This window comes from Spirosoma pulveris (assembly GCF_054781875.1).
Window position 1 is genome coordinate 1 of record NZ_BAAGTO010000019.1, and the last position, 57,671, is coordinate 57,671.

Genomic DNA, 57,671 nt, shown 5'->3' on the forward strand with positions numbered 1-57,671 from the left:
TTCGACCATGGCCAGGTTCTGGTAGAGGCCTTGCCACACATGCCCCACAAGCCGAATCTGATCCTCCTCGATCAGCACATGCCGGTTCTGGACGGTTACCAAACCTTACTGGCCCTCAAAGGGCACCCGACGTTTAGCACTATCCCCGTTGTGCTGATGAGTGCGGATGCTTCCCAATTGGAAAAGGGACGGGCTTACCAAGCCGGCGCGCAGGCGTTTATCCAAAAGCCAACCGATTTCTGGCGGCTCAAAGACGAGTTGATCAGGGCCTGTGGGTATGCCCGTGAATTGGCGGAATAGGGTTAAAGCTGGATAAGGGTCGTTCTTGATTAATGACCCTGTTGCATAAATTCTCGAATAAGGCTCCAACCTGAGACGATGGAGTATTATGATATTTTAAGTTTATCCGTCGCTCACGGGGACTTAACAATCTGACAGCTTGGAGTAGAAAGGTAATTGAACGGCCCTGAACCAGTAGTTACACAGATCTTGGATCACGCCTTCCAAAGCCGACTGAGTATCCGACTTAATTAACACTGAACTGGCTCCGGCTTGGTAACATCGGTTTATCTGTTGATCACTCATCGAGGCCGACCAGACAACCACCGGTATATGGCCTTCTTCTTCCAACGGGGCAGATTTACACGGTTACGAACTAATGTCTTAGTTATAGTCTGTTTTTCAAGGTGTTATGATTTGCTCTATCAACAAGGAAATCCTTTTTGATAGTATAAACACCCCCCTCTGATTAAATAGATTGGCCGTTTTTGTGGCTGCTTTTCAGATACCCTTTTTGATAACAGACTGATTTTCAATATCAGATCAATCGTCAACTATAAAACCCGTTGCTTAGCGTGTAAATCTGCCCCGTTGCAACAAGAACCCCTATATCCTGTAGGTAAGCATCCTCTTTCAGCTCAGCCAAGATCTCGAACCCGTCTTTAGCCCGCATATGCATGTCTAAGAGAATCAAACTGGGTAAGGTCTGGGCGCTCTGCAGGGAAGCGATCAGCGTTGTCGCATCGGTCAGGTGATGAAGCGTTATCTGGTTGGAGTGCGCTTGAAAAGCTTGCTTGAGAAAGAGGTAATCGTCCTCATCATCATCGAGCAAAATAACTTCACAGGTTTGGTTGGGCTTCAAGGGCATAAGTGAGCAGGTCGTTAGTGGCTGCAAGTATATTGACGAATCAGTAAATAGGCAAAACTTGTAAGGGTGAAGTAATGCGCTATATAGGTTTCTCAACACGAGCCCAAGCCAAGTCGTGGCCCGGGATTGGGGCAATACTGACAAAGGCATTGATAGCAAAAATGCCTACTTTTGGTATCCTACTCTCCCCCGCTTAGTATGTCCAAACAAGGCCCTATTCTCTTAATCGAGGATGACGAAGACGACCAGTTACTGATAAGCCAGGCTATTCAACGTGTAGACATTGTCAATCCGATCCAGGTCTTTCACAATGGTCAAGACGCCTTAGCGTACCTGGAAGTGACTCGCCAACAACCGTTTCTGATTCTCTGCGACATCAACATGCCCCGGCTGAATGGCTTAGAGTTAAGGGCTAAGATTAATCAGAGTGCGTATTTACGCGAGAAATCTATTCCCTTCGTGTTTTTGACGACCACCGCTAGTAAAGAAGCTATTCGGCAAGCTTACGATGAATCGGTGCAGGGCTTCTATCAAAAGGCAACGAGCCTGGCCGAACTCGACAAACAAATTCGGCTCATTGTGGAGTACTGGCAGAGTTGTTTACATCCCAATAGTCATCTATAGTAACTAGTTCACATAAAATGGGGCGGGGAGTGACCTAAAGTGTCATTCCCCGCCCCATTTTTGTTTGCTTTTCTTTACCTCTTTGCCCCGTCTGTCACTGATTTATTGGGAAAGTTATTGAACAGTTAATGTCTTTCGAAAACGCTCCCAACTGAGACTAGGGAGTGTATATAATTCGGGCATTTAATTGGACGGCTTGTCTTAATACCTGTCAAGTACTATCCGTCGCATACGCCTTGACGGTGAGAAATAAGTTGATCTAAATTTGCGCAAGGCGCTTTACTAGGTAGCCGCGATGTTGGAGTAAGGACAGTGCTGAACTTCTTTTGGAAAGAAAAAAACACGGGTCCAGCTAGAACGGATGATCCGGTTGGTGGATTACCCGATACTAGCTTACCCATTTATACCGGCCCTTAAGCCGGCAAATATACTCGAAAGGTAGACCCCTGACCGGGTTGACTCGTTGCCGTAATCGCCCCCCCATGATTGGCCACGACCTTCTCGCAGATGGCCAACCCAATACCCGTTCCCTCAAACTGGCCTTTGCCGTGTAAACGCTGAAAGACCTCAAAGATGCGGTAAAGGTACTTCTCATCGAAGCCAACCCCGTTGTCAATGATCTCAATCTGATGATAATCCATCACGGCCCTGGCTGGCTTGACCGATAAGGGCAGGTCTTTGTTGAGCACCTGGCTGACTCGTACCTGGATCAAGGGAGGAATCCCGGAACGACGAAACTTGAGGGCGTTGCCAATCAGATTCTGGAAGAGTTGCTCGAGCTGCGCGGGATCGCCCATTACTGTTGGTAAGGCGTCAACACGCACAACGGCGCCCGTCTCCTGAATGCGTAACTCCAGACTTGACAGGACTCGATCGACCACGTCCGGCAGCGAAACCGGTTTGCTTCGGTCCCGCTGGGTGGAGATGCGCGAATAGGTCAGCAGATCCCGAATCAGCGTCGACATTCGACTGGCGGCTGACTGCATCCGATCCAGATACACGACCCCCTCCCCGAGTTGATCCCCGTACCGCTCTTTGAGCAGATCCCCAAAGGATTGCACCTTGCGCAGGGGCTCCTGCAAATCATGGGAAGCTACGTAGGCGAACTTTTCCAGGTTGTCGTTGGAACGAGATAGGTAGTAGTTGGACTCGGTCAGTTCCTCGTTGGTCGCTTCGGACTGCTCATTACTGGCCGTTAACTCTTCGTTGATAGCCGCCAGTTCTTCATTAGCGGCCGCCAGTGCCTGTGTTTGCTGATTAACCAACTCTTCAATTTTCCGTCGTTCCGTTACCTGCTGGGTGTTTTCCAATACCCAGACGGCCACCTTCTGAACATTGCCCACAATGTCGTTGATGGGCATATAGACAAAGGTGACGTAGACAGTCTCTTCTTTACCGTGCCGGATCAGCGGCAGTTCCACCTCATTAATCGAAAACGGTTCGCCTTCCTCGAGCACGCGAGTTAACGCTTCGCTGTAGTAAGGGGCTGCTTCGGCGAACGGTATCCAGTAATGATGCCCCACCAGTTGATCGTACGGTTTACCGGCTATTTCCACGAACGTATCGTTAACCAGTTCGATAACCAAGTCCGCCCCGTTCAGAATACTGATACCAATTGGTGCCCTCAATACCAAGTTCCGCAGGAGCTGCTCACTGGCTTCTATCTGTTGGCGAGCTACGACTTGCTGAGTCACTTCACTAGCGACGCACATGACGCCATAAATGGCCCCCGAAGCCGAACGAAGTGCCTCATACCTGTATTCGTAATAGCCTGTATACGGTAAACCGTAGCGGAACAGCTCAAATTTCTCTTCCGCCTGATAAAAGGTTTCCCCCGTGGCGAGTACCTGTCGAAGTCGCTCCAACTGGAGCGTTGACAACAACTCGGGTACTGCTACCATAAAAGGCTGGCCAATGACCGTGGCTTCCTTGCCCCACATCATGAGCATGTTCTGGTTCGCGGTGCGGATCACCATCTCCTGTCCCACAAAAACCGCCTTAGCAATCGGCGAACGCTCAAAGAGGGTACGGGCAAACAGCTCACTTTCCTCCAACTGCTGACGGGCTACCACCTGAGGCGTAACATCGACGGCCATATTCATGATACCATACACCTCTCCGACTGCGTCACGCAAGGGTTTATAGGTAAAATCAAAATAGTACGTCCCTAATACGCCATCTATTTCCAGGTCGGCCCGCATGTTACGAGCCTCATACATCCTGCCACTGGTGAAGACCTCATCCAAAATAGCCAGAAAGGGCTGATCCCTAATTTCGGGTATTGCCTGAGCCAATGGTTGGCCAATTACCGCAGCGTCTTTCCCCCAAAAGTTAAGCATCAACTCATTGGCGACATCAATGCGCAACTCACGGCCCACAAATAAGCCAGTGGCTACGGGAGCCTCCTCAATTAATGAGCGGAAGCGAGCTTCACTTTCGGTGCGCTGCTGCTGGCTTTTTTGAGCAATTATCTGGTCACTCACATCCTGGGCGATGCCCCCAAAGCGGGTAAGCTCTCCAGCCTGGTTAACATAACGCTGCCCGGTGAAGCGCACCCAGCGCAGCAAGCCGTCATCGGCTCCCAGTGTTCGGTAGGTCTCGTCATAGAGACCGCTGGACTGCGGACTCATCGCTCGCTGCACCGCCTGATTGACCCGCTCCACATCCTCGGGATGAATATACTGAACGGCTTGCTCGTAGGGCAGCTGGTTATCCTTCGCTAAACCGAATAGAGCCCGGCATCGGTCATCCCAGTTGACTATTCGAGTGACGGGGTTTAGTTCCCAGACGCCCAGGCGAGCGGCTTGCAGCGCGAAGTTCACATCAAGATGCTCGTTAAGCAGATTCCTGTTTAACGGGGTAGAATCACCAATCATGAAAAAATAGATGCAGGACCAAAAGACAAATTAACAAGATTATATAGGTTGCGGTTTTATAGATACCGAAATTTGGCAAGTTGAGGATAATAACTACCTGTAAAAGAAGGCATTGGATCAATAGCCTTTCGTTTCAATAGCCCCATCACCTGCGTAGCCTGGAACTGACACCCCGTCGACGTTCCGCTATCCGTCTCGGTTAAGTAGGCGGGATATAGACTGCATACAGGCGGTGAAAAGCCATATTGACCAGTCCTATGATCAACCGGGTACACTGGTAGGGCTGGCCAAACAAGTGGGCATCAATCAACAGAAATTGAAGGTTTCAACGCGTTATTTAACACGACCGTTTTTTGGCTATGTGAATGCAGTACGCACGCACACGGTCTATCAACTGTTATTAGATAAGAAATTGACGGTAAACAAAGTCGCCGAACGAGTGAGTTATAAAAATGTGCATCAATTCACAGCCGCTTTAAAGCGAAGCCACAGTTATCTTCCTGAAGCGTTGAAAGGATAAGTCAGTGTGTGGATTTGTCCAAATCTAATCCCGAACAAGCAAGCTCCGTGATCTCACTAATTGCTCCTCCTTGAGACAAGTAATCGTTCTTGAATAAGCATCCTACAGAGACGACGAGGTATTATGATCTGCGTCTAAAATGGGGCGTTTAATTGGACGCCATACTTTAATATAGTTCCAATATAATCCGTACCATACGAAGCCGTCAATACTGGGCGAGTACTGGCGGCTTGCTGATATTAAATCACCAACTATGGTCCTCAAATTTAGTAGCTATTTCAATTCAGCTTGATGCTCCCATTAGTTCTCATCCTCACCATTCGCTGATTTTCCTTTCTTCACCTTAGCCCCATTCAAATTGCCAATTTTATAGCTGAATGTCAGGCGGATACTGGAGTTGTAGATATACTGGCGAAAATCCTGATTAAACTGCGCAGAGTTAAGCACCGACGTGAAGCGCATACCGTTCGTTAGAAAATTCTCGGCAGTCAGTCCTAAGCTACCCCGTTTATTGGTAAACGATTTACGAGCGCCCAATGAATATTGGGCAAACCCAATCCGGTACCCCTGTGAAGCAATATCCTTACCCCGATAGCCGAGGTTAGCCTGAATTGCCCAGCCCTTATCGAATTGAATCTGGGTATCGAACCGGCCACCCCAGCGAATACCCGTATTACTGAGCGGGATCGATAGCCCCGATACATCCAGCGCCAGCCCGCTGATGTATCGGTACATAACATCCAGGTTCGCATTGACGCTCCAGCGAGGGGTAATATTTACCGTAGCGAACAGATTGGTACCGTAGTTGTATTCCTTGCCAATATTTGACCGACGGCTCACAACCGCACCAATTAGGGTGTCAGATCGCTGGCTGATTGACTGAATATCATCCCGATTGAGCCGGGTATACAGCGTCAGGTTCAGGTAGGTTTTTTTGACGTAAGTACTATAGCCAAATTCAATTCGATCGGTTATTTCTGGCTTTAAATACGGGTTGCCAATGGAAATATTGTAGGGATTGGCGGCATTGAAATTAGGGTTCAAATCTTGAACATTTGGACGCTGAATCCGGCGGTTGTAGGCCAATTTAATCGTGGTTGTCTCGGTAAGCTTTTTCGAGAGATTAATGCTGGGCACCAGTTTACCGTAGTTCGGAATCGAGATAGGCCCCCGGTTTCCCGCCGAAGCTTGTATACTCGTATACTCATAACGAGTCCCCGCCTTAATCGTGATCTTATTATGGGTTGTCAGTGTATACGATAAATATGCAGCCCCGATATTCTGATCATACAGTAAGGAGCCATCTGGACGCTGGCTGTCATTCACAAAATCGGAGATTGGTCCCGCCAGTAAGTACTGATACTGGCTGTTCACTCGCCGATAAGTTTCTTTGGCGCCAAATTCCAGTTGCTGGGTTTGACTGATCGGCGTCTGATAATCCACTTGCAGAGTAAACTCCTGACTGGTATTGAAATTCAGGTTCCGCTGCCGAGTGCTCAGCCTACCGAGTGTATCCAGATTGTTGGCGTCAAAATTATTAGTCAGGTGATTTTGGCTATACTGGGACGAAATGCTTAATTCCCGCTGTGGCCCGTCGCCAGTTCCGGGATAGGTATGCAGGTAATCGAGGTTCATGTCGACCGAATTGGACAAATCCTGACTATTCACATCTCGTCTCGATGGTGCTTTCACGATATTACCATTCAGAAAACTGGTGGCCAGATGCTGGTCCCGACTTAAGTTACGTACGCCAAATCGAACCCCGCCGGTTAGCGATTGATTTTTCGCGATATCGTAATCCAGACCCAGTGCATATTGCCCAAATAATCCCTTATCGAAACCGTCCGAATGCTGACTAGTCCGAACAGAGGCAATGGATTCACCCAGAAATGTCGTCTGATTTAAATCTGAACCCGATTTATTGTATACGCCCCGGCCATTGCCGTTCAGACTAACACCCAGTTTACCCTTTCGGAAACTACCATTTACCCCCAGGGTTGAGGCCCGATTTCCAACACCCCCATCCACATCCAGGTGCAGGCCCTGCAAAGTGTTTTTCTTGGTGATGATATTGATAATTCCTCCACTTCCTTCGGCATCATATTTAGCCGACGGGCTCGTAATAACCTCTACCGTTTTAATCAGATCGGCTGGAATCTGCCGTAGGGCATCGGCCAGATTACCGGCCAGAATAGACGAGGGCTTATTGTTGATTAACACGCGCACATTTGAGCTTCCCTGTAAGGAAACATTGCCCGCCAAATCCACTGACAGCATGGGTACCTTCTTGAGAATATCCGTCGCGTCCCCGCCTTTTGCCGCCAGATCGACATCAGCGTTATACACCAGCCGGTCAACTTTATCTTCCACCAGGGCTTTCGTCCCGGCTACGGTCACTTCATTCAGTGTGCGGGTGCTAGCAGTGAGCCGAATAACGCCCATGTCTTTGGTTTGGCCTTTGGCTAGCACGACATTGTCAATCGGTTTGGCATTATAGCCCAGAAAAGAGACCAGGATTTTGTAGGTTCCCGGCGCTAATTTGGTGAGCGTGAATTTACCTTTATCGTCGGCTATGGTGCCATCAACGAGTTTGGTGGTAAGGGTGTTATAGACGGCGATGTTGGCATACTCAACGGCCTTAGTCAACGTGGAGTCGACTACGTAGCCAGAAATTTTTGCGTTGCCTTTCGAAGCCATTTCCCCCAGGCCTAGGGTAGTGGATAGCGGCTGACTGGATTGAGTAGGGGCCGGTTGCGTGGGAGATCCGACCGGTGTTTGTGCCAGGGCGATACCCGTAGCCAGTAAAAAGAGAAAGCCCGTAGTTGTAAGCGACATAACGTGTAAAATTGAAAGTTACCAGATCGCACAAACTTGCCACTGGCCCCTAATAAATAGAAAACAAACGTGCCTGATGCCTTTTATACGTTGGTGAATGGCTAAAATGGCTCGTTGAATACAAAGCCGTGGCCTGCTTATTTTGCGTTGATAAGCAGGCCACGACGCTGATCAATAACTTGGTTTATTTAATAAACTGACCGTTGGCATCGAACATCAGGTCTTTGCCGCCTACCTCTGCTTCGTAGGTTTTCTTGCCGTTGGCATCGACGATTTCGGCCGCTTCCTTAATTTTCTTACCGGCGTGGTGTTTGGCCACATAATCCCGAACAGATGCGGGTAATGCCGATAAAGCAATGGTGGTTTCTGTTTCGAGAATGTTGCCGTTGGCATCGATCACCAGCGACAATTCCTTCCCATTATGAGTCAGCTCGGCTTCATAATTTCCATCTTCTTTCTCCCATTTCACGGCCTTCACACCCGGATACAGTCGGGCTACTCTAGCTTTAGTAGCTGCCGGCACATCAATACCGGCTCGTATGACAGTTGCATAAGTATTGGCTTCCTTACCAGCAAACGCAACAAGCGCATAGTTGGCAAAAACCAACCCTGTCAGGGCACTCACGATTAAGTTCTTGTTCATTGTCATATGTTGGTTTAGTTTGTGCATCAAACCTACTGCCGGATTCTAAAGGAAGGTTGAAGTTGGTGCACCGATTATTATCCGTTAGAAATCAACCTGAAATATATGCCGACGCATCGATGACGCATAGATGTAGGTTACACTCATGCCATACTGCCCGGCAATTTCCTTCACTAAAGCCAACCCCAGGCCGGTTGACTGGGGCAGCGACTGGTTGCGGACAAATCGTCGAAACAGTTGATCCTGGGGAAAAGGCAATGGGTCGCCTGCATTGGTGATAATAAAACTGTTTGCGCCAACCTGGACCAAAATAGAGCTGCCCGCATCGCCGTGGCGAACAGCGTTTTTGATCAGATTCGAAAAAAGAACGTCAGCTAATTGCCGGTTCAGATTTCGAGCTGGGCCTTCTTGAATTATCCGGTTAACCGTTATGTCTCTATGCACCGCATAGTCCGAATAGTTATCCAGTAGTTGATTGGCCAGTTCACCAATATTCACCGGCTCATTGTGGGCAAACTGGTGGTTATCAATCTTAGCGAGTAAGAGTAGGGATTGATTCATCGCCGAGAGTCGCTTAATTTCCTGCTGTGACCGTTGAATCCGATCCAGATCGGCCTCGTCTAATCCTGCCGACTGTTGCAGTAAATCTAATTCGACCGATAGCACACTTAAGGGCGTCTGCAGCTCATGCGAGGCATTATCGGTAAACTGTTTTTGCTGGGCGTATTGGTAACGGGTTCGGCGGCTCATTTCATCGAGCGAATCCGTCAGGAGCTTAAATTCTGCCACATCACTTGCTGGAAAAGCTGCCTCATCCAAACTATCGACGCGAAACTGCTGCAATTGACGAATGATCCCATAAAAGGGTTGCCAGATCCGCCGGGTAACCAGCACGTCGGCCAATACCAACAGAACAACAACGATCAGAAAACACACAATGACGCCGACCGATACCGCGCTGGCGATTTCGTCAAACTCCAGATACGATTGCTGAAGGCTTATGGTGTAATTCTGACCACCAACCGAATACGGAGCGCGTAGCATACGAATCGGAACCCGTTCTTTTTCGACCGGGTCAAAGGCTATTGTGTCCATATAAATTGGGGCTACTAAGCGTTCTGAGGTAGTCCTGGCAATCCGAACGTTGGGGTCCCAGCCCGGCAGGTCGGTGGCAACGGGTGGGTGCCTTTGGAGCTGGGCCTTCACCTGGACAAGCTCACTGGCCAGCAACTCATCGATTTCATGCAGCATATCCCGGTGTATATACATATTCAGCAGAAAAACGCCACCGAGCGCGATGGGGAAGGATGCCAGTAGCAGATAGAGTGTTGTTTTATGGAGTAATTTCATTCCCCGGCTGTGAAAATATACCCAGCCCCGTATCGCGTGGTGATGTAGTCCGGGCTACCGGCATCCAGCAGTTTCTTTCGCAGGTTTCGAACATGGGTGTATAAAAAGTCATGCGAGTCGATTCCATCCATATAATCACCCCACACATGTTCAACAATGACGGCTTTGGATAAGAGTCGATTTTTGTTGGTGACCAGAAACAGGAGCAATTCGTATTCTTTGCCTGTTAATTCCACCGGCTGATTGGCCACAAGAACCTGTTTGCGGTTAGGCGCTAGAGTAATGGCTCCGATTGTGAGTTGCGTCTCACCCTCATGCTGACGCCGTCGCATTAACGACCGGATACGGGCGTTTAGCTCGGGCAGATGGAAGGGTTTTGTCAGGTAATCATCCGCGCCTAAATCCAATCCGGAGAGCTTATCATCCAGCGAGTTCTTCGCTGACACGATGATAATACCCACCTGGGAATGAGCATCCTTCAGTTCTTTTATAATCGCCAGCCCATTGCCATCGGGCAGGGTAATATCCACCACGACACAGTCGTACTCATAGTCATGCGCCTTCACGGAAGCAGTACGGAAATTATTCGCCGTCGTTACAGCATAGTGTTCACCCTCTAAATAGTGCCGCATGGCTACCAGTAGCGACGGCTCGTCTTCAATCAGCAGAATTTTCATGATCCCGGTTTGGGGTTATTTCCCCAAAGGACAATCCCAAAACTGAATACATTTTGAAGTTGGTTACTGCACCTCCGATTGCAGAACCATCGCTAACCAACTTCAGATTCTCTTTAGGTTTTCCCCCTTCCTTTACGCTACTCTCTCTTCCCATACCCCTATAAATTGCCCCAGCCACCCCACCCATGCTGTTCGCAGTGGGCAGTGGCTAATGAACAGACCAAAACGAATGACCAATGACAAAACGGAACTGGCGAGTCAATTCTCCGCTTTCCTGCTGGGTACTGCTCAGTTGGCTCTTTTTATTTCCCCTATTCGCAACCCTTGGACAACCGGTAAACACAGTTTTCCAACGAACATCTTGGGATACCACTCCAACTCGTCCCGCTACGTTTCGATGGGTTGCTCCGGCCGTGCTGATTCCCGTTGGATTAGCCTTATCCCCCGATTATCCGAACAGTCATTTCGACCGGTTTTACGTTCGGGGGGAGATTCAAGATAAAATTCATTCTCGTACCCATGCCGACGATTACCTACAGTACGGACCCACCGTCGCCTGGGCAGGGTTGAGTCTGGCGGGCGTGAAAGGTCGATCACAACCTCTCGATAGGGCGCTAATCGGTGTACTTGCCTATGGAATCAGTGGCGTCGTGGTGTTTGGACTGAAACATACCACCAATGAGCTTCGGCCCGATGGGTCCAATACCCTCTCCTTTCCATCCGGGCATACCGCCAATGCCTTTACCGGAGCGGCCTTACTGGATCGGGAGTTTAATGGGGTCAGTCCCTGGGTTCCGATTGGTGGCTACGCGATGGCCACTTCGACAGGCATTTTGCGAATGACCAATGATAAACACTGGATATCAGATGTATTGGTTGGCGCAGGGATTGGGCTTCTCTCTACTGAAGTTGCCTACCGGGTCTATCCGTGGTTGAAACGCAAATTGGCTTCCCATAGAACCAGCCCTCACTAGAAAACAGACTACCATGAAAAAGCCTCCATTTCCTTCAAAATGGCTTTTTGCCTTTAGTAGTTTGGTCCTCCTGATCTCCAGTCATGCGCTGGCGCAATACCCGATGATTAACAGCAACCCAGCCGCTCGGGTTTTCGTAACAAAGGGTCTTGACCAAGTCTATAATAACCAATTCCCTGAAGCCGAAGCTACATTCACTCAATTAGCGAAATTAGCGCCCAATCATCCGTCCCTCGATTTGCTTCGGGGTGTCAGCTTGTATTACCAATGGTTCCCCTCACGCACCGATGTGGAACTTTTGCAACGTTGTCGGCAGCAACTGGAACTGGCAGCAAAAAAAGCCGACGACTGGCTGAATGCGCGAAAGAAAACGGACGGCGCTGATCGCAGTGCGACTGTCCGCAGTGTGACTGTCCAACCCGAAGCGATGTTTTTGTACTTCACCGCCGAGGCTTTGCTGGCTAAAATCAGTCATCTCGAACATGAACCGTTCGCAGCTATTCGGCACGCTAAGAACGCCTATCCCTATATTCAACAAGGCAAGACGTTCCAGCCGCAATACCCAGACTTTTATCTCTCTACAGGCCTCTACAATTTCTATCGCGCGGTCTATCCGGAAATTCATCCGTTTTACAAAACCGTGGCTTGGGTCATGACGCCCGGGGATAAAAAACTGGGCATGAGTCAACTTCAGATGGCCACCCAAAATGCCCTGTTTGTTCGAACGGAGGCCATCCTTTATTTGACGCATCTATTGACGGATTACGAAAATAAACCAGCCGATGCGCTACCCGCCCTGGCTCATCTGGTTATTACGTATCCCGGCAACCCGTACTGGCGGTACAAGTATGCCGAAGCCCTACTCAATGCACACCAAGTAGAGGCCATTCCCCACGAAATTAGTCAGTTGATGGGGGCTTCAGAAGTGGTCTATCAGCAGATGGGAATGCTTTTAAAAGCTCGTTACGCGCTGGAAAAAGGGCAGCGATCAACCGCCCAAACCCTGGCCGACGAAGTAGTTCGCAGTTCGGTTCGGGATGAACCCGTGCGGGCCTATGCCTATCTGGTTCTGGCCAGAATTGCTCGCCTTCGGGGGCAGGAAAAACAAGCTAATCAATACTACAAGCAGATGCTCGCATTTGCTGAATACCCGGTATTACGTAATAAAGCTCCCTAAATAAGCCGTATGCAACTCCATAAACGACTAATCTGGGTGAGTATCTGGTTGCTGCTTCAAGCTATTGCCGGCTTTGGGCAGGACACGCTGGTTCATCGAAATCTGGCCTATTACCTCGAAGCGGGGCTGGCAAACAGTCCCCTGCTGAAGGATAATGGCAATGCCATTACCTTAAATCGGCTTGACAGCCTGATTAATATTGCCCTCAATAAACCTAACGTTCAGGCCGTTGGGCAGTATCTCTATGCACCGGCCGGAACGAACTGGGGTTACGACCAGAATACAACCAACGGTGGCACTTATACAGGCTTGATCCAGGCAAACCGAAACCTGCTTTACCGCCGAAACCTTCGGATTGAGAACAACCTGAATGCGGCCCTGCGTGACTCACTGGTCAATACCGTTCACATTAACCAGAACGATCTCCAAAAAGCCATTACCGACCTGTACCTGACGGCCTACCAAGATTACCAGCAGATGGTCATTTTCGGCGATTTGTACCAGATTTTCTCCCGCCAGAATGAGGTGCTCAAAGAGCTACTTCGGAAAGCCTTGTTTAATCAGTCCGATTATCTGGCGTTTCGGGTCGACTGGCAGCAGAGCGAAGTGAATTTTGAAGGTGCCAAGGTTCAGTTTTTGCAGGATTTGCTGACGCTTAATACGTTCTGCAATATTCCGGAGCCGGGCCTTGTCCACCTCGAAAAGCCGGCCCTTCCACAACAAGCCCGCTTCACGCTTGATGACAATCCGTACTTTCTCCGCTACCGCTACGATAGCGTGCTAGTGGAACGGAACCGCCGGGTTGTCGACATTTTTTATCGGCCCTCGCTGGATATTGTAATCAATGCCGGTACGAATGCGATTAGTGCCGACCTGATTACCCGGCGTTTTGGCTATAGCCTGGGATTGAATTTTAGCATGCCCATCTACAACGGGAACCAGCGAAAGCTGCAATACCAGAAACTTGACGTAGCGCAGCTCACCATCCGAAATTACCGGAACCAGTATCTCAATCGCTTCAATCTGCAACTCCGGACGGTAACTGAGCAATTACGTGTCAATCAGAACCTGATCAACATCACCGAGCGGCAAAATACGGACGTTGAAAACTTGTTGACTATCAGTCAGGCCCGGCTGTACCGGGGCGATATATCAGCCATTGACTACCTGCTTATCGTGCAGCGATATCTAAATATCAAACTGTCCCTGAATCAATTAACAATCCAGCGGCAACGGTTCATCAACACTTTCAACTACCGTAACTTTTAGACTCATCCATGTGTCAACGTATGACAAACTCGCTGTTTTTATTCGTGCTCATCGGGGTGCTTATGCTGACGGGTTGCGGCTCCTCATCGACCACCGACACAAGCACCCAATCAGCTGCGGCCGACGCGCCCAGGCCCAAAACACCAGTGGACGTGACGACCGTAACCACCGATTCATTTCGGGTAGAAAAAACGTTTCGTGGCATGACGTACTACCTCACCAGTGGCGACATCAAATCGCCCATTGCGGGCTACGTGACTAAAGTGTACGTCAAAATTGGTGATCAGCTTCGCAAAGGGTCACCCCTATTTGGGCTGGAAACCAAAGAAGCCTACGCGCTGGGTGGAAAAAACTATCTCAATGATCCAACGCTTAAAAACATTGGTCAGTTGATCATCCGTGCCCCGGATAAGGGTCTGGTTACGCTGGTACTGGCTGAAGAAAACGAGTATGTGCAGGACGGTACGGTACTGGCCTCGTTCTCGGCACCCGACATGTTTGTTTTTCTGATTGAGGTGCCCGTCGAGCAGGATTCGTCGGTACATGTGGGTAGCGTTTGTAGCATTCAGTTGCCGAATGGCCGGCGCATTGCCGGACGGATTTCTCGTACGCTGGCCATGGCCGATTCGCTCTCACAAACCGAACGATTCGTGGTTAAACCGGATCAGCCAATGGTGTTGCCCGCTCGGCTCCAGCTAAACATTACCTTCACAAATCAACTACATGACAAGGCTCAGTCGTTGCCCAAAGAAGCCGTTCTGGCCAACGAACTCCAGACCGAATTCTGGGTCATGAAGCTCGTTAATGATACAACGGCGATACGCGTTCCAGTCAAAATTGGTCTCCAGCGTGAGACGCGCATTGAGATTCTCAGCCCTCGGTTCGGTATCAAAGACCGCTTCATCAGTAAAGGTGGCTACGGCCTGGCCGATACGGCATCGATCACCATAAACCGCCCTGCTCATGCCCACTGAGCAATTTAAAGCGCAGCCCGGTTTCTTCCAGTTTCGTAAGCCGATTCTGGGGCTACTAATCCTACTGCTCGTAGGAGGTTTTTTCGCGTACCGCAGCATTCAGGTATCCTTGTTTCCGGATCGAACGTTTCCTAAAATTAAAGTCATTGCCGACGCGGGTGAACAACCCGTGGAGCTAATGATGGTGGCCATTACACAACCATTGGAAAATGCCGTCAATCAGGTAGAAGGCGTTGACATGGTGCGCAGTACGACCAGCCGGGGCAGTTCCGAGCTGTCAATTTACCTGAACTGGTCGGTGGATATGGATGTGTCGTTGCAGCGCGTCAATGCCCGCATTAATCAGATTCAGAATACGTTACTACCCAACACAGTTCTGTCGGTAGAGAAAATGTCGCCGTCAATTTTGCCGGTGATGGACTTCGCCCTGAGTTCGAACAGCCGCGATTTGATCGAACTGCGAAAACTGGCGCTCTACACCATCCGGCCGTATTTGAGCCGGGTAACGGGTGTGTCGAACGTGCAGGTGATGGGTGGTCGAACCAAAGAATATTGGATCATCCTTCAACCCGACAAACTGGTCAGCCTGAACGTAACCCCGGCGGCCATCACGACCGCCCTGGCGGCAACGAATTTTATCCAGGCCGACGGTCTGGTATCGGATTACAACCGCTTGTACCTGACACTCACCGATGCAACGGTTCACTCCCGAATGGATGTTGAAAATATCATCATTCGCAGTGATGGGCAACGAGTGCTTCGTTTAGCTGACGTAGCAACAGTGGAACTGCACGAACAGCAGGAATACACCAAAATTGAAGCGAACGGCAAAGAAACAGTACTGGTTAACGTTGTCAAACAACCATCGGCCAACCTGATTAGTTTGAGCAACGGCATTACCCAGAAAGTAGCCGAGTTGAAAAACCTGCTTCCCGCCGATGTGACCCTAACACCCACCTACGTTCAGGCCGACTTTGTCAGCGATGCAGTGAAAAGCGTAACTGATAGCATTTTCATCGGGCTGATACTGGCCATCATCGTCACCAGTTTGTTCCTGCGGTCGCTGAAAGCCAGTTTCGTTATTCTAATCACGATTCCCATTATTCTGGCGGCTTCCATTTTAGTCCTGTTTGTGATGGGCTACACCCTCGACATCATGACGTTAGGCGGTATCGCAGCGGCCATCGGGCTGATTATCGACGATGCTGTCGTGATTGTAGAGCAAATTCACCGGGTGGAAGAAGAGACCGGCCGGTCGGAAGGCCGCACCCCCGCTGGTGCGGTGGATTCGCCCGGCGTGGATTCGCCCGAGGGCGAGTCGGATGCTCAAACGGTTCAGCAGGCCATCAGCTACCTCTTCCCGGCGATGGTTGGTTCGTCTCTCAGCACCATCGTCATTTTCATTCCGTTCTCGCTGATGAGTGGGGTGGCGGGTGCTTTTTTCAAGGTACTAGCCATAACGATGGTCGTTACGCTCACCTGCTCGTTTCTGATAACGTGGCTGGGTCTGCCCGTCATTTACGGCCTGTTTAGGTCGGGTAGGAAAAAGAAAAAAGATACCGCGACCCACCCCGCCATTGGCAACATATTGTCCATTTTCATTCACCGTCCCTTAATCGCAGTGGGATTGGCTGGCGTAATGGTACTCGCTCTGTCATTGATTTATAGTCAGTTGGAAACGGGTTTTCTGCCCGACATGGACGAAGGGTCCATTGTACTTGATTATCACTCCGAACCGGGTACGTCGCTGGCGGAAACGGATGTCATGCTTACCGAGGTCGATAAACAGATAAAAACCATTCCCGAAGTAGCGGCTTATTCGCGCCGGACGGGCGCACAAATGGGATTTTTCATTACCGAACCCAACGGGGGCGATTACCTGATTTCGCTCAAGAAAAATCGCAGCCGCTCCACAAACGAAGTTATCGACGAGTTACGGAATAAAATCGAAGCGACCCAACCAGGATTAACCGTTGATTTTGGGCAGGTCATCGGTGATATGCTCGGCGATTTAATGAGTGAACCCAACCCCGTGGAAGTGAAAGTGTTTGGGAATCAACCTGCCGAGCTTCGCCCATTGGCCGACCAGGTCAGTGGCATCGTGACCCAGGTGCCCGGCACGGCCGACGTATTCAATGGCATTACCATCGCTGGACCGTCGGTCGTATTTAGCCCGAAATCCAGTGCCTTGCTGCAATATGGCCTGTCGCCCCTCGATCTGCAAAACCAGCTGACGACCCGGCTGTTGGGTAATGAGGTCGGTACTATTCTGGAAGGCAATCAGTTCATCAAAATGCGGCTAAAATATCCGGGTACGAGCAGCGACTTACAGCTTCTCAAGCAAAGCCCCGTTTTTACCGCCGATGGCCGCAGCCGACTGCTTTCTGACTTCGCCAACGTACGCGTCGATTCGGGTACGGCTGAGATTCAGCGGGAAAATCTGCAACCGATGGTTTCCATCACATCCAGTCTGGTGAATCGAGATTTGGGGAGTGTGATGAGCGAAATTCAACAGAAAGTAAGCTCAGGCGTTACGCTGGCATCAGGGCAGCACATCGAATACGGCGGAGCGTATGCCCAGCAACAGCAATCGTTTCGGGAATTGCTGCTTATTCTGGTATCAGCCTCACTACTGGTATTCATTGTACTATTGTTTCTGTTCCGTGATCTGAAAGCCGCCGGGCTGATTCTGTTCATTTCGGTTCTAGGAGTTTCGGGATCATTCATTGCCTTGTTCATTACAAAAACTCCGCTTAATGTAGGCAGCTATACAGGCATTATCATGATTGTAGGCATCATTGCCGAGAATGCCATTTTCACCTTTCAGCAGTTTGCCATTCACCACCAGACGGCCCCAGTTGCCGAGTCTATTGAGTTTGCCATTTCGGCTCGTATCCGCCCTAAGCTGATGACCGCTAGTAGTGCTATTATTGCGCTAATGCCCCTGGCGTTGGGCATTGGTACCGGTGCGCAACTTCACCAGCCGTTAGCCATTGCCGTGATCGGCGGGTTCTGTGCTGCCCTGCCTCTGTTGCTGTTGATTTTTCCGGGTCTATTACGCTTAGCTTATAAAGACAAACCATTAAACCAACTATGATTATTATGAAAGCATTCTGGATTTCTGCTGTATGCCTGTCGTTAACGGGCTCACTGTTCGCCCAGTCGGCGAATTATCACCTTGTCAAAAAAACCACCATCGGGGGCGAAGGTGGCTGGGATTACCTACTGGCCGATGCGGATGGTGGTCGGCTCTACGTTTCCCACGGTACGCAGGTTGAAGTGCTCGACCTGAAAAGTCACGAAAAACTGGGAGTTATTACACCAACACCGGGTATTCATGGTATTGCCGTTGTACCGGGTACGAACGTAGGGTACACGACAAATGGCCGCCCCAACACGGCTACGATGTTCGACACGAAGACCTTCAAAGCCACCAAAGAAATTCCGACGGGTAAAAAACCCGACGCAATCATGTACGATGCGTTCTCCAAACGAGTCTTCATTTTTAATAACGAAGGCAATAGCGCAACGGTGCTGGAGGCAACCACCGGCAACGTAGCGGGTACGGTCGAATTGGGCGGTGCGCCCGAAGCCGCCGTTAGTGATGACCACGGCCTGATTTTCGTCAATCTGGAAGACACAAACGAGATCACCGTTTTTGACGCCAGGTCGCTGGCGGTGAAGCATCATTGGAAGTTAGGCAAGGGCGAAGAACCTACCGGACTGGCTTTTGATAAACCCCATCATCGGCTGTTTAGCACATGTAACAAAGTCATGGTTGTGCTGGATTCACAAACGGGTAAGGTGCTGGCGGAAGTACCAACGGGCAGCGGAACCGATGGTGCCGTGTTCGACACTTCGACCGGATCAGCCATCAGCTCCAACGGCGAAGGCACATTGACGGTGGTTAAAGAGGTGAAACTGGGCCAATTTGAAGCCGTTCAAACCGTACCAACTCTGCGCGGTGCCCGGACCATCACCATCGATCCGAAGAGTTATCACGTTTTTGTGACAACGGCTGAATTCGGACCTGCCCCCGTCCCTACGACTGATAACCCAAAGCCCCGGCCCGCGGTGAAGCCAGGAACATTCATGGTTTTGGAATACGCAGTCAAGTAATAAGTGTAGATTATCTTTTGTAAAAGTCCCTCTATTAGCTATAAAGAGGGGTTCGGTACGACTAACTGCCTTTTACCTATCTAAATTATTTATCCATGTGGTGGATTTACGCCTTACTATCAGCCTTGTTCGCCGCGCTGACAGCCATATTAGCTAAAATAGGCATCAAAGGAGTAAATACCGATCTGGCAACGGCCATTCGAACCGTCGTCATTCTATTTGTGGCCTGGGGCCTGGTGTTATGGCGTGGCGGTATCGATACGTTACCCACTGTTAGTCGCCAGAATTGGCTGTTTCTGGTTCTGTCAGGTATAGCCACCGGGCTCTCGTGGATTTTCTACTTTAAGGCATTACAGCTCGGCAAGGTTTCGCAGGTGGCACCGGTCGATAAGCTTAGTGTTGCCATTGCTATTCTGATTTCGGTTGTATTTCTGGGAGAAGTGCTGACCTGGAAGGCGGCTATTGGGGCGATCCTGATTATAGGTGGAACGTTGGTGCTCATTTTATAAATTCTTTCTAAGAGATCAGTGTCCTAACCCGTAGCCCTATCAGCGCTACGGGTTAGGACACAAAACCTGGATGGGGTTAATCTTCAAAGTCTCTTCAGAATGCCATCGTTAGTTTGTATCCAGTACCCTGCGCTGACGTGAGCACTTTCCAAATGACAACAAACCAACTCCAACGTCATATTCACCATCGCTTTGGTCTATTGGCTACCCGCTACCCAGTTCTTGTGCGCTGGCTGGCTGAACGATTGTCGACCAACCACTTTCGAGGTTTACCCCTGACTGTGCTGGCCAGATTGCTGATCGTTAACGTGATGGTATTCTCCGAAATTGCCGAAAATCTAGTCAACGCCGAACCGATGGTCCGGGTCGATCAGGGGTTTACACATTGGCTTTTTCAGGAGCGGAGTGCGCCCATGAGCCAACTGCTCTATGCATTAACCTGGCTGGGATCGGCTTACGTAACCATCGGTCTGACCTTACTCGGGTCATATGTTTTATATCGTCAGAAAAAGGCACGGAACATCGTGATCCTTTGGATCTTGATGGCTGGCGTCGGGCTATTTGTTCAGATTGGTAAACGAACATTTATCCGTCAGCGCCCTGCTCAGGTTGCCTATTATGCAGAAACGGGCTACTCATTTCCCAGTGGTCATTCGGCCACGGCCATGACGCTTTATGGATTACTGGGTTACTGGCTGGTTCGGGGACGTCGTCGGATTCGGCACCAGTGGTTGGTGGGATTCAGTACCGGCGGGTTGATCGGGGTGGTTGGGTTTAGCCGAATCTATTTAGGCGTTCATTTTTTGAGCGATGTGCTGGGCGGCTATTTACTGGGGGCTTGCTGGCTAATTGTGGGCATTGTCCTTACCGAATGGCAGCGGACGACTCACAAAGCTAATATGGCCTAAAAACCAGATTTCTATCAATACGTCTTTTTATGCTTTTATCCAGTTTGCTTTTATTTGGCTATGCCCTATTTGCCTTTTCACTCAGCGCGGTTTGTGGGGGCGGGGCCGGGCTTTTACTTTTACCCATATTAAGCTCCCAATTACCAGGTGCCCAGGTGCCGGCGGCACTTTCCATCGGTACAGTTTCGAGTTCCATTTCCCGCATCATTGACTTTTGGCCCCGTATTCGCTGGGATGTGGTGGTTTGGTTTGTGCCACCTGCCCGCTGTATGAATAGGTGCCAAATTACTGACCTATATTAATCCTCTTTATTTAGAGCTATTGATGGACTTATTTCTGTTGGTCAACTTTCCCTTTGGAGGAAGTGTTTGGGATTGATAAACATTCGTACGAAATCTATGTCTATCGAAAAGGCAAGCTGGAAAAGTTTGATATTTAGCGGTCCTATTCCCCCTTCCATAAGAGTACAAACGAAACAGGCTCCTGAATAGATGATCTTCAGGAGCCTGTTTCGTATTCGGTAACGTTGAGTTTATAAGGTGAACTTCAGCGCCAGATTCACAATCCGCCCCTCTAAGGGTGCCCAGATAGGCCGGAAGGTAGGTTGTACGGTTGGGTTGGCACCCAGCACAACGGTTTCGTAATTCGCCTGTTTCACATTAAAAATGTTCTCTCCGTTGAGTACCAGCCGCCAGTGGTCATTGTAATGATACTCAGCCGCTGTGGCGAAGAAGGTATAATTAGGCACTTTCTGGTTGTTGTAAAGATACTGGGTACCTACGTAGCTAGCTTCGACACCAAATCGGAAGTGATCGTTTTCCCAGGCTATTGTAGTTGAGAACTTATCCTGGGGCGCCAGTGGCAGGTAGGTATTATCAGTGGGTCCGTTCCGCCGGGCGAGGGTGTGGTTATAGCCAAAATACAACTCGTACGCTTTGTATTCGAGCCGAACATACGTATCGGTGCCTACGCTGAAGATACTGTAAGGGGCATTAATCAACTGAGTATAAGCCCCCAGATTACTCGATAAGCTGGAAAATGCCGACACCACCGGCGAGTTGACAACGGTGTAATAAAATGCCTGATCGACCTGCACCGAAAACCCACTCTCGAAGGTTTTCGAATACGCAATATCGATGTTCGTGCCCACTGATCGTTCCGCCTTCACCGTGGAAACGTCAATCGGCAGTAAACGCGGGAAGATCAAACTAACATTTAAGGCACCGGGTGTTTGATTGACAAACAGGTTCGGCGTTTTGTAGCCCGTACCCACGCTTAACCGTACCGTCCAGGGGTCAGCTGGTTTGAGCTTTACCGATAACCGAGGTAACAGAAAACTTCCGAACGTATTGTGGTGGTCAAAGCGTAAACCTGCCTGTAACGCTACTTTTTCGCCCACCTGCCAATCATCCTGTACAAATCCACCAACGGTATTGTAGGTGTAATCCACCAGACGGGTGCTATCAGGATTCTTACGGAAGGCTTCGACTGTCAGGTTCGCACCCACAATCAACTGGTGTTTACCAAAGCGGGCTAAATTATTAGCTTCCAGATAAACCGACGATTGACGACCATCGGACAGTTTCTGATAATCCGTATTCTGTCGATGAAATGTACTAACAGCCCCTTTGAACGTCAAGGCATTGGTTTCTGATGTATTGTGACTGGCATTGAAATCAACCGTGTGTCTCTGCAAGTCAGTTACGTTTTTATAAGCGTTCGGTTCATTTCCCTCAAGTGCTGGCAGATACCCGCCAGTACGATATTCGGTGGTAAAGGCATAGCCAATATCCAGTTTGGTATGATCGGTCGGGTTCCAGAAAAACTTGGGGTGAAAATTAAATTGCTTGATTCCCGGACTATCCGTAAATCCGTCACCGGTTACATCGACTGGTTTCTGGTGGGTATAACCCGTAAAGAGGGTCAGGCCGGTTTTGCCATAACGCTGCGAATAGTAGGCATTCAGGTTGGTTTCTTTCAGATTGGAGTGGTTCAGAAGGGCCGTAAACTCGGGGGTTTCCGAGTGAGGACTTTTCGAGACGATATTAATCATACCCCCAATGGCTCCTCCGCCGTAGAGCGTTGAGACGGAGCCTTTTACCACTTCAATTTGCTTTAAATCCAGCGGGGGAATCTGTAAAACACCTAAGTTTCCCGAAAACCCTTCATAAAGGGGTAAGCCATCGCGCAAAATCTGGGTGTATTTCGGATCGAGGCCCTGCATCCGAATGGCCTGGTTGCCATTGACAGCGGAGGTTCGCTGAACGTGAATGATGGAAATATCGCCCAGTATACTGCTTACATTGCCCGGTACGACCGCGCTTTCTTCGTCCATATCTTCCTGGCCCAGCACTTCCACTTTAATGGGCAAGTCTTCGATGCGCGAGTTGGTTCGTGTCGAGGTAACGGTGACCTCGTCAAGCGACTCATCCTGGTTATGCAGTTGAAAAACAAGTGTATCACTACCTGCCGTAAGCGGGAACGATTCGGTTTCGTAGCCAACGGCGCTTACTGTTAGCATCGTGACGCTGGCTGGTGTACTCGGCATGGTGGCAACGCCCTTAACATCCGTTACGGCGCCAGTGACCGGCTTTACGCTGGAAGGCGTACGAATAGTTGCCCCAATAATGGGTTCATGAGTGGCACTATCTTCCACCCGAACCATCCGGCTCGTCTGGCCAAATACCGACGCGGTTACCAGCGTAAGCAACGCAAAAAGAATAAACTGTTTCATCAGCTATAAAATTTACCGGTAAGTTTCGGGATCAATTATGAAGCAAAGTTGAAGTTATTCTTCGTGCATTTACAAATCCGATCTGGAATGAATGATCTTGGTTGGCCTGTTCATACTGACAGTTCAGAGGCATTCCATATCGATCGCAAACCTACTTGACCAAGGCTAGTCCTATAGACTCTGGGATGGGCTGGATCGGACAACGGTCAACACTTTTCCGGACGGGTCACCCATCCCAGAGTCAACGGACAAAGCTTTTCTGAAAGATGATTATTACGTTACACCTTATTTCTCTTGAGATAGCCAATTAATTTTTGGACATAAACGGTCGCGCTTTATTTTACCGTCCGTGGTAACCGTATCAGGCTGTGCCGGGCCGCTGAAACGGTTGGAAATTTACCGACAGAGCTCCGTCACCTCTTTGTTTGGTTATGCCTAACAGTCTAACAATTCGCTCTAAAGAAGGCACAATACTTCAATTAGTAAGCCGCCTGGGGCTTGAAAGTAGAATGTCCAAGAATTATGTGAAATGCGAGGCGGCTCTATGCTATATCCATCATCACTCAATTGCTGATGGAGCCGGTTGACCTCTTCTTGAGAACCTTGAATGAATCCGATATGAAACTCTGGTGGATACCGCACCTCGGCTACTTTACTGAAGTTGCTGAGTGTAAGTACCAGGCCATTTTCGTCTTGTAACACCGTTAGTATAGGACTACCCTTAGTTAGGGCTTGGAAACCAAAATAAGTCTGCAGAAACTGCTGGGTTTGTAGGACATCGTGAACGGCCAGATTTAAATGATTAAGTTTCATAAGAGTAGGGTTAAACCGGATCGTGCAGTAGCACTGTAGTTTGCACAAAAGTATCCCTATAAACCAGCGTTCATAGGGTGCAAATACGACAATAGAAGGGTTGATTTTACAACTCGATCCGTAGGCTGCGGATTAGGTAGCGATCGCGGACCACTGGCCAAAATTTAAACGGGTAGTATATCGCAAAAAAGCTCCTACTGAGACAAGGGAAGTTCTATGGCTCTGTTTCTTAAACGGGGCCTTTACGGGAATAGCGGTTAACTGTGAAAAAATAAATTGACGGTAGTTGAACGAAACGGGGTAGTACGCAAACTTTCTAACGTCGGGCTTTGGGTAAGCCACCCAGATAGGGGGATGCCTGGGTAAGACCGGCGTTAGTTCGATTAGCTATCGGCTTTTCAGCATAAAGGGCTAGTCTGGTGGCCATGGCTTTGATCCGACGCCGAGCCACCGGGATGAGTTGACCATCGACCAAGTGTAAGGTCAGCTCCTTGGCATTGATCCGGCTTACAGCCTTTACATAACTGGGGTTGAGCAAGGCCCCCCGGGTGACCCGCAGAAACCCCGGCAGCTGCTCCTCAAACACTTTCAGGGTTTGGCAGACCAGTAAGGGCCTCTTTTGCCCACAAAGATGGATGCGGGTATAATTGCTCTGACCTTCCAGCCAGCCGATTTGGTCAATAGGTTGTGGGGTGGGATAGCCGGTCAGGCTTAAAAGACCATTTTCAATGGATATGGGTTTCATAGAGTTCGTTGGTGAGCCGAGTTGTCGTTTAGGAAGCGACCGTCCCGATACGGTGCTTAGCCTGGTACTCTACTAAGACTTCACGAGCGTAACCCTTACAACCGCTTAGTCTCGGGTTCGTACCAGGGAAAGGACCATTCATCCTAACCGCTTCCAGTCATTAAATGAGTTATTTTAATTTGCGCTTTAAATTAATCTATTTTATCTTTCCATCGTTATAATTATGTAACTTTTCCGCCGCAGCAGGACTAGTTCACGAACGCTTAACAACTTAACGGTATGAAACGGATTCGTAAGAACACGTATGAGCTGGGGCCCTGGACCCTAATTATGCTAACGGGGACCAGTATGGCCTTGATTGGCCTGCAAACTTTACTTACCTTACTTTAAGTTCGGCTAGGGGGGCCTGCCCAGCTCTTTTTAAGGGTATCGCTGAGTGGGTAGTCCGCCCACCAGAAAATTCCGCTCCAGGCGGCCCAGTTCCATGAAGGGTGTCGTCAGACCCATCTGCCACTAGGCCCTACAGCTGCCGATCCAATGCACCAAGGGTTGGCCAAATACTACGTACTGGCTCCTGGCTACCCTACATTAGGCTGGTTTCCAGCGGCAAACGCCCCAGCCCGTTGGCGGCTCTCCAGGGGGTATGTTTGAAGAAATCCGCCTTTCTTTTCGGAATCTCCTTCTTTGGTTGTGGCTTTACCGGCGCCTGATGGAACTCCCAGCCCACCCGTTCTGGTTCACCCCAACTGGCTACGCGACGTACCGACGCATGTAGCCCCATGAGGTCAACCCGCCTGGCCCAGCTTGGTAACCTTAGCGGCTGGCAGGCGACTCAGGCAGATCAATGCCCCCCGCTCCGGGCTGGCAACGGCGCAATCGTTTCAGCGTATAAGAAAGCCCTTTCCCAAGTCCGTACTGACGCAGGGCCAGTTCGGCGTAGCGCGAACAGGAGGGTTCATAAACGCAGCCCAGCCCCAGGCATGGGGCTATCTTGCGGCGATACCACTTCAGCGCCCGCACGCTCAGGCGCAACCAGCGGGGACCGGCTGGAACAGCCAGTGCATCCACCTGGGTATCCGTGGGCGTTGTACCGGTCAGGGATCGCAGTACGATGACCTGCGGCTTTGGGTCTGTAATCAGTTTAACTACTACACCTTTAGGGGTGATGAAGCGGATGTCTGGTTGACTCACGGTGCGTGTTGTTAGTGAATAGTGGGCTAAAAAGGCGATACACAGGGGTATCTACAAGGGGCCCGCCAGTAATTTAGTCAGCGGTAGGTTCTCTTCTCCCCAATGAATCTAACGGATTGCTCCCTACAGCAGGTAGCCTGAAATGATGGTGAAGAGGAGGGCATGTCCTTGGTCATTGGGATGGATGCCGTCCCCACTCAGCAGCTCGGCCTTGGTTAAATTCTTCTCATTGGCCAGCGGGTCAAATATGTTGATTGCCGAGGCGCCATAGGTCTTCAGCACCAGGTCCCGCTGCCGCAGTAAGTTGGCCGTCACCTCGGCACTGTAGTTGCGGGGCAAGGGGGTGGTGATAATCACATGGGCCACCCCGGCGGCCAGCGCTTTGCTGCGAATGGTATTGAAATTGGCGATGATCTCCTCCACGCTGCAGCCAATGATCAGGTCATTGGAGGAGATACTGATGAGCAAGGTGGTGGGCTTCTCTTTGAGGGCCGCGTTGAGGTTGCGCAGGGTGTCCGCCTCGGGGCGGTTAGCCGGGTGCGGGGCGTTGGTGGGCAGTAGATGGTAGCTGGTGTAGCCGCCCTTGGCCAGGTTGACCACCCGGCCATTGGTCAGCTGCTGGGTGAGCAGGCCCGCCCAGGCATGCTGGTAGTCCGAAGCCCCCCAGCCGGCGGCCGTCGAGGACCCGATGATGACCATGGTTTGACTGATCGGTGGCCGGGTGCCTGCCGGGGGTAGGTCGATTAGGGTGGGTTGGCAACTGGCTAACAGAGCGGCAAAGAGCAGCAATAGTGATCTATAGTGCATAGTTAATTAACTCTTTGTATACGATACAGCAAAATTAACTAGAAAATGATTAGTATTCGTACTGCTCTTGGCGCCTGTGGCGGGTATTGTCAAGACGGGTGACTCGTAACGGATTGGACCCGGCTCCGGTGGGTTCCCAAACAGATTCATCAAGCGGGTTGGCTTGTCGAGCAAAGGGGGCTTGGCCAACCCCTGGAAAGGGCATCGTAGAACGTTTTCACCTTAGGGGTGGCGTCTCTCAAGGGCCAACCCCTGAAAGGATAACCAGCCGGACCAGACGGGAATCGATCAGGGCCGGGTGGCCCGCAAAATGATCGGGGCCGCTGCGTCGGGATCGGGGGCCTCAATCTGCAGCCGGGATGTATCGATCACCCCGATCAGAGCCGTCGCCTCCCTTGATTCGTAGAGGCCCCACAGGTCCTGACTCAGGGCTTTCCGGTAAAGCGTGATGGGCCGGTGGACCACCGACTGGCCCGCTACTCGAATGCGTAAAATGACCCGGTTGTTTCGATGGCTAACGGCGACCGTACCAGGTAAGCCCTGAAAAGGGAAGGCAGTACTCCGTCCGCCGGTTTCCAGATAGGTCAGTTGGTAGCTGCTTGTTGCCGCCCGGCCTAGCTTACTTATTAGGCGGTTGACCATAGGTCTCAGCGAACACAAAATCAGCACAGATCGTATTTTTAAACGAATACAAATAGTATACATATGTTACTATTTACAAATATAGATCAACTTTTTGTATAGGTTCGATTCGTCTCTGTCGTACAGACTTGGACCCAGGGGGTAAGGCCCTCACCAGGAGGCCGTAGTACCGCCCGATAAATTAAGCACCGATCGCCGAAAGGGGTGATTGGGGTGAAACGAGGGAGGGCACCTGGGCCGGCTCACTACCCGGGGCAGGTGCCCTGACCACGTCTGCGCCATTCGTTAAGGATAAACAGCCTACTGACCGGCCCCCTTGGCTTTCTCAACAGTTGGGCTAAAACATGCCTTAGGACTCATCAAGACCAGGATAGCAAGCTACACACGCGCCAGCCTTTTCATAAGCATACCGGTGTCAGATGATTTGCTGCTTTAAGTAGATGCCGTTTGTAAGAAACTAGTCACCCGACTGGGAATTAAAGCGTATCTTACCTCAACAGCCTTCTAGCTACTAAGCTGCTTAGCCCATGAACACCATTATTGAAGCTATCGATCATCCTGATTGGCTGCTTAAGGAGTGGCGAGTCAAGTTCCTTCTGTCGGAGAGGATGCTTCACGAAGTAAAAAAGTTAGCTGGCATGGATAACTGGTATGAAGACCCAGTTATTACTGATATATGGCGAACTAGATTAGGTATCTGCTACACGAGCATTTTTAGCTTTTACACAACATTCGGCATTCCCCCCCAGATCGGAGACCGACTGTTTGATGAAGACACAGGCCTGATTATTCAGAATCGATCCATTGATGGGGAATTCAAAACCATTACGTTTACATTGAGTATTTAGTTAGACTTACGTAGTCCCAAAGAGCTTTTCTCTTTTCAAGGGTGGGGTTTAGCTGGCTCTGGGTAAACAAATCATCAACGGGTAACAACAGGCGTATGCAACGAATAATACCGCGGTGGCGACGGGTAGCCCCGGGTCGGCACGGTCCCGCTACGGCGTACCGGCCGGGGCGGTACCGACTGCTGGCCACTTAACAGGTATTACCACAAACCGTCTGGTTAACTGCCTCGTATAGGAAATAGATACATGATCTTCTCTCCTCTTAAAAGGGAGCCTTTATCTACGACAATAATTGTGCTACCAGCTGGCCAATACAAACCAGCGGTTCCCTCGTAAGCCGACTGAATGAAGCCAGATCACTACTACGAGCCTAGTTTGAGGCGCCATCGGGGCGGTTTAGGGCCGCTCGCCCAGGGGAAGAATAACCGTGCAGGTCGTGCCTATCCCTTCCCGACTGGCCACCTCCATCCGACCCTGCAATAACTCGACATAGTCCTGACAGATGGCCAGCCCAAGACCAGTCCCCTGAATATGGCGGGCGTTACTGGCCCGGAAAAATTTAGTGAACAAAAACGCCTGTTCGTGGGCGGGTATGCCAATGCCCGCATCGATGACGGCTAGCCGAACCACGGCCGACTCATAAGTAATAGCTAACCGGGGAGCTTGCGTGGAAAACTTGAACGCATTACTCAGTAAATTGGTCAGGATGTGTCCCAACAGCTGTTGATCTACCAGCACCGAAACCACGGGGCCACTCACCGTTAACTGCACGGGTCGGTGGCTGGCCAGCTCGGGGCTGAAACTTGCCTCGATGAGCCCTTGGCTGAACTCGACCAGATCGGTCCATTCGGGCTGCAGCGGCACTTTACCCGCTTCGAGTTGGCTCAGGGTAAGCGTATCGCCCAGTAAGGTAGTGAGCGCCTTTACTTGCCTGTCTATCGCCCGCAGATGGCGGCTAATTGGCTGCGTGGCCGGCCGATCAGGTTCCTGGGCCACATAGCGGGTGATCAGCTCGACACTGGACTGAATCACGGTCAGGGGCGTTCGAAACTCATGAGAGGCCGTTTCAATAAACTGGGACTTCAGCTGGTTAAGCCGCCGCTCGTTGGCCAGCGAGGCTTCCAGAATAGCCTCTTTCTCCAGGGCCGTGGTAATGTCGGTGGCGACGCCGATTCGCTGCACCGGCAGACCGTCCGGATTCCGGGCTAAAAATATCCGGGCTTGCATCCAAAATAGACGGCCGTCCAGGTGGCGGATCCGAAAGCGAAAATGACTCCGGGGTTGGGAACTCATGAACGCTTCCCGCGTCAAGGCCCGATCCTCGGGCTGAATAGCGTCCAAAAACGAAAACGGATTTTCATAGACGGTTTGGGGGCTTCGGCCGCTGTAGGTTTGATAGGCCGGATTCATGTAGAGAAACGTTGGGCTGTGGAGGTCCCGTATCCAGAAGATTTCATCGACATTCTCGGCAATGTCGCGGAACCGTCGTTCACTGTCTAGCAATTGCTTCTCAAGGGGCAGCCGGTCGACCGGCGTTTGTGGTACCGGTTGAGCAGGCGAACAGTCTCCCAATGGCGGTTTGGGCTGGAAAAGCCGGTTCATTCCAGCCCGGATGGAGCCGGGAACGTCTAGCCGCGGCGTGTGTAATGGCCGGACCCATTGACGAAACCGGGTAGACAAGCTAGCGACCAACCAGAAGCACCAAGCAAGACCTCTTTTCATTTGTTCGACCAATTAACCGTTTACCAGGTAGCTAGGAAGTCGGGCGAGTTTAATATGGAATGCTCTATGCCGTCCGAATCGATCCCAGTAAGGTACTACTCGTCTCCGTAAATGCGCCCCGTCAGACGAAGGATCGTTTACGTATCCGGGCTTCTTCAACGGGGCCTTACCATGAACGGCTTGTTTTATTGCTGTCAACTCGTATCCCTACCCTACGACCCTGAGCCAGTCGTTAAGCCAGGCTTCGGCGGTGCCAATACGGATCTAAGACCTGCAGCGCGGGCTGCCAATCAGGGTAACGGCTGGGTTTGACCAGATAGCCATCCGCCGAGTGCTCAAAAGCCGACAGGATATCTTCTTGCTGGTCGGACCAACTTAGCATAATGGTGGGTATGAGCCGATAAAGCGGATGCGTTTTCAAGTGGTGTAAAACCTGCAGTCCCTGCGGAGCCGTGGGCAAATAGAGATCAACCAAAATCATGCAGGGCAGCTGGCTGTGACGGCTCTGGCAGCGATCCAGATAAGGCAGGACGGCCTGCCCGTCGGCCAGCCAAACGAGGTTTGCTTTCCCATACCGCCGCTGTAAGGCCAGCTGGGTCATCAGCCACTGATCGGCATTGTCTTCCACGACTAAGAGGGTGGTGGAAGGCGGCCGGACAAGGTCTTTGTCTGGTGCTTGACGTAGGTCCATCGTCGGTTGGTTATTAGGTAAAAGGGTTTCATAGACCCGGGCCCGATAGTCGGCCATCAGCCGATCAAAATGGGGTTGCATAGCGGAATGGGGCTGGCTCATTGGTGGATTGAAAGGTGTAGTGATCGCGCTTATCCCTAGTAACTATAAGGACATAGTTTTATTTACTTAAGTATATTCATATATAAATATACTTACATTTTTTTGTGTTAAGTAGGTAGGATTTAAAATTATTGAGGAAGGGTATTTAAACCGATTTGTCTGTATTATTCATTAACTAGTCCGCAAACTATGAAGAAAACGACAACCATTAGTCCGCTCATATTCCGGCTGCTAACGCTTGCCCTGCTAGGGATCATTCTGGGTTATCAACTTAGGCTCGATGCCCGGCTTTCTCGACTAGAGACGAAGACCAAACAGGCGGCTGGCTCAGCGGCGGCCACTGAGCAGTCGATCGAAGAGGTAAAGAAAGAGCTGAATGCGGTTATGGAGCGGCTTGGTATTTAAGTCCAAATTGGGGAGGGCCAAGCTGGTCTCCCTGGCCAAGTCCATTTCGGAGCGGGTCCGTCAGGGTTGATACTGTGGTTAGCGGGCCAACTTCCAAGTTCCTGCAGAGATTTCGTTTTTCAATTTAGTTATAGGTCGGCGTCGATGACTGCTAGGCTTTGACTGATCACAAAAAGCTAGTGTCTCACGAAAACGCTCGTATCTGAGACTTAAGGGCCATTTATATCTCTGCTTCTTAAACTGGACATTGCTTAGTTGCCGGATGGCTAGTTGTTTCACAACGGCCCGGCGCCGTTGTCGAACCAGTCACCGCCGCTCAAGCCATCGTTTAGCCAACGCTTCTTACCCCTCATAGAATGCTAACTGGTGGCTCCAGGCTTTTCCGATACTGGTAAGCCTAATCGCTCAGATTCGTTACACCACCCCAAACCAGTTCCCTCAACCTGGCTTGTGCTCGGGTGGCCGCAGCCCTAAACTGAAACTCAGCGTTGTGCCAACCCCTTCGCTGCTCTCCACCCATAACTGCCCCCCCAGCGACCGGACCTGCTCCTGACAGATGGCCAGCCCTAACCCCAGCCCCTGATAATCACCCGCGTTGCGGGCCCGAAAAAACCGGTCAAAAATATACGGCTGGTCCTCCTCCGGAATGCCTATCCCCGCATCAATCACCTGGACCACCACCGCGCTGGCCCCGTAGCGGAGCTGCAGGCGGGGCGAGTCCCTTGAATACGTGAAGGCGTTCCGCAGCAAATGGCCCAACACCGACGCCAGCCGGCGCTCATCCCCCGCCACCGCCACCGGCTGACCCACCACCTCCACCACCACCGAACGCCCCTGGCGGGCGTAGGATTCAAACTGGTCCTCGATCACCGAGGCACTTAGGCCCACCAGATCGATGGCCTGCCAGCCCAACAACGAGGGCCCGGGCTCAACAGACGACAGTGATAAGGTATCCCCAATAAGCCCATCCAGCGCATTGATTTTACCCTTAATCGACTCCAGGTGCCGCTCGATGGGCTGAGAGGCCGGCGACACCGGCAACCGGTCCAGATAGCGCCGGGCCAGCTCCACACTGGTACTCATGGCCGTCAACGGCGTACGAAACATATGGGAGGCCGTGGTGATGAAGTGGGCTTGATGCGCCGTCAGGCGCCGCTCTTTGTGCAACGATTCCTTGAGGAGCTCCTTCTTCTCCATAGTCCCTGTGATATCGGTAGCTACGCCAATCCGCCGAAGCAGCGCCCCCGACTCGTCATACACATCCCTGATACGGGCCTGCAGCCAGTGCACCTGCCCATCCCGGTGGTGGACCCGGAACTCAAGCTGGGTGGCAGGCTGGGGATGTTGGAGTACATCGAACACTAGCGGGTGGTCCTCTGCCACCACAAACCGCAGAAAGTCTTGGGGGTCAGCATACAGGTCGGCGCAGCGTAGCCCGCTCATGGTCTCGTAGGCCGGGTTGACGTAGAGGAACCGCTGGCTCGGCACGTCCCGCACCCAGAAGATCTCCCCCACGTGGCTAGCGATCTCCTGGAACCGCTCCTCACTGGTCCGCAGGGCATCTTCGGCGGCTTTGCGCTCGGTGATGTCCTGCACCACCCCTACCGAGCCAATTACCTCGCCCAGGTCATTGTCCAGCCGCAGGCCGTGCAGTTCCAACCAGCGAAGCTGGCCATCGGGCCGGATGATCCGCTGCCGGTTGGTCAGGGCCTGGTGCTGCTGGGGTTGCTGATGGCGGGCCCGGTAGGCAGGCAGATCCTCCGGATGAATTAGCCGCTCGTAGTCGGCCAGCCGCAGGGGCTGGCCCGTATCGATCAGCCCGCAGAGTTGATACAGCGTTTGGTTCCAGGTCAGCTCATCGTTGGCCAGATCAAAGGACCAGACCCCCATCCGGGCTCCCTGCACGGCCAGCTGGAACCGCTGGTGGAGCTCGCTCAACGCCTGGGTTCGCTCGGCCACCTGCTGTTCGAGGGCCTGATTGGTTTGCCGCAGAACTTCTTCCTGCAGCTGCTGGGCTCGCCGGTCGACAATCAGGTCCATGACCGTGTGACTGAGCAGTTCCAGGGCCTGGTGCTGCTGGGAACTTAACTGGCGGGGCTGCTGATCCATGACGCACAGGGTGCCCACCACGTAGCCTTCCGGATCAACCAGGGGGTAGCCCGCGTAAAAGCGGATGGCCGGATCAGCCGTGACCAGGGGATGCTCTCGAAAGCGGGAGTCCCGGGTGGTATCGGGCACTTCCAGGGGGGCACCCGCGGTCACCACCTGCTGACAAAAGACCACCTGCCGGGGCAGCTCGCCGGTGGTGCTGCCAAGCGTAGCCTTAATCCCTTGTCGGTGTTGATCCAGCCGGGTCACCCGGGCGATGGGAGTTTGACACAGCAGACAAGCCAGCCGGGTGATGCGCTCAATAGCGGCCTCAGGCAGGCTGTCAAACAGCTGGTGGGTTCGGCAAGCTTGATGTCGTTCGGTTGGGGTTCGGGCATCGATCATAGACTGGGCGGACCCGTGGGACCGCAACGAAGTTGTCCCCCCCTGCTGGGGGCGGATCTAGATGAGTTCGCATGTAGGGTTCGTTCTGCATATGGATAGACAGTAGGCGACTGCTGGCTGAGTTGGCAAGCTTACCTGGTTATATCGGTCCGTATGGGCAACTGGCTGGTTGATGAATGTATCCGCAGGGTCATCTCGCAGGGGTATTTAGTAAAGCGTACGGACTAACGGGGTGGGCTATCAAGCGGGACAATTATGACCCGGACCCTGCGGGGTGAACTCGCCAACGCCTGGTTGGGCTGACAACGGTAGGGGTTGACAACGGTAATTGGTTTTAGGGGCCTACCGATGGAGGAGAACCTTCCTGAGCCTTGGCCCTGACGGCTTCCACAGACAACCCTGGAATGCCCCGCTCTAGATCGGTGCTGGTTGGCAGAGCGGGGCCTTTTGTCGTTTCAGGGGAGTTTTGTACCCGTGTGAAGATCATTGGTCGCTAACGCTAGCACTGTTTTTTTTAAGGAAATCAGCCAGGTAACACTAAAAACCAGGGCAGCCATAGCACCTAAGGCCAGGAGACAACAACTGAACCAATATTCTTGATCGTCCATGAGTAAAGTGAGTTTATAATACAAGCTACAGGAATCAGTTAATGAGCAAATATACTCATGTTACTGCTATTAACAAACGGTAACATGAGTATATTTGCTATTTCTTAGCCTTAAGGTGAACCCAGGGTTTAGAAGGGGTGGGTTGGCTATTTTTGTAGCAAGGGTGGTATAGCACCCGATAGAAGACATCTTAACGGCACATGAATGGAAATCAATCACGAGCTACTCTTAACACTAGGCTTCACCGCTTTATCAAATCGGCCGGATCTTTATGTGTATAAAGGCGTTTCGGGAAAACTCATGGGTAACGGAACGTTTCAGGTTTATGGGTTCAGCCTCCTGATCGAGAAGCTGTCCGATCTGAGATATATGCTGATGCTGGTGGATAACAATTATTATCAGGCAAGCGAAATACCCTACCCCTATCACTATAATTGACAGGCTCTGGGTGCCGCTATTCATAAACAAAGGCGGGTCGATAGCTAAGAACTTGTTGGGGAATTAAAAAAGGCTGGTAGTCGTGCCACCTTTGTCGCAACCAAGCAACAAGGAAGTGACTAAACAATTTACTAAACTGACCGACTACCCGTGGGCCATACTATCGCCTTTTCTACCTTTCAAACGCAAGCGAAACCTCGATTTATGTGACGTGATGAATGCCATTTTATGGCTGCTTCGCACCAGTTGCCACGGGGCCGCCCGCGCGGTGGCGGAACTTACCCAGTGAGTATCCCAACCGCACCGCCGGGCGGCCCCGCGGAATGCCGCCGGGCCGACGTTGGGACCACGGCGTACCGGCCATTCGTCGCATACGGCAAGGCGACCCAAACTACTTAAAAGGCACCTAATTGCTTCATATTTCTTGTCTATGGTTGCTAAATCATTAGAAAATCCAGCCGCAAATCTAATTTTCTACTAGCCCTATTGGTTAGTTATGGATTTAATTTAGCTTTCGAATTTTATGGAACTTGTTTTGTACGCTATTGCTGGATTACTTATCATAGCCGCACTGACCTATCTGTATCGACACATCTCTTTTTCGATCAAATGCCCTCGATGTGGCCAGAATGATCAAGAACGGATTACCCGTTCCCGCCTGGCTCGTTTCTTCTCCCGGATAATTCCGACAAAAGCCTACCGTTGCCGAAAGTGCTGGAATGAGTACGTTCTAATCGGCCAGTAAGGATTAACTATTCGCCAGGTACCCGCTTGAAGCAGACAGCCAAATCAGTTTAGTAAGCGGCGCTTATTGACATGTCTGGGGTAGGCAGTATACCTGTCGGGCATCGTCACGGGGGCCGCCGGGGCGGTCCAAGGCTTTCCCCTTTTCAAACAACAAGCCGGCCCGTTTTCAGGGCCTCTGTATAGCTTGTAATCTTAGACTAGTTCAATAATATACCGTTAGTGGCTGTTGCAAAAGTCAATAGGCCACTTTCTAAGCGTCGTTGATCTGGTCTTTTTAGCCAGCTTATGGTAGGTATTTACCGGGTAAGCCTGTCTCTCCGGCATACACCCAGACTTTTGCAACAGCCAGGTTGTGGAGGCAACTTGATTAAGAAGTATACGAATATCAAGCCGTGTGCTAACCGGTTCGACACTTTTAACTGCTGGATAGTATACAAATCGGTTAATGCACGTCTATTCCTACAATTCGCTCGTTACATTTCTTGATTCACCCATAAACGCTTTATCTTATTTATATAAATAAATATTTAACCATTTGATTAAGATAGCTACCCAATAGGCGTTGATCCAGCCATCGAGCGAATCCGGCGAAGTGGGGAGCTAAGCCTACTATCACTCTAGGGCACCTACAATTCATCCTCTCTTAACTACGAATCCGCTTGGTAAATAGGCGCTTCATTCACCCTCCGGTTGAGCTCTCCTGCACAGGACCATAGCTTTGTATCCGTAGTCGGCCACTAGCCACTTACCACCACAAACTAGCCAACCAAAAGGGAGAGTCCCTGCTAACAACACGACAATGAAAACACGAATCACTTCTTTACTACTGGCCGTGGCTGCCAGCAGCTTTGCCAATCCCACTACCAAGCCAGGAGCTTCTTTTCAGTCTTCGGTTTACGTGTCCGCTAACCAGGAGATACGGGTAGCGGTTGATAAACAAAACAGCCACCTTGTGGAAGTGAAGCTGCTGGATGAAGGAGGCCATCTGGTTGTTAACCGACTGATCGCCAAAAAACAAAACCAGTTCCGGGGTCGCTTGGATATGAGTGAATTACCCGATGGCCACTACCACCTGGTCATTACAGACGGTTCAGCGGTGGAGACCCGTCAGCTTGATTTAACCACTACGGCCCCAAGGGTTGCGATCAACCGAAGCGTATCGCTCCAATAGGTCTATGGTCTGGAAGGGGGCGGCCTGTTGATTCGGGCGATGAATTAACCGACTTCTTTTCCTGCCGGTCAACGGCTATTCCTCCCATTCACTACTCTTTAACATAAACCTTGACCCAGTCAACCGCCATAATCCCTTCACCGGCCAGTAAAGGAATCTGATCCGCCGTGGGAACCTTCTCGCCGACGCCGAAATAGTCGCCCCCCACGGCCAGGTTTAATGTCAATCGCTGGAGGCGGCCCGACAGTTGGGGAACCAGACTACCCTGTTTCGTGGCCACTACCTGACCATCCAGTAGAAACGTTAGGCTGTCCTTGGCCCAGATCACTTCATAAATATGCCATTGATCCGTCAGCTTGCTGACACTGCGGATCTGACTCTCTTCGCGGGCTACCAGCGGGTGGTTGGTTTGACTATCGTAGAAATAGCAAGTTTGAAAGGCATAGGGTTGATGGCCCCGGGCTTGCAGGATGGTGATCCCCCCATTGGTAGGCCACTGGTTACCCTGCGACCAGAAAGAAGGCCACATACCGTATCCGCTGGGTAGTTTCAGTCGCCCGGCAATGCGGACCTGCCCACCAGCCGAGGGAGGTGTAAACATGGCTTTTGACTCAATCCGGGCCGAGCTAAACCCAAAGGCGGTGGGGGTACTGTCGACATCCTTCCGGTATTTAGGTCCGACTAGTTGTTCCCGGACCGCTTTAAGCTGCAAGAGGTGGTTGGCGGATTGGTCGGGGTCTTGGATCACCGTTAGATTCGCCGGGCGGGCGGTGTAAAGTTGTAGCTCCTGATTGAAGGCCCCACCCACCCAGATGGTCCAGTTAGGATTGGTCGGGTGGGTAGGGCTCCGCTCAAAGTTATCCTCAAAGGTTTTCTTCCACCCCAGGGCTGACAAGGCGGCATCGGCTGTTGCGGTCGGCACATAAGGCACCGCCGGCTCAACTACCGCCGGTCTAAGTGGCCCCTGTTGGCAGCTTAGTAGACTGCTGGTGGCGATACTAAGCCAGAGTAGCGAGCTCAGCAGCGGAAGTAGGGTAGAAGGCTTCATACAGATAAATCAGACAAATGGCGCAGGGAATCGATTGAGACTGAAAGAACAGGTGCCGATGCAGTTTCCAGTAGTGACCCTGGCAGCCGTATCGGTGATTGAAGAAAAAACGTTTTCAATCACAAGTGCGCAGGAAAGACTAGCTGTAAACAAAAACTATACCACTAGTAAGGTATAAGCTCGCTAACAAGCTTAATCGCCATAATTCGTTTACAAACACGGCATGAATTTCAATCAACTGTTTGACTAGTAGGTGCTTAGTTTTTTATTGCTCTTTTGTCATAAGCCTGGTTTTGTTAGACCAACACGTAGTCGAAGGGTACGTTATTCCAAATTTTGGAAAATAGGACTACTATTTGGACTCAAACGATCCCAAGGCCGTGCGCTTTGCCGTTTCGGCGTGACGGCTGCGAAACGGCGCGGGGCCGCCTGTGGGGTCTGACGGCAGCCCGGTCATTTGCCTGAAATCACTTCGTTGGAGAACCGCCAGCCAGGGGTTGCCAACTGAACAACTTAATACGGGTGAACGTGAACGTTTTTCTCCTTATGGCAGGGTACTCGCCTTCCCCTGGTCGTAGGGACTGGTCCTCAATCGGTCGAGTGGCTTGATCGATCGCTATGATCTAAACAAGGGTGATGCGCCACGGCGCCACTCGCTCCATCGACCAAAAGAAACTCCTAAACTGACCGCCACCACTTCCTAAAGGAGCCGTGTACGGCGAAGGCTTCCTGGCTCTGACAAGTAGCGGGGCGGGCCCTTTTTCACTACCTTTAGGGCACAAAAAAGATGCACCAACAAAGACGAGTCAGCACGCGTTTCGTAAGCCTGACCAAGGCATTAAGAAGAGGCGTTTTAAGTCTCTTCTTACTATGTAGCGTACTGCTGTTTGTTTATGCTATTTATGCTTATATAAACTGGATTCCCACCGCTGACCTGACGATTACCCAGGTCGGGCTTGATTCGACCTTTTACGTTGGCAACGGCAAGCCCAGGGAGCGGTATGGCGGCCACCTATTCCTACGAGCTACGGGTGAGCTCGATGATTCAACCGCGCTGGTTTTAATCCACTACCCTACCCACAGCACTGCAGCCATGAGCTGCCCACTACCCAAAGGCCGATTTGACCGAGTATGGCAAGGCTACTTTGATGATAGCCGGGCTAAGATCAGCTTTCAGCATCACCGCGTCAAGCGGGGTAAGGTACGGCTTCAGATTGTGTTTACCAATCCACCTATTAGCCGGGATCATCAATGAATAGCCAACCGGTTCCAATGGGATTCGCTCGACCTAATTGACGGTCAACTTACTTTGGTTTTGCTCGCTCTATTATCTGGGCTGGTGTTACTTTTTTGGGCTTTTGGCAAGAGGATTCTATTAGCTTTCTGATCTTTTAGGGCGTATGCGACTAACTATAGGTTACAGTTAATAAAAAAAACAATCGTCTCAAAATATGCTCCCAAATGAGACGAAGGAGTTTGCATGTGTATGCTTCAAGAAATGGACAATTAAAGAGATGACTCGTTTTAATAACTGTTAACTATTACCCGTAGCACATGGGAAGAAATGAGTTGATTTACTCCAAAACTATACGTTTCCGTTCATCAGCAGTAGGCAACTGGCAAACCTGACGTACCCCAAAAATATACCGATACTTGGCGAAAACATCATACAGACCATCCCGTATAGGTCTGGGTACAATGCGCAACCAAGAACAGTATGGCCAAAGGCCACCGAGACGATTGCATATTCGTAAGACAGCATCTGATTTGACCCATATTTTACTCTCTTCCGCGAGAACAATGCTATCAACAGGCTCATCACTAATGGTTTCTAAAAGAGCTTGACCTACTTTAGATTGCGAAGAAGCAAACGAGAAGTAAGCGTTGGCATCTCGCTGGATAACGAACTGTACAAACGAGTTGCAGAAACCACAGACGCCATCAAAAACAATGATTGTTTTCATTCTGTCAACGGGCTAGTTTGCCTTTAGCACACAAACGGGATGCATTCTTTGAAAATTCCCTTTAAATAGTTGTAGATATGAAACTGCGCTTGGAACAGTGACAAAAGTGGGGTAACGTGCTTCGTGCTCTCTTTTGCATTCTTACCAGGACTGATTAACTTTGACTAGTTGATTAACAATGCCGGATCGTATAGCGGTTATTACTTCAGACTCTGACTCTGAAAACCCTGGTTCGATTCCAGGTCCGGTAACTAAAAAATGAAGGCCAGCTATAATACTAGGTGTTATAGCTGGCCTTCATTTTTTAGTTACTAGTGACCCCGGACAGGTTCGAACTGTCGACCCATTGATTAAGAGTCAATTGCTCTACCAACTGAGCTACGGAGTCATGTTAAGCTTGGTAGTGCTATAACCATTTCATTAATAAATGGGTGCCCTTTTCAGAGCGATTAATGACCAAAAATGCAAGTAGTGACATAAATAAAATGTCACTACTTGCATTTTGCACTTATTTTGGAATCCTATGCGATTGAAGGCGTTTGATAGATATTGAAAGATAACCGTCTCTTGAAACGCTCCCAAGTGAGACGATTATGCTTCCTTAAGTATGATGCCCAGTTTGGGCTTTTGCTATTGCACTTCCTCTCGTATTCCTAGGAATAGCGCACAATTCACCAAGGTAGCCATTGGCCCCATTAGAAAGGCCCGATCGTCTAGACCGAGCCCTTTTTAGGGTTTCTTTATTAATCAGAGGTTTAGATTAATGAGGACGACTCCCGGTAGTCAGGCAGTACAAGCCCATCGTCCTGACTTTCTTTCTTCGATTTAGCTGATGTGAACAGGCCAAACACCCCCTGAACGGGCTTGCTGGCGACAATAGCTGCCACCGTGTTGAGCAGCCAGACGCCCAATTGCGTCCGGGGATACACTAACCAGGGTACGCCGGGCGGCAATTTCTGAACTTCCTCCACGTAGGGACGCATGCGCTTCTCATAGGCCACAAAGGCCGCCTGATAGTCGGGCTGGCTGGCCAACTCACCGGCCAGCAGGTACGCCCCCACCATGGCCAGGGTCGTGCCTTTTCCCGTCAGGGGCGTGGGACAGTAGGCGGCATCGCCAATCATGGCCACGCGGCCGTCGAACCAGCGGGGGGCTTTAATCTGCCCCACCTTGTCAAAATAAACGTCGGAGACCTCCTCCAAGGCGTTGACGATCCGCTCGGCTTCCCAACCCGCCCCCGCTAATTTAGCCTTAAGCAGTTGTTTTTGCTCGGCCGATGAGAGGTTATCATAGGCTTGCTCAGCGGCCAGAAAAGCCACTGACGCCCGTATGGTGCCCTGATTATCGGGACGCAGCATCACAATTCGGCGGTCAACTGCGGTGTACCAGCGCCACCAGTCATTGTCGGTTTCCTGCCGGGGAATGGTCAGGTAGGCGGTATAGAGGCCCAGGTACTCGAAGAGGGGCGCCTGGCCAAACATCAATCGGCGGGTATGCGAGCGAATGCCATCGGCGGCAATGACGAACTGGAATGTATCCGTCTTCCCACTGGCGAAGGTGACCTTTACTTGGTCGGGTTGCTGCGCCAAAGCCGTGATCGAATCCCCAAACCAATAGGTTACGTTTTGTTTGGTGCGCTCATAGAGGATGCTCACCAGATCACCCCGGATAATCTCTAATTCCTGGGTGCCACTCATTGCCCCCTCTTTCGGAAAGGCCGCTTCCACCTGGTTATTCTGGCCGATTAGCTGGAGCCCCAGTTCCCCCGTATTGGCTGCCCGGATGGCGTCTTCAATGCCCATTTTCCGGGCAATGAGTTGAGCCGGTCCATTGACGTCAATGTTCTGGCCACCCAGGCGTAACCCTGGAGCCCGTTCAACGACGGTGACGGTAAATCCATATTTAGCGAGCCAAAAAGCCAGCGTAGGACCCGCAATACTGGCCCCTGAGATGAGCACTTTCTTTGATTCGGGAGTTGTCATAAGGAGGAAACGAGTATCAGTCAGAACCAAAACGTACCTTTACCTTAGCTAGCTTGGCAACTTGCTTAGTGATCTAGCTACGCATTAAAAGAACCATATCGTATTTGTTTGAGTTCTATTAGTACGAAAATATAGTAATTTATGGCCTATACATCGGCGATTCCTGTCCTGACGGCATGGGAACGTTTTATCGAAGACTATCCGCAGGGCAGTCTGCGGGAATTTGCTGGCTGGTTGCTTCATCACCTTGACCCTCTGCGGCAAACGCCCCCCTTGCCCGATTCTGAACCCGTGCTCAAGTCAGGTCAGCGGCTGTCGGAAGCCTTTGGGGATGATGATTTTTTGACCTCTTTTTTTGTTGGTCGGCTGAATCGATACGCCAAATCTTATGCCAAGCCCATTATGGTGGAGCACGGTTTCGCAAGTGCCGACGAATTTCTGTTTCTGTCCCTGATTGCCCAGATGAACATGCCCACCAAGAAGGAAGTGTGCATTGCCAATGCGACCGAGTTTACCACTGGGGTTGATATTCTGCGCCGATTGCTTAAACACGGCTTGATTCAGGAGACCCCCGATGAACGCGACGGGCGGGCCAAACGGCTGTCTTTAACGGAGAAGGGCCTTGTTCTTGTTCATCAAGTGTACGAACAATTAGCTCATCTTCAAAGCAGCGTACTGGCCGATTTGGACCAGGTGGAGCGGCTGCATTTTTTACAAACCTTGAAGTATTTAAACAACTATCATTTTCAGTTTTATAAGCCCTAATGGCCTGATGAACCAAGTAGCTGTATGTAAACACCCCTTGCCTGACAACTAGGTAAGAATCTTACAGTAGCGTATAAGCCGTAAGCCACTGATGGTGGTGGACAGATAGTAAAAAATCACTGTCTCACAATTCGCTCATTCTTGAGAAAAAAGAGCATTCCTGTATCCCTATTAAAGGCTGGTTCTAATAGTCCGTAAAGAAAACGGTCTTTTACTCTACTGATGGATTAACACGCTGAATACAGCTTATTTTGTTCCATTTCAAGGCAGATAACTTGGTCAAACAATTAAAGTAAGCTAAGCTGTGTCGAATAGTGAGTTTTCTAACTCCATAGTTTCATATTGGCCCGCACGGGCGTCCCCGCCGTTTTGCAGTGTAGACCTACGTATAAATATGGACGAGTTGCAAAATCGTCCGCCCATCACACCTGAGCCGGAATCACTTTTTAAAACCAACGCGTCCTGATCGGAGTTGAGTCAGCGGGCCTGTCACCTGACAGTACGATCCATTAAACCGAAACGACTCATGACAATGCACTACGTCCGGCGAGGCACCGGCACACCCCTACTCTTAGTTCACGGGATTGGTAGTAGCCACCGGTCGTGGGATCTGATCATCGACGGCCTGGCCACCAAACGCGACGTTATCGCGGTAGATTTACCCGGCTTCGGAGCCACACCACCCCTGACAGGCGAGACCTCCATTCGTACCCTTGCCGACGCCGTGACCGATTTTCTGGCCAATAATAATCTGACGGGCATCGACGCCGTCGGCAGTTCGATGGGCGCGCGGTTAGTGATCGAACTAGCCCGGCGGGGCGGGGTGCTGGGTGCCGTCGTGTCGCTCGACCCGGGTGGTTTCTGGCAGGGCTGGGAAATTCCGTTCTTTTACCACTCCGTGCGGTTATCAGCCCAGCTCGTCGGCACAGTACAACCCGCACTGCCTTTTCTGACCGGCAACCCCGTTGGCCGGACCTTGCTGTTCGCTCAGTTTTCGGCGGCTCCCTGGAAAATCCCCGCTCCGGTAGCGCTACAGGAACTGCGAACGTTTGTGCCCACGCCCGCATTCAACGAACTATTGGACAATCTGGCCCATGGCGAAAAACAGCAGGGTGCCCCGGCGGGTCTCATTCAACAGCCGTTAGTTATTGGCTGGGGACGCCGGGACCTGGTTTGTCTGCCCGGTCAGTCGAAGCTCGCACTAAGTTTGTTCCCTGATGCGCAACTGCACTGGTTCGCCAACTCGGGTCACTTTCCCCAACTCGACGTTCCTGAAGAAGCAATACAACTGATTCTGGACGTGACTGACGGAACGTATCAGGCTCAACCGGAGCGGACTGAGGCCCCAGTGGAGGTGAAGCCCCCAAACAACGTACTGATTGGTGTAGGTGTCGCCGTTGTGGTGGCGGGCCTGTTTCTGGCACTTCGCAGCGCCAGGTGGTAATCTCGGACGACGAGAGAGAAATCCGAGGCTACAAAAAAGACTGACCCGGTACCGACGGGGGTTGCTCAATTCCAAACCGACCTACTCCCCCGAAGGCCTTTGCCGAAAAGTTCTTCGACATCCGCCAGTGGAACAAGCTGCCAAAGGGGGGCATTTTGCGGCTATGGAGCAGCCCGAGCTACTAGCTGAAGACATTCGGCAGTTCGTAGGTAGACTATTTTCAGGAGCATGATATGGGTAGATGCCCTCTTCTACCAACGAGATACAGTAACTGGGTTGGTTTACAAAAGAACACCGTACCAGCGCTGGTACGGTGTTCTTGGTTTACAATCTATATTTTATAAATTCTCCCTAAACGCTCCTGTTTGAGATGAAGGAGCTTCCATGTTTTTTTCAAAAATTTAACGGATCATTGGCTTGCTTAGCCCATAACCCCCCATAAGGCCAGCAAGGTGTTCAGCCGCGAAGATACCACTATAAGCACTCTCCCTTGAGTCTGAAAAAGAGTACTAAGCCCCGTTAAGGTGATCACGTTTTGGGCCATGCCACGTGTTAGTCTTTTCATTGGACTTCTAGGCCTCATCGACTTGGGAAAGTGCTGGCATGTATCGAAGCACGAGCTGGTAGAGCTGTTGGGTTAGCTTTTCCATGCCCGCTACTTTGGACAGATACTCACTGGCCCCCTGGGCTAAGCAAGCCTGCTGTTCCTGACTACTCGCCTGGGCGGACCAGACCACTACCGGAACCCCTTCCCTACCCACCTGGGCTCGGATCAGGGGGATTAACTCCGTAGCCGTACTAGGGGGTAGATGGTAATCCAGCAGGATCAGGCCAACGGGTGGTTCACCCGGCGCCAGATGAGCAAGAAAGGCGGTCTGACTGGTCGTACAAACTAGCTCAAGGCGCTTCTCAAACAGTTCTTTAAGCAGATGCGTGAGCATCACGCAATCATCGTCGTCGTCATCCAGAACCAGTAGCAAAGAACTCAAGGTTGTCAGGTAAAAAAGAGGCTAAAAATACAGATCACTGGGCACTACCAAACGGCCTGTCTGAAGCCCATAGGCCTAAATCGGCCTTTCGGTTGCCGCAAGAGGCTATTTGCTGCGAAGTGAGCTGGACACGCCTGGGCAAGGCGAAACTGGCCAAGTCAACAAGTAGATAGGATAGAGATGAAGTTTGGGTATACTTACCTGAGTAAATGTAACAATTAGCCTATTAACATCCTAGACTATATTGGTTTTTTTAGGGCCGTGTGCGACTGATGGAGTTTGACAGGCATCAAAAATCACTGTCTCACAATTCGCCCGATTCGGTTTATACTGAACTACACGCAAGTGATGGATTTTTGGTCCGCCGTTGCGGTATCAAACGACATACACCCCCCATCAAGGGCAGTGGGTGGGCTTGTGGGCATCATAGCTGATAAAGAAGTTAATCCAAGTCAAGCGCGCCAGCCGGAAGACCACCGGTGTCAACACGATCAGCAACGTAATCAATAGGGTTAAAAAATAACTCAATTCTATCTCTACCAGAACCTGAAAGGCCACAAAACAGCTAACGATCAGAGCCGTATAATACGCGTAACTTACATACATGGCGCCGGTGTAATAGCCCGGCTCTCGCTCAAAGCGTTCACCACAACAGCTACACAGTGGATTCATCTGATCAAATCGCCTGAGGTTATAGGGGTTATTGACCGAAAAGAATCTTCCCTTCTGACAACGAGGACAGGTATTGAAAAGGATGCTGTAGAGTTTGGTACCTTTTCCCATCGTGTTGGTAGGATGCATAGCCTTCGCTCAAAAAAATGACGCTAAGCGCATTGACTAATTGGTATACCTTTATGACCATTTTATCCGCCACTTTGTTTACCATAATAAGGTTACTTACTCATTGGATAAAGCCAAGCGTACTTTACTGATTGAGTTGAACAGTTGTTGCAAATCAGCGTCTCCGCAAACGCTCCTGAGTGAGACGATGCGAGATTTGAGTATCTATAGTTTGGGTTTTTTATGATCCGATGAGGAAAACCACCTGTATAGCGAATGCCTAATCAACTGTAAATACGATGCGACTAACGATGACGAACAGAACCGCGTGATCAGACGTTTCTGTTCCGCTTCAAAGGCCGCAGCTTTAACGACTGGAACACTGAAATCCCAGACGAGGAAGCCACGGCCTTTATCGAATTTATTGGAACTGATATCTGGATCAGTGTTGAGAGTATGATCAGTCGGATTTGGGCCGAATGACTACTTTGTACGGTATGGCGTGTTGTCCCCGCGTTCTTCCAACTGGCGCAGGGGCGGTCGTTGAATTGACGGGCCTTGTGGCTGCTGGGGTTGTTGCGCTGGCCGGGCGGGCTGCTGTTGTGTCTGCGTGTTCTGATTTTTGATCTGCATTGTTATCGGTGGTTTTTAAATTGGGATTGTCTAAAAGGTAATTTCCGAGAAAAACGATAGTGATGAAAGCTCCGCCGAGCATGAGGTAGGTCATCCAACGGGACGATGTGGTGAGCAGCTTGGTCTTGTCGTCGTTGTATTCGATATGGCTGTCACAGGCGGCAACGAAAGCATCTTTTAAAAAGCTGTCAAATTCCTTTCGATCGACCTGTTTATAATACGCATCGACGTCTTTCACGGCAGGCAGGTAATCAAATTTACGCCCTTTCTTCATGTAGTCGTAATAGCTCCGCATCAGGATCGACGCTGTAAAAAAGCCGACTAAGGTTTCAAGCCCGACCACCGCTGAAAAAACGTGGTGAAGCCAAGCGCGGTCAGTTTTCAGATTGGTGAGTAGAAAGAAGATGCCGGAAATAATGGCAACCAGTATGGTGCCCTGTAGAGCGATCTCGGTGTTCAGGCTGTTGCGCCGGTCGAGTTCCTTATAATAGACCTCTTTGTAAAATTCGAGGTGATCTGGTTTGGCTGATGGCAATGTCTAAGGCGGTGGATGTACAACTGAAATTTAACAGTAAAAAAAGAATAATCCAAAAAATGGCCGATTCTCAAAATTGCACGATTTAAGAGCGTATATGGCTTATGATGTTTGACAAATGTTAAAAATTCATTGTCTCTCAAAAGACTGGTATTCTGCAGGGCTTAGCTTTTCTTGGTCTGATAGGCTTGTCGAAGAACCCCTAATTGACCGATAGCCAAATGCCCTGCTTAAACCGCATGCCATACACATACAGTAGAGCCCACTTTTGGGTTGAGTAAGGGCCTTTGAACTCAATAAAATCAATACACGTATTAATCATGACAAAAGGGAAGGAACAGCTTATTCAACCAACAAGGTAGGCTTTTTCTGTGGAGAACGAATAAGGTACTTCAGTTAGCCGTAGGCTACTGCTCAGATGGGGCTGCGACAGGAAGGGTCTGGTTGGTCAAACTTAGTTGAGGACTTATACGACTGATCAAGTTGGATCGCTAGTGAAAAATGAATGTCCAGCGAAACGCTCCTATCCAAGACGAGGATATGTTCCTTTAAAATCGTTTTTAACAGGGCGTATAATTAGACGGCTGGTTTCAATATCTTACAACCATGATCCCTGGCGTACGATTTTTGAATGTCGATCAGCTTTTGTCAGCCCGAAACACCCAGCCCGGAGACTGATCTAGCTTCTGACGTAAAATCATATTGAGTTGAGCAGCATGATGTTGAACGTGTCGCATGTTGTAGAATAGAATTTCAGGCACCGCATAATTCATATCATATGCTTCGGGACCTTCGATCCAACGCTCGTTCATCTTCTCTTCCGTCAGGCCTTCGATAAAAACCCTGCACTTTTCGCGGGTTGTAGCCAAACTAGCCAGCATTTCCGCTTTCGAGTAGATCCGATCAGGGACCATATCCCCCAAAACACCTTTAGCTTGCACCCCAGGCTCGGAAAAGGTAAAGGGCAGGGTAGTGGGAAACTCACCCGTGTAGGGAATGGTCAGATAATAATCTAACATGATTAGACAATGATAGGCAATGTAAAAAAAACGGGTATCCGTATCCCAATACGCTTGTGGCCACATGTCGATCGCGTTTTTGAGCGAATCAATACTGGCCCCAAATTGAGTCCAGAGACTGTGTTTGACGATGTCCAACATAGTTGATGGCGGAGGGATCGTTTATAATCCTCAGCGTTAAAGTTAAGATATACCGACTGAACATATATCCTATCGAATCATGTATTGGCAAGAATTACAAGCTTTTAGAGGCAGTCAGTTTGTAGGAAAACTAGCGTCCTACGCCACTAGTTGAGCCAGGGTAGCGAACCACTAGGCAGCTATTAAGAAATTAGTGTCTGATAAAACCCTCCCACGCGATACATAAAGTGGGTTTGCCTCTCCCTAAGTGGGGTGTTTTGTAAAACGTATCCATTAGAATCAACCAGCAGGTTCAACTTAGCCAATCGGCAAATGGCTCTTTTGAGAAACACCCTAGTGCTACCATTCATCAAAGTTAAACCCCAACACCCCTGGCCGGGTTGCTTACTTGTGGGGCGTTCGTTTACCTTTGTCAGCCCCTTATCTGTATGACCCCGCCTGACTCGCCCCAGAACGATTCGCTTACGGCATTCGCGTCCGTTTACGCCATCGCCTTTGCCAACATGGACCAGGGCTTCTGCCTGTTGGAAAAAGTCGATACTTTCCCCCATCACCCCCCCAACTTTCGCTATCTGACGGTGAACCCGGCTTTTGAAAAGCACACTGGCTTATACAATGTTACGGGCAAAACCATTCTGGATCTAGTCCCACTAGCCGAGCTGGATACCCTGGCGATCTATGATCAGGTGGCCCTCACGGGACAGTCTACTCATTTTCAGACCTACGTAGGCCAGTTAGACATGTGGATGGAAGCTACGGTCTATCAAATCAAGCAACAACCACCCCAAATCGCGGTGTTGTTCACCAATATCACCGAGTGGAAAAAAGCCCAACGACAGCAAGCATTTTTACTTACCCTCAGTGATAGCCTCCGCCCGCTAAGCGATCCGGGAACGATACAAACGATCGCGGCTCAGCAGTTACTAGCCGAACTACAGGCGGGCTGGGTGTACTTTGTCAGCCTGGCTACTGACAGCGATACGATCTCCGCCCTAGCAGGGGTGTCAACAGAGCAACCCTTGCCTCTACCCCTTGGTACCAGGATGTCAAGATTTGGGAAGGCCTTTCTACCTGACTACACCAACAATCGGATCCTGTGCTATGGAGATACCCAAGCCGAGCCGAGTTTTACCCAGCAAGACCGGCAAGCGTTTCGGATGATCCGGGCAGGGGCCTTCATTGCCCTGCCGCTCCTTAAAGAAGATAAGCCGATAGCGTTGCTCAGTGTAGCCGTGCCAACGCCCCGGGTGTGGACTCAACAGGAAGTCGATCTGGTCAAAGAGGTAGCCGAACGCACCTGGATCGCCCTCGAACGAGCGAAAGCCGAAGAAGCACTGCGCAAAAGCGAAGCCGAGTTTCGCACCATCGCTGAAGCGGCGCCCGCACTGGTGTGGATCTGTTCAGCCTTAGGCGAAAACATCTACTTCAACCCGCGCTGGTTTGACTACACTGGACAGACGGTAGAGCAGGCTAGCGGGTATGGCTGGACAACGACGATGCATCCTGACGATGCCACCCGGATTCTACTCTACTGGCAACGGTGCCAGCTGACCGGAGAGGCTTATGAAGGCGAGGTGCGTTACCGACGGCATGACGGCGTGTATCGCTGGTACATATTCCGGGGTCTACCGCTTCGCTCCTCAACGGGTCAGATTGAGGCCTGGTACGGGTTAAGCATTGACATTGACGATGCCAAACGAGCCCAGCAAGAACTGCAGCATGCCAGTCGCCGGAAGGATGAGTTTCTGGCCATGCTGGCGCACGAATTACGCAACCCCCTGGCACCGGTTGGCAATGGTCTCCAGTTACTGGCTCAGACCCATGGGGCTGATCCCATGCTGGGCGCCCTGCTGCCCAGCATGAACCGGCAGATGAATCACCTACTGCGGCTGGTGGATGATCTACTGGATGTGAGCCGCATCAGCCGGGGCCGCATTGAGCTGCGCAAGCAACGGCTTGATCTGGTTGCCGTACTAGCACAAACCGTTGAGGCCATGCAGCCCCTGTTTAGGGCCTCGGGTCGGCAGCTCCATGCGTCCTTACCTGACTACCCCCTGTATGTGAGTGGCGACGCTACACGCTTAGACCAGGTTGTGACCAACTTACTGACCAATGGCCTGCGCTACACCCACGAAGGCGGGCAGGTCTGGCTGAGCCTGGAGGGGCTGGGTGAGCAGGCGCTGTTGCGGGTACGGGATAACGGCATCGGTCTGGCCGCCGATCAAGTAGTAGCCATCTTTGAGTTGTTCGTTCAGGTCAATAAATCGCTGGCCCGTTCGCATGGTGGGCTGGGCGTAGGCCTCTCGCTGGTGGAGCAACTGGTCCAGCTCCATGGAGGGCGGGTGGAAGCCCATAGTCCGGGTCTGGAACAAGGCAGCGAATTTGTGGTTTATTTACCAGTTTTAACTACCTAATTACTAGCTCCCTATGCTGGCTGAAGCTATTCCTGCCAACGCGGCCTGGCGTATCCTGGTGGTCGATGACAATGTCGATGCGACGCTGATCCTGAGTATGGCCTTGGGGCTCCAGGGGTTTAGGGTTGAGCGTGCTCAAAGTGGCCCCCAAGCGCTGGCTATCGCTCCTTCCTGGCAACCAGATGTCATTCTGCTCGACATTAGTATGCCCGGCATGGATGGCTATGAAACCTGTGAGCGGTTGCGTAAGCAGCCCGGGGGAGGGGCTGTGCTGGTGATTGCCCTGACGGGCTATGGGCAGGCCGAAGACCGCAGACGGAGCTGGGAAACGGGCTTCGATGCGCATCTGGTTAAACCTGTGGATTTGTCGGGTCTGCCGGCCTTGTTGACTCAGCTGATGAGTCAGAAAAAGGTCAGCTCAGCGTTGGAAGACTAACTGACGATTCATCAAATCTCATAAATCGCTCCCCAGTGAGACGAATAAGAATGACTACTCGATACTTTCCCACTCTCAGGTGTCAACCCTCAACACGCGTTTTGCTGAGTTGGGTTAGGACCACCCCTGTTAGCACGACCCCGAGTGCCATGAGTTGAAGGCCAGCAACCTGCTCACCAGCCACCAGCCAGCCAATCAACACCGCAATCAGTGGATTTATATACGTATGGGTACTGACGATGGCAGGCGGCTGGACGGTGACCAGCCAGGCAAAGGCCAGGTAAGCAACCAGCGAACCAAAGACGATCAGAAAGGCAAGACCACCCCAGGCCTGCGGCCCCACCGCTTGCCAGTCAAAGCGGTTCCACTCGCCGTTGACCCAGGCAATGAACGCCGAAAAAAGGCCGGCCGCTCCTAACTGAATCGTAGTATGCCAAAGGCTATAGCTCCCTGGTTTGATTCGCCGCGAGGCAAATAAGGTGCCAATCACCCACAAGACAGCACCTGCCAAAACGAGTACTGTCCCTAAAAGCTGATTAGCCGATTGGCCTTCCTGAGGGGTACTCGTTAACGAAAATTGGGCGAACAGCACGATGCCCACAAAGCCAATCAGCAAACCAGCGATAATCTTAATATCCCTAAAATAGAGCTTCCAGCGGGGATAGTCCAGCAGAACAAACCAAAGCGGCTCGGTCGCTACGATCACAGCGGCGGATCCTGAGCTAATATACTGCTCCGCGACGACAACCAGCCCAGAGCCACCCACCAGCATCAAGACACCACTGATGGACAAATCCCGAATTTCCTTCCCCTGAGGAAAGCGCTGGTTTTTGCTTGAGGCCAAGACCGCCAGTACTAGGCTCGCCATTAAATAGCGTAGGGCGGATATGATAAAGGGCGGAATGGCTTTAAGGGCAAATAGATTGGCCAGATAGGTGGTTCCCCAGACGAAATAGATGGCGATAAAAGCCAAAACTAACCAAAAACGAGGAGCGGTTGCTTGATGCATGTTATGACCTTTAAAATGAGTTTTACCGGTATGAATTTTGAACTAGAAACTATAACCCTCTAAACTTGTTTTAGCGGTTATACAATTTATTCGCGTTTAGCTTATGGGAAAGGTGAGTACGATTGCCGAAATGGACCTGATCGGTGGGGCGGCCTGTCTTGATTTTGTCAATACGGCGCTCAACGATGAGTTGCCGGTCGAACGGCTTCATGGCTATACCGATCTGCTTACCCTTATCCACCGCTTATCCCTGCTGGATACCCGTACGCTAGCCGCCTTGAAGGAGTTACTCGAACAGAATCCAGAACACGCTCAGCGTGTTCTGCAGAAAGCCCGGGAGGTCAGGCAGGTCCTGTTGACTGTATTTGCCGCCCTGGCCCGGGGTCAGTTGCCGCAGGTGACGGCACAGGTATTCCTCTCGTTTAATAAGTCTATCCAGGAAGCGCTCAGTGAGCGAGGATTTTCTGCCCAGGGCGCCAAACTGGAATTGAGCTGGGAACGGCCTGACCAGGAGCTGATGCAAGCGGTTTGGGTGTTCAGTTTGTCGGCTTATGAGCTGCTGACGACCCAAGACCAACACCTGATTAAACAATGCGGAGCCTGCGGGTGGTTTTTCCTGGATGAGACCAAGAACCATCGTCGGAAATGGTGCGACATGCAAACCTGCGGCACCAACCAGAAAGCCCGGCGCTACTACCAACGAAAGAAACAGAGTACTGTCTCAACCGTTCGGAGTGAACAATAACAAAGCGTATGCTACGTATAGAGTTGGCCAAATATTAAACTATTAGGCAGCTGTTATAAAACGAAATTTCTCAACAAACGCTGGTGGCTGTTGCACAACTCGAAACATACCGCAATTCTAAAGTTTTGATTGGCTAACCAAGCCAGTTTGGCTGCTCAGAAGCACAAAATCTAACAGACTGACTACTTAACCAGCTCCAATTGTGCTACTAATGGAGTTGTGCAACAGCCACGCTCTTACTTGAGACGGCTATTTATACTGCTTCAGGTGTCCCCGCCCTTTTCCCTTAACTACCCCACGTTTCAAATAAAAGCTATCCTTTCTAGTCTCGTTGATTACCCAGCTTTTTGATACTTGCAGTTCATGAATGAACTGCAAGTATCAAAAGATAGTTATATCACTATCAAATGAGACTGATCACCTTCTTCGATGGCACAATATGGCAACGCAAGCAACCACTTACATTAGCGAACAGAACTCCTCTCCGCAGCCACTGACGGCTCTTCAACTCATTGACCGCTCCCGCCAAGGGCTGTTGGGTACCGAGGCCGGACGAATCGCCGGCCTACTGGGGGTTACCGATAAGGAGATGGCTCGGCTGCTTAATCAATCGACAGCTACCTTCCACCGACACGCGAAGGCGGGGCGACTCGATGCCGCCACCTCCGAAAAACTGCTGCTACTAGGGCGATTGGCTAGCTATGGAACAACTGTTTTCCAGGACCAAAGCAAGTTCAACCGCTGGCTGCGTCGACCTTTACGGCTGTTAGGGGATCGGTCTCCCTTAGATCTGCTGGATAGTCCCACTGGTGTCCAGTTGATCGAAGACATCTTGGGGCGAATTGAATACGGAGTCTTCAGCTAATGGCCATCACTCTGTATCGTATCCAAACCGACGCGCACCGTGACAGCATCCTGGAGGGCATAGGGGCTAAGCTACGGGGTGGGCGTTGGAATACTAAAGGAAGGCCTATGGTTTACACGGCCACTACCCCTGAGCTATGTTTTCTGGAGTACATGGTGCATCTAGACGGCACCCCTTTAGCGGACCTACCTCCGCTGATACTATGTGAAATTGCCGTACCCGATCACTCCATAAGCTATACTAGCGTGGAAGAACTGCCTCTTGGCTGGGATGATCCCTATGCTACCCCTGTAGGCTTGCCGCTTTTTGCTGACCAGCAGTTCGAGCGCCGAAAGTGCTTATGTTTGGCCTTGCCTTCAGCTGTTGTTCCCCTGTCCCCTTCCCGGAATGTGTTGTTAGATCCCTTACATGCTCAGCGTAGCCAGTGCCGCGTCCTTTCGATTCAGCCTTACCCGATTGATCCACGTTTACCAACGGCGGGCTTAGCTTGAATAACAGGGCATATTTAGTGATACCTTCTCATAGGCTACTGGTAAACGTCGCTTTAAATGGGCGTGGCTGTTGCACAACTCGAAACATACCGCAATTCTAAAGTTTTGATTGGCTAACCAAGCCAGTTTGGCTGCTCAGAAGCACAAAATCTAACAGACTGACTACTTAACCAGCTCCAATTGTGCTACTAATGGAGTTGTGCAACAGCCACGGGCGTTTATTGATACTTTAATAGCAGCCACCTTCCCACAGAAATCCATGTGACTGCACTGTAGCATTCTGCCATCGACGTTCGTTTACTTTAGAATAATGCGGTATTACGTGCAATGAAGAAGTATCTCCTAACTGTTTTTATGCGATGTGAATTTGAGTGAGGTCCCCCAATTTCCAGGCCGCCTACAGATTGAGGATCGGACGGTCATTTGTTCTCTCTTTACTGCCCTTTCCGACCTCATCAGGCGTCAGCCCGTTTAGTGAACTGTGTGGTCGAAACGTGTTGTAGGGTAGTTTTGCCGTTTCGTACGGCAGCGGCCGACCGTAAAAACCCTCACTTGGGGATTCATTCGCTAAAGCCAGGGCGTGTAGCGGAAAATTGATTAACGCTTTCCAGTCAAAAACCACCGGTGGCATCGTTCCATCAGAGAAATCGTACTCGCCAGCTAGATTGATACGATGCCAGGTGGCCATACATTGAGCTGGATGGGAAAATCCGCCGATGATCCCCTATTCCTACCCATCCTGTTAAGCCATCGCCGTTGCCAGTCGAGTGGCAGTGTTCTAGGTTACATGGCCCATGTTCTCAGCCCGATCCAGCCATTTGTCAGTAGAAAAGCTGTAATAACCAGTAGCGAAGCCGCCGTAATCAGTAAATACAAGCTCATCAAACGTGTTTGGATCGTTTTAAAACGGATTACCAGATAAAGTAGATTGCCAGCCGATAGCAGACCAAAAAGCAGGGTGCCAGCAAATATGGTGACCGAAGTCAGGTTCACAGTAGCAAGTATATACAAACGATATGACTCATCATAAATGCCCTTAAAGTTCAGTATGGCTGCCAATAAACAGATGACTGCGATGGTGGGTAAGCTGGTGAGAAGCCACAGTTGACCGGTATATTTTCTTCGGATGCGCTGGACCAAGGCGATGATCGCAGGAATAATCCCAAACGCAGCGACCAAACATGAAAGGAAGAGAATGAAACGGCTGGTTAGTGCCCAGACGCCTGATACCTTTTCGCAATAATAGTCGTTCATGACCAGGATTTTCTTGCCGTCGCTTTGCAAAAAAACAATGTTTGACGCGTTTGATGAGCGGTTGGTAAAGGTTAGGGAGCCCGTTGGAAGGGCTCGAATTTTCTTTCCGAAGAGGTTAAACCAGAGTGTATCCTGCTCTTCATCCACGTTAACTACTAGTAGGCGGTCTAGCAATCCTAGGAGTTCAAACCGTGGGTTCTCTATCTGATAGTACCCCAGGTAAGGCGCCATTGCTTTGGTATCCATCCGGGTCGTTTTCGCTTTTATGGGCGACTTCGTTTGCACTAGATAATCGGTGATCAATTTTTCGATCGTTGCCAACCCGTTGCCACTGGAACAAACGACAAAACCGATACCTAATTCCCGATTGTATCGGTAACTCGACCGACATGTTCCCACTATCCCGCGGTGTCCCCTGAACCCATCGAAGTCTTCATTGCCGGCGCTATACCCCGTCAGCACGCCCGCTCGGGCGGCTAATGAACTTTGTGGCGTCTCCATTTTTTTTAGGCTGAACGGTCGTATGAGAGGCTGGCCGTCACCGAGAAAGAACTGAACCAGCTTGACCATATCGCCGGCATCAGACCACAAAGCCCCGGCGGGACCGATCAAAAAACTAACAGAGGGTACAGGCTGTATCTTTCCATCGGACGGACTGTATTCCTTGGCCTCTCGTAAGGGGTATTTACTATATAAGTTAAAATTCGAATGCGTCATACCCAGGGGTTGCATCACATTCCTGATCAGGTATTGATCATAACGGGTCCCGGTGATTTTTGAAATCAAATAACCCAGAATCGCATAATTTACATTGTTGTAGCTGAACCTTTCTGACGGTTTCCAGCGACACCGCATGGACTTTTTCTGAAGCAGCATCATCTCCTTTGCCCCATAATCCCGGCGTTCGAGCGCGTACATATGGTTGAATTTAAAATCATCAAACCCAGTGGTATGTTCCAGTAAATTGATCACCCTGACCGGATTGGTCTTCTCCCACGGGTTAACGAAAGGCACTTCAGGAGCGATCTTTCCCAACTCATCGTTTACGTTGATTTTCCCTTCTTCGGCCAATTTCAGAATGGCCAAGGACACAATGCTTTTGGTAATGGAGCCCATTCGGAACAACGTCCGATTGCTGACTGGGCGGCCGGCTGCCAAATTAGCATAACCGAGTCCCCCAGAAAATAGAACCGAGTCTCGGGTGGTGATCCCGAGTAGTAGCCCGGGGATCTTCTTTTGCTGGACAATCGTGGTAATTGAATCGACCAGTTCCTTAATGGAGTTGATTGGTTTGACTGGCTGGGCCCATACCTGTTTAAAGAACAATGTTAGAACCATTAGGAGGAGCTTTTTCATACCATCAAAGTTGAGCGGAAGGTCTCGTGCCTCAAAACTTTAGGCACAGACGCCTTTTAATTAGCTACAGAAACGTATTTTTAGTCTCTAAACACCATCCCACTGCGTATACGATTGGACCCACTTTTATTTGCGGAAAGATGTAGATAATTTTGAGAGTGAACCGATCAGAAACTTGGATTATACAGCAGTTCGCAAAGCGGGTTAGCGTCCATGTCTTCTTTACCTTCGCATTGCTGGTTATTCTTAGCCTGATTGTTTTGTCAAGCCGATACTATAGCGACTTACTGCCGAAAGGAGTGTTTATCTATTGCTTCATTCTGGCTAGTGTTTATGCGGGCAGGGAGCTAGTGAGGATTTGGCTGGTTAAGCAGGCGCTACTCGCTGTCGTAGTTGTCAGTGCCACATTTTTTGTCATTCTCTCGGCAGCTGGTATTGCCAGTTGGATCTATCTTTCCCACTACCAATCGGAGAATTTCTTCGTGACCATCCCTTTGTTTACGGCCCTGTTTATGGCGTTGGGAGCTGGAGCCAAAATAGCCAGAGCCGTCATCAAGCAGCAACTAACCGAAGCAAACTTGCTACGGCTCCATAAAGAGAGCGAACTTAACCTATTAATTTCCCAGTTAAGCCCCCATTTTTTATTTAACACGCTCAATAATATTTATGGCCTGGCCATCCAGGGTGATCAGCAAGTGCCGGACTACTTGGTGAAACTCTCGACGCTCCTTAGCTATTCGGTGTACATGTCCAATAAGCAACTCGTGCCTTTGGGGCAAGAGGTCGACTACCTACTGAATTACATTGATTTTGAGTCCATTCGAATTGGTGAAAAGCTACAGTTGCTGGTTTCGGTCGACACTATTAACCCCGAATTGCTAGTAGCCCCAATGCTATTTGTACCTTTTATCGAAAATGCGTTCAAGCATTCCAAGCATGCGACCGGCCAGCCAATCAGAATTGACATTCAATTAACAAGCAGCGGCAGCGCCATAGATCTGTTGGTTAAAAACTCATATAGCCCCGCATCCAAAAACGATGA

At 50.6% G+C, this 57,671-nt stretch carries 52 protein-coding genes and 1 tRNA gene (1 of these 53 running past the window's edge); 25 read left to right on the forward strand and 28 right to left on the reverse strand.

Features of this window, described 5'->3' with window-relative positions:
* On the forward strand, positions 1–300 hold a 300-nt coding region (locus tag ACYVJM_RS29945), incomplete at its 5' end, for a response regulator (protein WP_461151808.1).
* Positions 301–829: 529 nt separating this feature from the next.
* Here ACYVJM_RS29945 and ACYVJM_RS29950 read toward each other — a convergent pair.
* Complete coding sequence (locus ACYVJM_RS29950; protein WP_461151809.1) at positions 830–1,147, reverse strand: response regulator; 318 nt, start codon at positions 1,145–1,147, stop codon at positions 830–832.
* Positions 1,148–1,345: 198 nt separating this feature from the next.
* On the opposite strand from ACYVJM_RS29950, the gene ACYVJM_RS29955 reads away from it, so the two are divergent.
* A complete protein-coding gene (locus tag ACYVJM_RS29955; RefSeq protein WP_461151810.1) occupies positions 1,346–1,771 on the forward strand; it encodes a response regulator in 426 nt (141 codons plus the stop codon).
* A 413-nt stretch (positions 1,772–2,184) separates the two neighbouring features.
* Here the strand turns inward: ACYVJM_RS29955 and ACYVJM_RS29960 are convergent, their stop codons facing one another.
* Positions 2,185–4,647 (reverse strand): PAS domain-containing protein, encoded by a 2,463-nt coding sequence (locus ACYVJM_RS29960; RefSeq protein ID WP_461151811.1) that lies wholly within the window; start codon positions 4,645–4,647, stop codon positions 2,185–2,187.
* A 232-nt stretch (positions 4,648–4,879) separates the two neighbouring features.
* On the opposite strand from ACYVJM_RS29960, the gene ACYVJM_RS29965 reads away from it, so the two are divergent.
* Positions 4,880–5,167 carry a helix-turn-helix domain-containing protein gene (locus ACYVJM_RS29965; RefSeq protein ID WP_461151812.1) on the forward strand — a complete coding sequence of 96 codons (288 nt, stop codon included), beginning with the start codon at positions 4,880–4,882 and terminating at the stop codon, positions 5,165–5,167.
* Between the two features lie 300 nt (positions 5,168–5,467).
* Here the strand turns inward: ACYVJM_RS29965 and ACYVJM_RS29970 are convergent, their stop codons facing one another.
* The 4 genes from ACYVJM_RS29970 to ACYVJM_RS29985 all read right to left on the reverse strand — a co-directional run bounded on the left by ACYVJM_RS29970 (position 5,468) and on the right by ACYVJM_RS29985 (position 10,672).
* Positions 5,468–8,002 carry a TonB-dependent receptor gene (locus tag ACYVJM_RS29970; protein ID WP_461151813.1) on the reverse strand — a complete coding sequence of 845 codons (2,535 nt, stop codon included), beginning with the start codon at positions 8,000–8,002 and terminating at the stop codon, positions 5,468–5,470.
* Positions 8,003–8,186: 184 nt separating this feature from the next.
* Positions 8,187–8,645 carry a PepSY-like domain-containing protein gene (locus tag ACYVJM_RS29975; RefSeq protein WP_461151814.1) on the reverse strand — a complete coding sequence of 153 codons (459 nt, stop codon included), beginning with the start codon at positions 8,643–8,645 and terminating at the stop codon, positions 8,187–8,189.
* A gap of 84 nt (positions 8,646–8,729) precedes the next feature.
* Positions 8,730–9,995 carry a sensor histidine kinase gene (locus ACYVJM_RS29980; protein ID WP_461151815.1) on the reverse strand — a complete coding sequence of 422 codons (1,266 nt, stop codon included), beginning with the start codon at positions 9,993–9,995 and terminating at the stop codon, positions 8,730–8,732.
* The gene (locus tag ACYVJM_RS29985) at positions 9,992–10,672 is read right to left on the reverse strand and encodes a response regulator transcription factor (protein ID WP_461151816.1); all 681 of its coding nucleotides are present in this window, start codon (positions 10,670–10,672) and stop codon (positions 9,992–9,994) included. The genes ACYVJM_RS29980 and ACYVJM_RS29985 overlap by 4 nt, the downstream gene beginning before the upstream one ends.
* Positions 10,673–10,908: 236 nt before the next feature.
* Between ACYVJM_RS29985 and ACYVJM_RS29990 the strand changes: the two genes are divergently transcribed.
* The 8 genes from ACYVJM_RS29990 (at position 10,909) to ACYVJM_RS30025 (ending at position 20,602) form a co-directional block, all read left to right on the forward strand.
* Entirely contained in the window at positions 10,909–11,646 is a 738-nt protein-coding gene (locus ACYVJM_RS29990) for a phosphatase PAP2 family protein (protein WP_461151817.1), read from the forward strand.
* Between the two features lie 13 nt (positions 11,647–11,659).
* Entirely contained in the window at positions 11,660–12,823 is a 1,164-nt protein-coding gene (locus ACYVJM_RS29995) for a tetratricopeptide repeat protein (RefSeq protein WP_461151818.1), read from the forward strand.
* A 9-nt stretch (positions 12,824–12,832) separates the two neighbouring features.
* Positions 12,833–14,092 carry a TolC family protein gene (locus ACYVJM_RS30000; protein ID WP_461151819.1) on the forward strand — a complete coding sequence of 420 codons (1,260 nt, stop codon included), beginning with the start codon at positions 12,833–12,835 and terminating at the stop codon, positions 14,090–14,092.
* Between the two features lie 20 nt (positions 14,093–14,112).
* Positions 14,113–15,066 (forward strand): efflux RND transporter periplasmic adaptor subunit, encoded by a 954-nt coding sequence (locus ACYVJM_RS30005; protein ID WP_461151820.1) that lies wholly within the window; start codon positions 14,113–14,115, stop codon positions 15,064–15,066.
* Positions 15,056–18,163 carry an efflux RND transporter permease subunit gene (locus ACYVJM_RS30010; RefSeq protein WP_461151821.1) on the forward strand — a complete coding sequence of 1,036 codons (3,108 nt, stop codon included), beginning with the start codon at positions 15,056–15,058 and terminating at the stop codon, positions 18,161–18,163. Before ACYVJM_RS30005 ends, ACYVJM_RS30010 begins: the two co-directional genes overlap by 11 nt.
* 5 nt (positions 18,164–18,168) lie before the next feature.
* Positions 18,169–19,185, forward strand: a complete 1,017-nt coding sequence (locus ACYVJM_RS30015) for a YncE family protein (RefSeq protein ID WP_461151822.1) — start codon at positions 18,169–18,171, stop codon at positions 19,183–19,185.
* Between the two features lie 95 nt (positions 19,186–19,280).
* Complete coding sequence (locus ACYVJM_RS30020) at positions 19,281–19,694, forward strand: EamA family transporter (RefSeq protein WP_461151823.1); 414 nt, start codon at positions 19,281–19,283, stop codon at positions 19,692–19,694.
* A 152-nt stretch (positions 19,695–19,846) separates the two neighbouring features.
* Positions 19,847–20,602 carry a phosphatase PAP2 family protein gene (locus tag ACYVJM_RS30025; RefSeq protein ID WP_461151824.1) on the forward strand — a complete coding sequence of 252 codons (756 nt, stop codon included), beginning with the start codon at positions 19,847–19,849 and terminating at the stop codon, positions 20,600–20,602.
* A 532-nt stretch (positions 20,603–21,134) separates the two neighbouring features.
* Here the strand turns inward: ACYVJM_RS30025 and ACYVJM_RS30030 are convergent.
* The 7 genes from ACYVJM_RS30030 to ACYVJM_RS30060 form a co-directional block, all read right to left on the reverse strand.
* Complete coding sequence (locus ACYVJM_RS30030) at positions 21,135–23,336, reverse strand: TonB-dependent receptor (protein ID WP_461151825.1); 2,202 nt, start codon at positions 23,334–23,336, stop codon at positions 21,135–21,137.
* 456 nt (positions 23,337–23,792) lie between these two features.
* Complete coding sequence (locus ACYVJM_RS30035) at positions 23,793–24,149, reverse strand: VOC family protein (RefSeq protein WP_461151826.1); 357 nt, start codon at positions 24,147–24,149, stop codon at positions 23,793–23,795.
* Positions 24,150–24,465: 316 nt separating this feature from the next.
* The gene (locus ACYVJM_RS30040; RefSeq protein WP_461151827.1) at positions 24,466–24,894 is read right to left on the reverse strand and encodes a LytTR family DNA-binding domain-containing protein; all 429 of its coding nucleotides are present in this window, start codon (positions 24,892–24,894) and stop codon (positions 24,466–24,468) included.
* A gap of 583 nt (positions 24,895–25,477) precedes the next feature.
* Positions 25,478–25,675: a hypothetical protein gene (locus ACYVJM_RS30045; RefSeq protein ID WP_461151828.1), complete on the reverse strand. Its 198-nt coding sequence runs from the start codon at positions 25,673–25,675 to the stop codon at positions 25,478–25,480.
* 32 nt (positions 25,676–25,707) lie between these two features.
* Positions 25,708–26,085, reverse strand: coding sequence for a membrane protein insertion efficiency factor YidD (yidD, locus tag ACYVJM_RS30050; RefSeq protein WP_461151829.1), 378 nt, complete (start codon positions 26,083–26,085; stop codon positions 25,708–25,710).
* Between the two features lie 123 nt (positions 26,086–26,208).
* On the reverse strand, positions 26,209–26,784 hold the full coding sequence (locus ACYVJM_RS30055; RefSeq protein WP_461151830.1) for an SGNH/GDSL hydrolase family protein: 576 nt from the start codon (positions 26,782–26,784) through the stop codon (positions 26,209–26,211).
* Positions 26,785–27,180: 396 nt separating this feature from the next.
* Positions 27,181–27,534, reverse strand: coding sequence for a hypothetical protein (locus ACYVJM_RS30060; protein WP_461151831.1), 354 nt, complete (start codon positions 27,532–27,534; stop codon positions 27,181–27,183).
* A 527-nt stretch (positions 27,535–28,061) separates the two neighbouring features.
* Between ACYVJM_RS30060 and ACYVJM_RS30065 the strand changes: the two genes are divergently transcribed.
* Complete coding sequence (locus tag ACYVJM_RS30065; RefSeq protein WP_461151832.1) at positions 28,062–28,382, forward strand: hypothetical protein; 321 nt, start codon at positions 28,062–28,064, stop codon at positions 28,380–28,382.
* Between the two features lie 396 nt (positions 28,383–28,778).
* Here ACYVJM_RS30065 and ACYVJM_RS30070 read toward each other — a convergent pair whose 3' ends face one another.
* Together ACYVJM_RS30070 and ACYVJM_RS30075 are read right to left on the reverse strand one after the other, a co-directional pair.
* A complete protein-coding gene (locus ACYVJM_RS30070) occupies positions 28,779–29,984 on the reverse strand; it encodes a PAS domain-containing sensor histidine kinase (RefSeq protein ID WP_461151833.1) in 1,206 nt (401 codons plus the stop codon).
* A 352-nt stretch (positions 29,985–30,336) separates the two neighbouring features.
* A complete protein-coding gene (locus ACYVJM_RS30075; protein ID WP_461151834.1) occupies positions 30,337–30,795 on the reverse strand; it encodes a response regulator in 459 nt (152 codons plus the stop codon).
* Between the two features lie 291 nt (positions 30,796–31,086).
* Here ACYVJM_RS30075 and ACYVJM_RS30080 point away from each other — a divergent pair, with 291 nt between their 5' ends.
* Positions 31,087–31,302, forward strand: coding sequence for a hypothetical protein (locus ACYVJM_RS30080; protein ID WP_461151835.1), 216 nt, complete (start codon positions 31,087–31,089; stop codon positions 31,300–31,302).
* Positions 31,303–31,740: 438 nt separating this feature from the next.
* On the opposite strand, the gene ACYVJM_RS30085 is transcribed toward ACYVJM_RS30080, so the two are convergent.
* Positions 31,741–33,795 carry a sensor histidine kinase gene (locus tag ACYVJM_RS30085; RefSeq protein WP_461151836.1) on the reverse strand — a complete coding sequence of 685 codons (2,055 nt, stop codon included), beginning with the start codon at positions 33,793–33,795 and terminating at the stop codon, positions 31,741–31,743.
* 334 nt (positions 33,796–34,129) lie between these two features.
* Positions 34,130–34,282, reverse strand: a complete 153-nt coding sequence (locus ACYVJM_RS30090) for a hypothetical protein (protein WP_461151837.1) — start codon at positions 34,280–34,282, stop codon at positions 34,130–34,132.
* Between the two features lie 325 nt (positions 34,283–34,607).
* On the opposite strand from ACYVJM_RS30090, the gene ACYVJM_RS30095 reads away from it, so the two are divergent.
* From ACYVJM_RS30095 to ACYVJM_RS30105, 3 genes are all read left to right on the forward strand, one after another.
* Positions 34,608–34,841: a hypothetical protein gene (locus ACYVJM_RS30095; protein ID WP_461151838.1), complete on the forward strand. Its 234-nt coding sequence runs from the start codon at positions 34,608–34,610 to the stop codon at positions 34,839–34,841.
* A 115-nt stretch (positions 34,842–34,956) separates the two neighbouring features.
* Positions 34,957–35,130 (forward strand): transposase, encoded by a 174-nt coding sequence (locus tag ACYVJM_RS30100; RefSeq protein ID WP_461151839.1) that lies wholly within the window; start codon positions 34,957–34,959, stop codon positions 35,128–35,130.
* 1,257 nt (positions 35,131–36,387) lie between these two features.
* Positions 36,388–36,759, forward strand: a complete 372-nt coding sequence (locus ACYVJM_RS30105) for a hypothetical protein (protein WP_461151840.1) — start codon at positions 36,388–36,390, stop codon at positions 36,757–36,759.
* A 91-nt stretch (positions 36,760–36,850) separates the two neighbouring features.
* Here ACYVJM_RS30105 and ACYVJM_RS30110 read toward each other — a convergent pair whose 3' ends face one another.
* Positions 36,851–37,807 carry a glycoside hydrolase family 16 protein gene (locus ACYVJM_RS30110; RefSeq protein ID WP_461151841.1) on the reverse strand — a complete coding sequence of 319 codons (957 nt, stop codon included), beginning with the start codon at positions 37,805–37,807 and terminating at the stop codon, positions 36,851–36,853.
* Between the two features lie 787 nt (positions 37,808–38,594).
* On the opposite strand from ACYVJM_RS30110, the gene ACYVJM_RS30115 reads away from it, so the two are divergent.
* Entirely contained in the window at positions 38,595–39,062 is a 468-nt protein-coding gene (locus ACYVJM_RS30115; protein WP_461151842.1) for a hypothetical protein, read from the forward strand.
* Between the two features lie 319 nt (positions 39,063–39,381).
* Here the strand turns inward: ACYVJM_RS30115 and ACYVJM_RS30120 are convergent, their stop codons facing one another.
* The 3 genes from ACYVJM_RS30120 to ACYVJM_RS30130 form a co-directional block, all read right to left on the reverse strand.
* On the reverse strand, positions 39,382–39,771 hold the full coding sequence (locus ACYVJM_RS30120; RefSeq protein ID WP_461151843.1) for a thiol-disulfide oxidoreductase DCC family protein: 390 nt from the start codon (positions 39,769–39,771) through the stop codon (positions 39,382–39,384).
* Between the two features lie 315 nt (positions 39,772–40,086).
* Positions 40,087–40,159, reverse strand: a tRNA-Lys gene (locus ACYVJM_RS30125).
* Positions 40,160–40,526: 367 nt separating this feature from the next.
* Positions 40,527–41,753 (reverse strand): FAD-dependent monooxygenase, encoded by a 1,227-nt coding sequence (locus ACYVJM_RS30130; protein ID WP_461151844.1) that lies wholly within the window; start codon positions 41,751–41,753, stop codon positions 40,527–40,529.
* 141 nt (positions 41,754–41,894) lie between these two features.
* On the opposite strand from ACYVJM_RS30130, the gene ACYVJM_RS30135 reads away from it, so the two are divergent.
* Both ACYVJM_RS30135 and ACYVJM_RS30140 read left to right on the forward strand, forming a co-directional pair.
* The gene (locus tag ACYVJM_RS30135) at positions 41,895–42,518 is read left to right on the forward strand and encodes a MarR family winged helix-turn-helix transcriptional regulator (protein WP_461151845.1); all 624 of its coding nucleotides are present in this window, start codon (positions 41,895–41,897) and stop codon (positions 42,516–42,518) included.
* 526 nt (positions 42,519–43,044) lie between these two features.
* On the forward strand, positions 43,045–43,962 hold the full coding sequence (locus ACYVJM_RS30140; protein WP_461151846.1) for an alpha/beta fold hydrolase: 918 nt from the start codon (positions 43,045–43,047) through the stop codon (positions 43,960–43,962).
* A 572-nt stretch (positions 43,963–44,534) separates the two neighbouring features.
* Here ACYVJM_RS30140 and ACYVJM_RS30145 read toward each other — a convergent pair.
* The 4 genes from ACYVJM_RS30145 to ACYVJM_RS30160 form a co-directional block, all read right to left on the reverse strand.
* A complete protein-coding gene (locus ACYVJM_RS30145) occupies positions 44,535–44,951 on the reverse strand; it encodes a response regulator (RefSeq protein ID WP_461151847.1) in 417 nt (138 codons plus the stop codon).
* A gap of 396 nt (positions 44,952–45,347) precedes the next feature.
* Entirely contained in the window at positions 45,348–45,752 is a 405-nt protein-coding gene (locus tag ACYVJM_RS30150; RefSeq protein ID WP_461151848.1) for a DUF983 domain-containing protein, read from the reverse strand.
* 439 nt (positions 45,753–46,191) lie between these two features.
* Positions 46,192–46,899, reverse strand: a complete 708-nt coding sequence (locus ACYVJM_RS30155; RefSeq protein ID WP_461151849.1) for a hypothetical protein — start codon at positions 46,897–46,899, stop codon at positions 46,192–46,194.
* A 638-nt stretch (positions 46,900–47,537) separates the two neighbouring features.
* Positions 47,538–48,059: a DinB family protein gene (locus ACYVJM_RS30160; RefSeq protein WP_461151850.1), complete on the reverse strand. Its 522-nt coding sequence runs from the start codon at positions 48,057–48,059 to the stop codon at positions 47,538–47,540.
* Positions 48,060–48,487: 428 nt separating this feature from the next.
* Between ACYVJM_RS30160 and ACYVJM_RS30165 the strand changes: the two genes are divergently transcribed.
* Positions 48,488–50,473 carry a sensor histidine kinase gene (locus ACYVJM_RS30165; RefSeq protein ID WP_461151851.1) on the forward strand — a complete coding sequence of 662 codons (1,986 nt, stop codon included), beginning with the start codon at positions 48,488–48,490 and terminating at the stop codon, positions 50,471–50,473.
* Between the two features lie 13 nt (positions 50,474–50,486).
* Complete coding sequence (locus ACYVJM_RS30170) at positions 50,487–50,909, forward strand: response regulator (RefSeq protein ID WP_461151852.1); 423 nt, start codon at positions 50,487–50,489, stop codon at positions 50,907–50,909.
* Between the two features lie 82 nt (positions 50,910–50,991).
* On the opposite strand, the gene ACYVJM_RS30175 is transcribed toward ACYVJM_RS30170, so the two are convergent.
* Positions 50,992–51,918 carry an EamA family transporter gene (locus ACYVJM_RS30175; protein WP_461151853.1) on the reverse strand — a complete coding sequence of 309 codons (927 nt, stop codon included), beginning with the start codon at positions 51,916–51,918 and terminating at the stop codon, positions 50,992–50,994.
* Between the two features lie 103 nt (positions 51,919–52,021).
* Here ACYVJM_RS30175 and ACYVJM_RS30180 point away from each other — a divergent pair, with 103 nt between their 5' ends.
* The 3 genes from ACYVJM_RS30180 (at position 52,022) to ACYVJM_RS30190 (ending at position 54,019) form a co-directional block, all read left to right on the forward strand.
* Positions 52,022–52,663 (forward strand): CGNR zinc finger domain-containing protein, encoded by a 642-nt coding sequence (locus ACYVJM_RS30180; RefSeq protein WP_461151854.1) that lies wholly within the window; start codon positions 52,022–52,024, stop codon positions 52,661–52,663.
* A 439-nt stretch (positions 52,664–53,102) separates the two neighbouring features.
* Positions 53,103–53,528, forward strand: coding sequence for a type II RES/Xre toxin-antitoxin system antitoxin (gene parS / locus ACYVJM_RS30185; RefSeq protein WP_461151855.1), 426 nt, complete (start codon positions 53,103–53,105; stop codon positions 53,526–53,528).
* Positions 53,528–54,019 (forward strand): RES family NAD+ phosphorylase, encoded by a 492-nt coding sequence (locus tag ACYVJM_RS30190; RefSeq protein WP_461151856.1) that lies wholly within the window; start codon positions 53,528–53,530, stop codon positions 54,017–54,019. Before parS ends, ACYVJM_RS30190 begins: the two co-directional genes overlap by 1 nt.
* 397 nt (positions 54,020–54,416) lie before the next feature.
* Here the strand turns inward: ACYVJM_RS30190 and ACYVJM_RS30195 are convergent, their stop codons facing one another.
* Together ACYVJM_RS30195 and ACYVJM_RS30200 are read right to left on the reverse strand one after the other, a co-directional pair.
* Positions 54,417–54,707, reverse strand: coding sequence for a hypothetical protein (locus ACYVJM_RS30195; RefSeq protein WP_461151857.1), 291 nt, complete (start codon positions 54,705–54,707; stop codon positions 54,417–54,419).
* A gap of 95 nt (positions 54,708–54,802) precedes the next feature.
* Complete coding sequence (locus ACYVJM_RS30200; RefSeq protein WP_461151858.1) at positions 54,803–56,629, reverse strand: serine hydrolase domain-containing protein; 1,827 nt, start codon at positions 56,627–56,629, stop codon at positions 54,803–54,805.
* Positions 56,630–56,787: 158 nt separating this feature from the next.
* On the opposite strand from ACYVJM_RS30200, the gene ACYVJM_RS30205 reads away from it, so the two are divergent.
* Positions 56,788–57,671 carry the 5' portion of a sensor histidine kinase gene (locus tag ACYVJM_RS30205; RefSeq protein WP_461151859.1) on the forward strand. Its footprint extends 136 nt past the window's final position, so the window shows 884 of its 1,020 coding nt (coding positions 1–884); the start codon lies at positions 56,788–56,790; the stop codon falls past the right edge of the window.

What these genes read in the sequence shown, in the direction of transcription:
- ACYVJM_RS29950 (WP_461151809.1), bottom strand. Translation starts at nt 1,147, where the DNA reads ATGCCCTTGAAGCCCAACCAAACCTGTGAAGTTATTTTGCTCGATGAT.
- ACYVJM_RS29955 (WP_461151810.1), top strand. Translation starts at nt 1,346, where the DNA reads ATGTCCAAACAAGGCCCTATTCTCTTAATCGAGGATGACGAAGACGAC.
- ACYVJM_RS29960 (WP_461151811.1), bottom strand. Translation starts at nt 4,647, where the DNA reads ATGATTGGTGATTCTACCCCGTTAAACAGGAATCTGCTTAACGAGCAT.
- ACYVJM_RS29970 (WP_461151813.1), bottom strand. Translation starts at nt 8,002, where the DNA reads ATGTCGCTTACAACTACGGGCTTTCTCTTTTTACTGGCTACGGGTATC.
- ACYVJM_RS29975 (WP_461151814.1), bottom strand. Translation starts at nt 8,645, where the DNA reads ATGAACAAGAACTTAATCGTGAGTGCCCTGACAGGGTTGGTTTTTGCC.
- ACYVJM_RS29980 (WP_461151815.1), bottom strand. Translation starts at nt 9,995, where the DNA reads ATGAAATTACTCCATAAAACAACACTCTATCTGCTACTGGCATCCTTC.
- ACYVJM_RS29985 (WP_461151816.1), bottom strand. Translation starts at nt 10,672, where the DNA reads ATGAAAATTCTGCTGATTGAAGACGAGCCGTCGCTACTGGTAGCCATG.
- ACYVJM_RS29990 (WP_461151817.1), top strand. Translation starts at nt 10,909, where the DNA reads ATGACAAAACGGAACTGGCGAGTCAATTCTCCGCTTTCCTGCTGGGTA.
- ACYVJM_RS29995 (WP_461151818.1), top strand. Translation starts at nt 11,660, where the DNA reads ATGAAAAAGCCTCCATTTCCTTCAAAATGGCTTTTTGCCTTTAGTAGT.
- ACYVJM_RS30000 (WP_461151819.1), top strand. Translation starts at nt 12,833, where the DNA reads ATGCAACTCCATAAACGACTAATCTGGGTGAGTATCTGGTTGCTGCTT.
- ACYVJM_RS30005 (WP_461151820.1), top strand. Translation starts at nt 14,113, where the DNA reads ATGACAAACTCGCTGTTTTTATTCGTGCTCATCGGGGTGCTTATGCTG.
- ACYVJM_RS30010 (WP_461151821.1), top strand. Translation starts at nt 15,056, where the DNA reads ATGCCCACTGAGCAATTTAAAGCGCAGCCCGGTTTCTTCCAGTTTCGT.
- ACYVJM_RS30015 (WP_461151822.1), top strand. Translation starts at nt 18,169, where the DNA reads ATGAAAGCATTCTGGATTTCTGCTGTATGCCTGTCGTTAACGGGCTCA.
- ACYVJM_RS30020 (WP_461151823.1), top strand. Translation starts at nt 19,281, where the DNA reads ATGTGGTGGATTTACGCCTTACTATCAGCCTTGTTCGCCGCGCTGACA.
- ACYVJM_RS30025 (WP_461151824.1), top strand. Translation starts at nt 19,847, where the DNA reads ATGACAACAAACCAACTCCAACGTCATATTCACCATCGCTTTGGTCTA.
- ACYVJM_RS30030 (WP_461151825.1), bottom strand. Translation starts at nt 23,336, where the DNA reads ATGAAACAGTTTATTCTTTTTGCGTTGCTTACGCTGGTAACCGCGTCG.
- ACYVJM_RS30035 (WP_461151826.1), bottom strand. Translation starts at nt 24,149, where the DNA reads ATGAAACTTAATCATTTAAATCTGGCCGTTCACGATGTCCTACAAACC.
- ACYVJM_RS30040 (WP_461151827.1), bottom strand. Translation starts at nt 24,894, where the DNA reads ATGAAACCCATATCCATTGAAAATGGTCTTTTAAGCCTGACCGGCTAT.
- ACYVJM_RS30045 (WP_461151828.1), bottom strand. Translation starts at nt 25,675, where the DNA reads ATGGGGCTACATGCGTCGGTACGTCGCGTAGCCAGTTGGGGTGAACCA.
- ACYVJM_RS30055 (WP_461151830.1), bottom strand. Translation starts at nt 26,784, where the DNA reads ATGGTCATCATCGGGTCCTCGACGGCCGCCGGCTGGGGGGCTTCGGAC.
- ACYVJM_RS30060 (WP_461151831.1), bottom strand. Translation starts at nt 27,534, where the DNA reads ATGGTCAACCGCCTAATAAGTAAGCTAGGCCGGGCGGCAACAAGCAGC.
- ACYVJM_RS30065 (WP_461151832.1), top strand. Translation starts at nt 28,062, where the DNA reads ATGAACACCATTATTGAAGCTATCGATCATCCTGATTGGCTGCTTAAG.
- ACYVJM_RS30070 (WP_461151833.1), bottom strand. Translation starts at nt 29,984, where the DNA reads ATGAACCGGCTTTTCCAGCCCAAACCGCCATTGGGAGACTGTTCGCCT.
- ACYVJM_RS30075 (WP_461151834.1), bottom strand. Translation starts at nt 30,795, where the DNA reads ATGGACCTACGTCAAGCACCAGACAAAGACCTTGTCCGGCCGCCTTCC.
- ACYVJM_RS30080 (WP_461151835.1), top strand. Translation starts at nt 31,087, where the DNA reads ATGAAGAAAACGACAACCATTAGTCCGCTCATATTCCGGCTGCTAACG.
- ACYVJM_RS30085 (WP_461151836.1), bottom strand. Translation starts at nt 33,795, where the DNA reads ATGATCGATGCCCGAACCCCAACCGAACGACATCAAGCTTGCCGAACC.
- ACYVJM_RS30090 (WP_461151837.1), bottom strand. Translation starts at nt 34,282, where the DNA reads ATGATCTTCACACGGGTACAAAACTCCCCTGAAACGACAAAAGGCCCC.
- ACYVJM_RS30095 (WP_461151838.1), top strand. Translation starts at nt 34,608, where the DNA reads ATGGAAATCAATCACGAGCTACTCTTAACACTAGGCTTCACCGCTTTA.
- ACYVJM_RS30105 (WP_461151840.1), top strand. Translation starts at nt 36,388, where the DNA reads ATGAAAACACGAATCACTTCTTTACTACTGGCCGTGGCTGCCAGCAGC.
- ACYVJM_RS30110 (WP_461151841.1), bottom strand. Translation starts at nt 37,807, where the DNA reads ATGAAGCCTTCTACCCTACTTCCGCTGCTGAGCTCGCTACTCTGGCTT.
- ACYVJM_RS30115 (WP_461151842.1), top strand. Translation starts at nt 38,595, where the DNA reads ATGCACCAACAAAGACGAGTCAGCACGCGTTTCGTAAGCCTGACCAAG.
- ACYVJM_RS30120 (WP_461151843.1), bottom strand. Translation starts at nt 39,771, where the DNA reads ATGAAAACAATCATTGTTTTTGATGGCGTCTGTGGTTTCTGCAACTCG.
- ACYVJM_RS30130 (WP_461151844.1), bottom strand. Translation starts at nt 41,753, where the DNA reads ATGACAACTCCCGAATCAAAGAAAGTGCTCATCTCAGGGGCCAGTATT.
- ACYVJM_RS30135 (WP_461151845.1), top strand. Translation starts at nt 41,895, where the DNA reads ATGGCCTATACATCGGCGATTCCTGTCCTGACGGCATGGGAACGTTTT.
- ACYVJM_RS30140 (WP_461151846.1), top strand. Translation starts at nt 43,045, where the DNA reads ATGACAATGCACTACGTCCGGCGAGGCACCGGCACACCCCTACTCTTA.
- ACYVJM_RS30150 (WP_461151848.1), bottom strand. Translation starts at nt 45,752, where the DNA reads ATGCATCCTACCAACACGATGGGAAAAGGTACCAAACTCTACAGCATC.
- ACYVJM_RS30160 (WP_461151850.1), bottom strand. Translation starts at nt 48,059, where the DNA reads ATGTTGGACATCGTCAAACACAGTCTCTGGACTCAATTTGGGGCCAGT.
- ACYVJM_RS30165 (WP_461151851.1), top strand. Translation starts at nt 48,488, where the DNA reads ATGACCCCGCCTGACTCGCCCCAGAACGATTCGCTTACGGCATTCGCG.
- ACYVJM_RS30170 (WP_461151852.1), top strand. Translation starts at nt 50,487, where the DNA reads ATGCTGGCTGAAGCTATTCCTGCCAACGCGGCCTGGCGTATCCTGGTG.
- ACYVJM_RS30175 (WP_461151853.1), bottom strand. Translation starts at nt 51,918, where the DNA reads ATGCATCAAGCAACCGCTCCTCGTTTTTGGTTAGTTTTGGCTTTTATC.
- ACYVJM_RS30180 (WP_461151854.1), top strand. Translation starts at nt 52,022, where the DNA reads ATGGGAAAGGTGAGTACGATTGCCGAAATGGACCTGATCGGTGGGGCG.
- parS (WP_461151855.1), top strand. Translation starts at nt 53,103, where the DNA reads ATGGCAACGCAAGCAACCACTTACATTAGCGAACAGAACTCCTCTCCG.
- ACYVJM_RS30190 (WP_461151856.1), top strand. Translation starts at nt 53,528, where the DNA reads ATGGCCATCACTCTGTATCGTATCCAAACCGACGCGCACCGTGACAGC.
- ACYVJM_RS30195 (WP_461151857.1), bottom strand. Translation starts at nt 54,707, where the DNA reads ATGGCCACCTGGCATCGTATCAATCTAGCTGGCGAGTACGATTTCTCT.
- ACYVJM_RS30200 (WP_461151858.1), bottom strand. Translation starts at nt 56,629, where the DNA reads ATGAAAAAGCTCCTCCTAATGGTTCTAACATTGTTCTTTAAACAGGTA.